The following is a 45,319-nucleotide window of genomic DNA, read 5'->3' as shown; positions in this document are numbered from 1 at the left end:
CCACTCGCCACCAGAGCAAGCTCCGTGCTGCCGTTCGACTTGCATGTGTAAGGCATGCCGCCAGCGTTCAATCTGAGCCAGGATCAAACTCTTCAGTTTAATCTCTGTTACTTTGCCATTTTATTGGCACCGTCATTACTGACGGGTCGCTCACTCAAAAAACTGACAGGCCACTACTTGCGTAGCGCCTATTTCATTATTTCTTGTGAACATTTGATATATTTTAAGTATTACGCCAATCCGAAGATTGACGCTGCACTGACATCAAATGCCCACACTTATCGACTGTTAATTGTTAAAGAACTGTATTCGGTTACTGCTTATTTACTGCTCTCGCGCTATCGACAAAGCGTTGTGTTTGTCAACTGCGAAGAAGGAAGAGTATGAAGCGTTTCGGCTAATTCGTCAACCTTCTTTTTTCTCACCGTACTCAGCATTTGCATGCGTCGTTCAGCGAGGGGGCGAATTATAGCCGTGCCCCGCACTCTCCGCAAGGGCTATTTCCCCGCCCTCACCGCCCAGCAAGCCTTGCCTTCACTTCAAGCGCCTTTTTGTGCAGCCTGTCGCAATCGGCTGGCGTAGTTCGTGGTGTTTAGGCACAGTGGCAGCATCAGACTCTGACGCTACTCAACAAAGGGTTAAACTTGCCCGCTGCGTCAATTAACTCTTGTACTTGAAAGTGCCCCCATGCTTCCGATTTCCAGCCTGCCCCAATTGTTGAAAACCATCCTCGCTTGGTTGCAACGGGCATTCGACGCGACGACGACCTGGGTCACCCAACTGTCTTGGTGGAAATTCTTCCTGTTCGCTGCACTGGCTCTGATCGCCGGCTCCATTTTGCAAGATGAGCTGTTCTCGTCCAGCCCGGACGAGGAAGTGGTCATCAAGTCGCATAAACGCAGCAGCAAGGGTTCGGGGGAAACCAATATCCTGATCGACGATACGGGCATCCATTTCAATCCCCGCAACGGCAAGAACCGCCGCAGCAGCGCGGCCGAGGCGGCCAGCGATCCAGCCGATGCCGCCGAGGCGGACGCAAAAGCCAGTGCCGTGCCGCCGGAACCGCCGCAACCACCAGCCGCCCCCGCCAAGCCCAACTATCCGGTGACCACCAATGCTTCGGGGGAAGAAGTCCATATTGAATTGCCGCCGCAAATCGGCGAAGAGCTATCGAATGCCATCGAAGAAGCGGTCGATGATGCGGCGGAACAAAAAGTGTCGCGCTACCACCAGCAAGCCTCGACCTGGTTCAAGAGCTTCGTCTCCTTGCTGGTGTTGGCCCTGTTCGCCATGAAGGCCCTGGTCGGCGGCAAGAAACGCGCCGAAGCGGAAACCGTCACCGCGAATGAGGCGGCCGAGCGCGAATCCATGCAGCGCCAGCTCAGCGAAGCGAAGATGCAGATGATGCAGGCGCAAGTCGAGCCGCACTTCCTGTTCAACACGCTGGCCTCCGTCGAACACCTGATCCAGGTCGATCCGCCGCGCGCGGCCAAGATGCAGCGCAGCCTGATCCAGTATCTGCGCGCCGTGCTGCCGCAAATGCGCGACAACGCCCTGATTACCAACCTGGGCCGTGAAGCGGACATGGTGCAAGCGTACTTGAACCTGCTGAAAATGCGGATGGAAGAACGCCTGACCGTCGACTTCCAGATTCCCGATGGCCTGCGCAGCGCCGCCTTCCCGCCCATGATGCTGCAATCGATGGTGGAAAATGCCATCAAGCACGGCCTGGAAGTCAAACCGGAAGGCGGCACCTTGCGCATCGTGGCCGAAGTGGCGCACAGCAAGCTGCGCGTGACCGTCACCGACGACGGCCTGGGCTTTGGCGTGGTGCCCAGCGATGGCACGGGACTGGGTTTGCCCACCATACGCGAACGCCTGAAGCTGCTACATGGCGACGAGGGCAGCCTGACCATTACGCCAAATCAACCGTCCGGCGTGTGTGCCGTGATCGAAGTGCCATATCAATTGTCCAAGTAAGACAGAGTAGTTGATAAAAACGCTAAATCATTGAATAATCAATCTTCGCCTGTTCACACTTGAGACCTATGCCTACCGCTATTATTGCCGACGACGAAAGACTGATGCGCGACCAGCTGCGCCTGCGCCTGGGCCAGGCCTGGCCTGAACTGGAAATCATCGGCGAAGCCAAGAATGGCGACGAGGCGATCGAACTGGTGGAACAACTCAAACCCGACTTTGCCTTCCTCGATATCCGCATGCCGGGCAAGACGGGCATGGAAGCGGCGCAAGTAATAGGCAGCAAGACGCATATCGTCTTCGTCACGGCCTACGACAGCCACGCCGTCGAAGCCTTCGAGCGCGGCGCCGTCGACTACGTGCTCAAGCCGCCCGAGCATGAGCGCCTGCTCGTGACGGTAGAGCGTCTGAAAACGCACTTGAACAAGCCAGCCCTGGACGTCAACAGCAGCGTCACGGCCATGCTGTCGCAGCTGGCGGAAAAAATCACGGCCAAGCCCACCTACCTGCAATGGATACAGGCCAGCATCGGCCAGGATTTACGCATGATCCCCGTGGAAGAGATCCTGTTCTTCCGCTCTGACGAGAAATACACCTGCGTGCAGACCGCCAAGTATGAGGCGCTGATCCGCAAGCCCGTGCGCGACCTGGCCGAAGAGCTCGACCCTTCGCTGTTCTGGCAAATCCACCGCGCCACCCTGGTCAACGTGAATGCCATCGAAGGCGTGACGCGCGACATCCGCGGCCGCCATCTGGTACTCATCAAAGGCAAGTCCGACAAGCTCGAAGTGAGCCGCAGCTTCCTGCACCTGTTCAAGCAAATGTAAGACTCCGCCGCCGCCCGGCCCAGGCCGGCGCGGCACGCCACTCTCTTCTGCTCCCTTCCTGCGCCATATCAAGCCGCGCCGCGCCAACAGGCATAGGCTACATAAAATCCTGCCTGCCACTGTCTTGCCTGCCTTCGCTCACGTTCGCAAGGAGATACCATGCCCGACCGAGGCAGTCCCGCACTGCTGCGTATCTTGCCGCTGGGTATGGCGGCAGCGCTTTTGCTGTGCCTGTTTCCTCCACTGAAAGCCCGCCGGCAGCAGCAGGCGCGCGGACAAGCCATCATCGACAGCGCCAGCGACGCCATCATCAGCATCGACAGCCAGCAAATCATCCTGCATGCAAACGCGGCGGCGGCCAGATTGTTCGACGACACGCCGGCCGGCATGCGCGGCATGCGCCTGGGCCACTACATCCTGCGCGACTTGCGTACCCTCGGCGGCCTGGGCAAGCACGATGGCGAGCCGCCGTTTGGCGATATCAGCCAGGAACTGCGCCTGACGGGCCGGCGCGCCACCGATTACACCTTGACGGGACGGCGCAGCGACGGCGCCATGTTTCCCCTGGAAGGATCGCTCTCGGCCATGCAGGAAGACGGCCATAGCGTCTTTACCATCATCGTGCGCGACATCAGCGCGCGCCAGCAGATGCATGAGCAGCTGGCCCGCTCCTTTTCACAATTGCGTGAACTGTCGAGCGCGCTGCAAACCATCCGTGAAGAAGAACGCAAGCATATCGCGCGCGAATTGCACGATGACCTCGGGCAATTGCTGGCCACCTTGCGCGTCGACCTGACCCTGGTGCGCCAGCACACGGAGACCACCCCGTCCCTGCAAGCGTTGCTGCACAGCATGGACGGCTTGCTGGTGACGGCCATCACCTCGCTGCGGCGCATCGCCAGCAACCTGCGTCCGCGCGCACTCGATGAAGGGGGATTGTATTTTGCACTGCAAAAACTGCGCCACGACTTCCTGCTGCGCCGCGCCATCCATTTCGACTTGCTGGCCGACGAGGCCGACCTCGTGCTCGACGACGCGCGCAGCACGGCCATTTACCGCATCGTGCAAGAAGCGCTGACGAATATCGCGCGCCATGCCGAGGCCAGCCACATCACCATCGCCCTGCACCGCATCGATTCCACGCTGGCCATCACCATTCAGGACGACGGTCGCGGCATCGCCGAACACGACCTGGAAAAGGCCACAGCACTGGGCTTGCTGGGCATGCGCGAACGGGTGTGGGGCTTGAGCGGCAGCATCCATATCGGCGCCGATAGCGAACTGGGCGGCACACGCATCGACATCTCGCTGCCCATGCATGCCGAGGCGGCATCTGCGGCGATGCAATAAAAAAGGCGCCCGCAGGCGCCTTTGCTTCGTCACATCGAATGATGCTTAGAATTTGTGTGCCAGACCGATCTGATACGAAGTCAGCGACTTGACGCGCTCGCGGCCAGCGTAGGCGTACACGTCGGTGCGCTTCGACAGGTGGTAGTCGTAGCCGACGCCGAATTCCTTGATGGTGTCCTGATCCTTGACCTTGTTGTTGCTTTGCTCTTGCTTGCCATACGACACTTTGGCATCGCCGCCGCCAACCGTGTAGTTCAGACCGATCAGGTAGGACTTGAATTCGCCAGTCGTCGCAACCTTGGTGTCGCCTTTCGAGTAGGCGGCCGTGATCTTGGCCGGGCCGAATTTATAGCCGCCACCGATGGACCACAGGTCAGGCTTGGCGGCCGTTGCCGTTGCTTGTACGGCTTTCTCGTAGCCGGCGTGCAAGCTGATCGGGCCATTGTCGTAGGTTGCCAGGCCGATCACACCCGCGTCAGCGCTGTTGACTTCGCTCAGCACGTATTGCAGGCTGCCCACGAAACCTTCAAAGCTTGGGCTGTTGTAAGTCACGGCATTGTTGACGCGCGACGTGCCAACGCCCGAACGCAGCAGGGTTTCATTGTTCTTGCCGACGACGCCGTAGGTGTTGAATGGGTCGACGCGGGCGATGGTGCCATCGACCAGATTCTTGGTGCGGCCCAGGATGGCGGTACCAAACGCGCCTTTCAAGCCCACGTACGCTTGACGGTCGAACAACACGCCTTTTTGCGCACCGGTGTCAGCCAGGAATTCACTTTCCAGGTTGAAAATTGCGGACAGGCCGCCACCCAGATCTTCCGTACCCTTGAAACCGAGGCGCGACGCATTGTTTTCGCGTTGTACCGTCGGCTGGCCAGTGGTCTTGGCGATACCAAGGTCAACCAGACCATACACGGTGACGTTCGATTGTGCTTGCGCCGTGGCTGCTGCGAAGGTACCGATGATCAATGCTGCCAGAGTAATTTTTTTCACTTGAGATTCTCTACATTAGGTTGGACAAGAATGGTGCTGCTTAGCTGCTGAACCGAATCATGCCCACGAAATACTTCAACAATATGACATCGACAAGATGTTGTTTTTTGGAACAATATCTTGTTAGATAAAAACAACAGGCGAAAAAAAACCGCCCGCAGGCGGTTGTTCTTGCCGTGCCGGCCTTATTTCAGGCGGCAGCTCAGCAGCCAGTAGTATTCCAGGCGCTTCATGCGGATTTCGCGGGCCGAGTGGGCAAACTTCTTGCGCAGGTGACTATCCGATGGGAAATTTTTCAGCACTTCATAGCGCTCGCCCCCCTCCGTCGTGCGGAATTGGTGGGTATTGCCTTCCAGGTCGGTGCGCGCGATGACCGTGCTGCTGCCGTCGACATAGGAATTGTCGATCAGCACCAGCAGGATGTCCTTGCCCAGCTTGCTGCGCAATTGCTTCAGGTATTTGTCCTGGTCTTCGCGCTTGACGTGGGACCACCAGAAGCCGGCGAACACGGCCGTGAACTTGCCCAGCATGTCGTCGGGCAAGTTAAAGGCGTCGAGCTTGGCGAAGCTGACGTTGTCGGGCAAGCCGCGTGCCTGGGCCAGCGCCAGCATTTCATCGTTGATATCGGTAGCCAGTACGGACTCGGCCGACTCGGCGACCACTTCCGTCCAGTAGCCCGTGCCGCAAGCCAGTTCCAGCACGGTATGGCCTTCCAGCACGTCGGCGACCTTGTCGCGCAACACTTCCAGGTCTTCCTGGCGTTCGGGCTTGTCATAGACGCGCTCGTACTGCTGCGCGATGGTGGCGTAATATTTGGCAAGCTGATCGGTAATCATTGTTTCTTCTCTTCTTAAATAATCTTGGCCAGGCACCTCGCCCGGCCGACTTCATGCATTGTTATAGTTCGTAGTGCTCTTTATCACCGCTCATCGCCTGCTCGATGAGCTTGCGGTTCAAGGTCGGCGTCAGCAACTCGATAAAGGTATAAATATAGCTGCGCAAATACGCGCCCTGCTTGACGGCCACGCGCGACACATTCATGCCGAACAGGTGCCCGACAGGGATGGCGCGCAAGCCTTTGTCGCGCTCGGCATCGAAGGCCATACCCGCTATGATACCAATCCCCATGCCCAACTCGACATAAGTCTTGATCACGTCCGCGTCGATGGCTTCCAGCAAGATGTCCGGCTTCAGGCCGCGCAGCACGAAAGCGTGGTCGATCTTGTTGCGTCCAGCGAACGCGCTGTCATAGGTAATCAGGGGGAAGGCGGCGATTTCTTCCAGGGTCACGGACTTCGATTTGAGCAGCGGATGATCGACCGGCACCACCACCACGTGTTCCCATTGATAGCATGGCAAGGTGATCAGGCCATCGATGGCGGCGATCGATTCCGTGGCGATGGCCAGGTCCGCCTGGTCGCGCTGCACCATCTCGGCGATCTGGCGCGGGTTGCCTTGCAACAAAGATAGGCGTACCTTGGGAAACTTCAACATGAATGCCTGCACCACCTTGGGCAAGGTGTAGCGGGCCTGCGTATGCGTGGTGGCGATGGTGAAGCTGCCGCTGTCCTGTGCCGCGAATTCCTTGCCGATGCGCTTCATGCTGTCGATTTCCTGCATGATCAGCTCGACGGACTCCAGCACCAGGCGGCCCGGCTCCGTCAAGCCGCGGATGCGCTTGCCGTGGCGCGTAAAAATATCCACGCCCAGCTCTTCCTCCAGCTCGATGATGGCTTTCGATACGCCCGGTTGCGACGTGAACAAGGCCTTGGCGGCGTCCGTCAGGTTGTAATTCTGCCGGACCGCTTCGCGCACGAAGCGCAGTTGATGGAGATTCATTGCTGGTTTGCCCTAGATTGCCGTGATTTGCCGAGTTTCCGCCCCACCCATGATTTTGCATGCATGCATATACGCATATCGCATATAAGCAAATGCGTACTTAGTAGTTTGGATTAAACGCCAAGTTTATTACTATTGCGGGTACTTTGGGGGTGAAAGCATGACTTTGTCTTATATAGTCTCAGGATTTGCCGTAGGATTACTCGTAGGAATGACTGGCGTGGGCGGCGGCTCGCTGATGACGCCGCTGTTAACCCTGCTGTTTGGCGTACCGCCATCCGTGGCCGTGGGGACCGACCTGGCCTTCGCCTCGATCACCAAGAGCGCCGGCACCCTGACGCACCGCCTGCGCGGCACCATCCGCTGGGATATCGTCAAGCGCCTGTGCATCGGCGCCCTGCCCGCCGCCGTCATCGCGACCCTGGCGCTCAAATCGTTCGGCACCCTGTCGCCGGAAATCGGCAAGATCATCCGTTACTCGATCGCCGGCTCCGTGCTGCTGACCGTCGTGGCACTCATTTTCAAGGGCCGCATGCTGGCCTGGATCAATGCGCATCCTGAGAAACAATTACAAGGAAACAAGCTTGCCGCCGCAACCATCATTGCCGGCGCCGTGCTGGGCGTGCTGGTGACGGTCTCCTCGATCGGCGCCGGCGCCATCGGCGCAACCTTGCTGGTGATGCTGTATCCACGTATGAGCTCGGCCGAAGTGGCGGGCACCGACATCGCCTACGCCGTGCCCCTGACGGCCATCGCCGCCCTCGGTCACTGGTGGCTCGGCTCCATTCACTGGGAATTGCTGGCCTCCTTGCTGGTCGGCTCCCTGCCCGGCATCACGCTCGGCTCCTGGGTCGCCCGCTCCGTGCCGGAAAGGTTTTTAAGAGTCTTGCTGGCGATGACCTTGACCGGCGTGGCAGTAAAGCTAATCTATTAATTGACCGAACAAGTGACAAGAGCAGTATCAAGAACATAATCCCAGGCAATCTTCCAGCACCCCGGCTTTTTTAGGAATTGATATGTACCATTACGATCAGTACGACCACCTCATCATCAAAGAACGCATCGCCCAGTACCGAGACCAGGTTGCGCGCCGTATCGCCAATGAACTGACGGAAGAGGAATTCATTCCGCTGCGCCTGCAAAACGGCCTGTACATGCAGCGCCATGCCTACATGCTGCGCATCGCCGTGCCGTACGGCTTGCTGTCGTCCAAGCAGATGCGCATGTTCGCGCACATCGCGCGCAAGTACGACCGCGGCTATGGCCACTTCACCACGCGCCAGAACATCCAGTTCAACTGGATCGAGCTGGAACAGACGCCCGATATCCTGACGGACCTGGCATCCGTGGAAATGCACGCGATCCAGACCTCCGGCAACTGTATCCGTAATACAACATCGGACCCCTACGCCGGCGTCGCGGCCGATGAAATCATCGATCCGCGCCCATACGCGGAAGTATTGCGCCAGTGGAGCACCTTCCACCCCGAGTTCATCGCCCTGCCGCGTAAATTCAAGGTCGCCATCAATGGCGCCGAGGAAGACCGCGCCGCCATCGCCGTGCACGACATCGGCTTGACGGCCGTGCGCAACGCCGCCGGCGAAGTGGGCTTCAAGGTGATGGCCGGCGGCGGCATGGGCCGCACGCCGATCCTGGGCAGCGTCGTGCGCGAATTTTTACCGTGGCAGCATTTGCTGACCTACATCCAGGCCATCATGCGCGTGTACAACTTGCACGGCCGCCGCGACAACAAATACAAGGCGCGCATCAAGATCCTGCTGAAAGCCATCGGCGTGGAAGAATTCACGCGCCAGGTGGAGGCAGAGTGGGTCGATCTGAAAGATGGTCCGGAAACCTTGACGACCGAAGAGATGCAGCGCGTGGCGGACTTCTTCAATCCGCCCGCCTACCTTGCCCTGCCGGAACTCGACTACAAGGCCGAACACGCTGACAACAAGGCCTATGTGAACTGGCTGGCGCGCAACGTCAAGCCGCACCAGCGCCCAGGCTACGTGGCCGTGGTACTGTCGCTGAAGAAAACGGGCGTGCCGCCGGGCGACGCGACGGCAGAGCAGATCGACTTCGCGGCCGATCTGGCCGACCGCTACAGCTTTGGCGAACTGCGCGTGACGCATGAGCAGAACCTGGTGCTGGCCGACGTGGAGCAATCGAAACTGTTCGCACTGTGGCAGGAAGCCAAGGCGCACGGCCTGGCCACGCCGAACATCGGTCTGCTGACCGACATGATCTGCTGCCCGGGCGGCGATTTCTGCTCGCTGGCGAATGCCAAGTCCTTGCCGATCGCGGCCGCCATCGCGGAACGCTTCGACAGCATCGACTTCCAGCACGACATCGGCGAGATCGAACTGAATATTTCCGGCTGCATCAATGCCTGCGGCCACCATCACGTGGGCAGCATCGGCATCCTCGGCGTCGACAAGGATGGCAGCGAATGGTATCAAGTGTCGATCGGCGGCGCGCAAGGCAACAACGCGGCCATCGGCAAGATCATCGGACCATCGTTCTCTTCCCTGCAGATGCCTGAAGTCATCGGCCGCCTGCTGCACGTCTACGTGCGCGACCGCCACGAGGGCGAGCGCTTCGTCGACACGGCCCAGCGCCTGGGCCTGGCGCCGTTCAAGGAACACGTATATGCAACGCCGATCACCGTCGGCAACCTGGTGGGAGAAGACGAATATGTTTGAAGTACGCGAAGAAATCATCAAGAACGCCGCCGTGGTGCCGAATCCCTGGGGCTTGCTGCGCCTCGATGAGACCGACACGCCGGAAACGGTCGTCGTGCCTGCGGGCAAGGTCATCGTGCCCCTGCCCGTATGGCAAGCCCAGCGCGAAACGCTGCTGGCGCGCCTGCCCGACATCGGCGTCTGGCTGGCCAGCGACGAGCGCCCGGAAGAACTGGCGGCCGACGTGGCGCAGCTGCCCGTCATCGGCGTGGACTTTCCGAAATTCACGGATGGCCGTGGCTACTCCATCGCCTTCAACCTGCGCGCCCGCTTGGGTTTCCAGGGTGAACTGCGCGCCATCGGCGACGTGCTGCGCGACCAGCTGTTTTCCATGCACCGCGTCGGTTTCGATGCGTATGCGACGCGCCCGGACCGCAGCATCCATGACGCCCTGAAAGGTTTGTCCGTCTTTTCGGAAACCTACCAGGCGTCGTGGGATCAGAAGTCGCCGCTGTTCCGCCGCCACCACCGCGAAGGCCAGAATCCTGACCTCGACAACGCGTCCGGCATCTGAGGACCCATCATGAGCGATCTGACTTCTTTGATTGACGCCACCGAGCAAACGCTGACACGCATCGCCGCGGATTTTTCGCCGGCCGTGTTCGCGTCCAGCCTGGCAGCCGAAGACATGGTGCTGACCGACATGATCCTGAAGGCGAAGCTGCCCATCGGCATCTTTTCCCTGGAAACGGGCCGGCTGCACCAGGAAACCCTGGCCGTGCTCGACAAGGTGAAAACCCGCTACGGCCACGATATCACCCTGTACCGCCCGCAGCCGGAGCTTGTCGCCGCCTACGTGGAACAGAACGGTCTGAACGCCTTCTACAACAGCGTCGAGATGCGCCGCGAATGCTGCCGCATCCGCAAGGTCGAGCCGCTGGGCCGCGCCCTGGCCGGCAACAAGGCCTGGGTGACGGGCCAGCGCCGCGCCCAGTCCACCACGCGCGCCGAATTGCACGTGCAGGAAGAGGACGCGGCGCACGCGATGACGAAATTCAATCCGCTGGCCGACTGGTCCGAGCAGGATGTGTGGGACTATATCCGCGCCAACGACGTGCCGTACAACGCGCTGCACGACCAGGGCTATCCGTCGATCGGCTGCGAACCGTGCACGCGTGCAGTGCAGCCGGGCGAGGACGTGCGCGCCGGGCGTTGGTGGTGGGAAAACCCGGATTCCAAGGAATGCGGCCTGCACATGGTGGACGGCAAACTGATACGCATCAAATCCGTGGCAGCCTGAACAGAAACAATAGACTCAGCAGAACAAGAAAGTACCCATATGAGCAATATTTTGAACCAGCGTCACCTCGACAGCCTTGAATCGGAAGCCATCCACATCATGCGCGAAGTGGCGGCCGAATCGGCCAACCCTGCGCTGCTGTTTTCCGGCGGCAAGGACTCCGTCGTCCTGCTGCGTTTGGCCGAAAAAGCCTTCCGCCCAGGCAAGTTCCCATTCCCCCTCGTGCATATCGACACGGGCCACAACTTCCCGGAAGTCATCACTTTCCGCGACAAGAAGGTGGCCGAACTGGGCGAGCGCCTGATCGTCGGCTCCGTGGAAGACTCGATCAAGCGCGGCACCGTGCGCCTGCGCAACCCGGCCACGGATTCGCGCAATGCGGCGCAAGCCGTGACCCTGCTGGAAACCATCGCCGAACACGGTTTCGACGCCTGCATCGGCGGCGCGCGCCGCGATGAAGAGAAGGCCCGCGCCAAGGAACGCATCTTCTCGTTCCGCGACGAATTCGGCGCCTGGGACCCGAAAGCCCAGCGTCCGGAACTGTGGGACCTGTATAACACCCGCGTGCATCCGGGCGAAAACATGCGCGTCTTCCCCATCTCGAACTGGACGGAGCTGGACGTGTGGCAATACATCGCCCGCGAGAAACTGGAATTGCCGCCGATTTACTTCGCGCACGAACGCCAGGTGATCCCGCGCAACGGCTTGCTGGTGCCGTTGACGGATCTGACGCCGCCGCGCGACGGCGAAACGGTGGAAACGCAAGTCGTGCGCTTCCGCACGGTGGGCGATATTTCGTGCACCTGCCCCGTCTCGTCCGACGCGGCAACGGTCGACGCCATCATCGCCGAAACGGCAATCACGCAAATCACGGAACGGGGCGCCACCCGCATGGACGACCAGACTTCCGAAGCCTCGATGGAAAAACGCAAGAAAGCAGGGTATTTCTAATGAACGCAGCAATCCAGAACACCACTCTCACCGACAGCGTTGAACGCGGCATGCTGCGCTTCATCACGGCCGGTTCCGTCGATGACGGCAAAAGCACCCTGATCGGCCGCTTGCTGTTCGACAGCAAGGGCATCTTTGCCGACCAGCTCGACGCCATGTCGCGCTCCAAGCACAAGCGCACGGTGGGCGACACGGTCGACCTGTCCTTGCTGACGGACGGCCTGGAAGCGGAACGCGAGCAAGGCATCACCATCGATGTGGCCTACCGTTACTTTGCCACGCCGAAGCGCAAGTTCATCATCGCCGACACGCCGGGCCATGAACAGTACACGCGCAATATGGTCACGGGCGCCTCCACGGCCGACGCCGTCATCATTCTGATCGACGTATCGAAAGTGAAACTGGGCGACGACGGCAGCGTGGAATTGCTGATCCAGACCAAGCGCCACTCCACCATCGCGCACTTGCTGCAGATCGAGCACGTGGTCGTGGCCGTCAACAAGATGGACCTGGTCGACTACGATGAAACGGTCTACAACCGCATCGTCGCCGCCTACCGCGAGTTCGCCCAGTCGCTGGGCTTGAAGGACATCACGCCGATTCCATTGTCGGCCTTGACGGGCGACAACGTCGTCGAGCGCGGCGACAAGCTGGGCTGGTACACGGGCCCGACCCTGATCGAACTGCTCGAATCGCTGTCCGTCTACGACGAATCGCACGACACGCCCTTCCGCTTCCCGGTGCAGCTGGTGGCGCGCCACAACGGCCACGAAGCGAACGACTTCCGCGGCTACATGGGCCGCATCGAAGCGGGCAAGGTCAGCATCGGCGACACCCTGGTGGTGCAGCCGTCGGGCCAGACGGCCACCGTCAAGGATATCGTCACCCTGGACGGCTCGCTGCCAACGGCCGTGGTGGGCCAGTCCGTGACCCTGCTGCTCAATGAATACCTCGATATCTCGCGCGGCGACTTGCTGGCGAGCAGCGAGCGTCCTGCCACCCTGCTGAAACAGGTGGTGGCCGACGTGTGCTGGCTGTCGGAAGACGCGCTGGACCTGCGCCGCAAGTACTGGATCAAGCACGGCACCAAGCAGACGGCGGCCAAGGTGACGGCGATCGAATCGATCCTCGACATCAATACGCAGCAGCGCCATCCGGCCGAAGGCTTGAAGCTCAACGACATCGCCCGCATCAGCCTGAACGTGCAGCAAGCGCTGGCGGCCGACGCCTATGCCGATATCCGCGCCACGGGGGCATTCATCCTGATCGATGAAGTCACCCACCAGACCGTCGCGGCGGGCATGGTTCGGCTGTAACCCGCATCTCGACTGAAGAAGGCTAGCATGAACAACTCCACATCTCTCCCCGGCAAGGTCTACCTGATCGGCGCAGGCCCCGGCGCACAAGACCTGATGACCTTGCGCGGCGCGCGCCTGCTGGCACAGGCGGACGTCGTGCTGCACGATGCGCTGGTCACCGAAGAGATGCTGGAGCTGTGCCCGCAGGCGCAAAAAATCCTGGTCGGCAAGCGCTGCGGCCAGTTGTCGACGGCGCAAGCGTTCATCAACAAGCAACTGGTCGACAACGCCCGCAAGCACGCCGTCGTCGTGCGCCTGAAAGGGGGCGACCCCATGCTGTTCGGCCGTGCCGACGAGGAATTGCGCGCGCTGGAAGAGGCGGGCATCGCCGTCGAAGTGGTGCCCGGCATTACCACGGCGCTGGCGGCCGCGGCCGCCACACAGCAGCCGCTGACCAAGCGGGGCGTGTCGCGCAGCGTGGCCTTTTTCACGTCCAGCACGGCGCCGGGCGAACCGGACCAGACGCGCATTCCCGACTGCGACACCCTGGTGCAATACATGGGCGGACGCGAAGCCATCGCCACGGCGCAACGCCTGCTGGCCCAGGGCCGCCGTGCCGACACTCCGGTGGTGGTGATTGAAAACTGCAGCCGCCCGGACCAGCGCATCGTGCGCCTGACGCTGAGCGCACTGGCGCACGGCCTGGGCGACACCCACGGTCCCGTGCTGGTGATGCTGGGCGACGCCATGGCCGCGCGCGCGCACCAGGCCAGCGAAGAAACGGCGGCCATGCTGGCGCGCCATGCTTGAATAAACACACCGTATTTTACCGACTTTAAAGTCAGTAACCGACGTCTTCCGGGGAAACATGATACGATGCTCACGCATCTTTTCTCGAGAAGTTGTTGCGTGATAGCAATAAATTCACGCTTCGCCCCGCCATAGCGCTTGCCGTGCGGTATCCCGGCTGACCCTCCCCGAAAAAAGCTGCGCCCGCAGGCTGCAATACCGCGCCGCGCAACTTTAGCCTTACGACCATACATGAATTTCACCTCCATGCGCGAAGCCCTGACTTCGCTCAGCCGCAGCAATGTCGGCGTCGCCAGCGCTGTGCTGTTCAGCATGCTCGCCTCCATCGCCCTGTGGACGGTCTTCCCGAATATCGACGATGAAAACCATTTGCTGGAATGGCTGCAGGCGCTGTTCCTGGCTCTGGCTTGCACCGTGCACGGCGTGCGCGCCTGGCAAGAGACTGACCGCCAGTCCCTGCGCTTCCTCATGCATGCGGGCTTGTCGGCCCTGCTGTTCGGCTTCCTGCTGCGCGAACTCGATATCGACCAGTTCGGCACGGCGCCCGCCTGGGCGCAGCTGGAAAAAGCCTTGCGTCTGGTGGAATTGCTGATCCTGATACGCGTGCTGATCTTTTTCGCGCCGCGCGCGCGCAAGGTGTTTGCCCATGCGCCGCAGATTTTCAGCATGCGCATCACTATCCTGACAGCCATCGGCGGCTTGCTGATGGTCGCCGGCTGGCCCTTCGACAAGAAGGTCTTTCATGGCATGCCGGACGCCTATGCGCTGCTCGGCGAAGAAGTGCTGGAATTGGGCGCCTATTTGCTGCTGTTCCTCGCTTCGCTGTCCGACAGCTCGGCCGCCGCCCGCATCAGCCTGGCGCCAAGGAAGACCGCGGTTTAACCGTCTTCAAATCTCAAAGGAAGATGGCAGCGGCAGCAGGCGCTGCAAGGTAGCGGCCACGCGCAACAGGCGCGGGTCGTCGTCCTCGGCCTCGTCGCAGGTATCGTTGATGCAGAAAAACGGCAAGCTGCCAAAACGTGCCGCCAGTTCCTCCAGCTGCCGCGGCGCCTGCGCATCGCCGCTGGCGATATGCAGCGGGTCGAGCATGCGCGAGCGCGCAATTCCCTGATGCACCATCCAGCGCGGCACCAGGTCGGGCAGTAATGCCGGCACTTGCCACGAGCGAAACACCGTCGCGCGCACGCCGGAAAACATGGCCGGCGCCAGCCCTTCCAGCGCATGCAGCGCGCTTTTCAACATGGGCCGCGGCGCATGCGCATACAGGCGCGGTTCATGCCGGTAATCGGCGTACTGCGCCGACAGCCATTGCCGCGACAAGGTAGCGCAATTGACGGGCGCCGCCACGTCGGCGCGCAAGCCCGGCAGATCCTCGTGCAGCGCGCTCTCCGTAAAAACACTCAAACGCCGGTCCCCTTCCCCGCCAAACCAGAATGCAGGCTCGAAAGGCGCGCCGAAAAATACGTCGTCGTTCAGATACAGGAAGCGTTCGGACAAACCCGGAATATGGTGCAGATACGATTCGATATGGCCGGAGTCGAACACCGGCAAGGCGGCACCGGGCATCAGGCTGGCATGATCGATCACCGTCAGGCGCGGTGAAGCGCGCAGCCAGTGCGGCACCTGCCGGTCCGTCAGCAGGTAGATGTGGCCATGGCCGGGAAAGAAGCGCTCGAGCGCGCGCAGGTTGTAGCGCAGTTCGCCGTTGTCGCGGTAGCGCCCCGCCACGTTGCCGTGCAGGGCCAGCTGGCCGGGGTGCGCCTGCGCCCAGGCGGCATATGCGTGCCGCCGGCGCGCGCGCCAGGCGGGATCGGCGCCGTCCACCCACAGGTAGACGATGTCGATGCCGCTCAAGGCAAAGGGCTGGAGCCTGGCGCCGCCACGCAGTAATCGGCGATGGCGGCGAGCACGCTGGCGTTCTCGCCCACCGCCTCGACCACCTTCAGGCGCAGTGCCGGATGCTGCTGGCGCAGTTCTTCCAGCAGCAAGGGCAAATCGCGCAACACATGCCCGCCCTGCCCCAGGAACACGGGCACCACGGTGACGTCGAGGATGGCACCGGCGGGCAGCTCGGCCAGCAGGCTCGCCACCAGTTCGGGCAGGCGCGGCGTCATCAGTTCCAGGAAGGCCAGGTGCACGCTGGCGCCGGGCATGCGCGCCTGGGTCAGGTCGCGCAGACGCTCGAAGGGGGCAGCCCACGATGCAGCGCGCGCGCCATGGGCAAACAAGATCAATGCCTGTTTCACGTTCGTCTCCATCAGTGCCGCTCCACCCACCACAGGGCGCCCAGCGCCAGCAGCAGATACAGGGCGCTCGGCGCCACCGCCGTCAGGAAGGCCGGCCAGGTGCTGAGCAAGCCAAGATGCGAGAACAGGGTGTTGACCAGCATGAAGCTCACGCCGATCATGATGCCGATGAATATCTTCAGGCTGATGCCGCCGCTGCGCGTATGCATGTAGGCGAACGGCAGCGCCAGCGCCATGAGCACGAAAATGGCCAGCGGATCGATCAGTTTTTTCCAGAAGGCGATGCGGAAACGCTCGGTTTCCTGCTTGTTCTCGGCCAGGTGGCGCGTGTACACGGCCAGTTCGCTGGCCGACATGCGCTCGGGGTCGGACGCCGACACCGTCAGGATCTTCGGCGTCACTTCCGACGTCATGTCCTTGCTGGCGCTCTGCACCGTGCGCACCAGGCTCGTTTCCTGTCCATAGTAGTTCGCCAGCTTCGGCTCGAAGCCGGGCGAGGTGGCCGCGCTGTTCGAGAACGAGGTTTCCGTCACATCGGTCAGACGCCAGATATTATTGCCCTGGTAGGTCGCGCCCTTGGCCACGGTGAGGGTGCGCAAGCGCATATCGGTGTCGAATTCATACAGCTTGACGTTTTTCAGCTGGCCGTCCGCACGTGCTTCGCCGACATTGAAAAAGCGCGAGCCGGTGACGGTACCCGTCAGGCCGTCGCTCTTGACCATGTCCTTGGTCCACAGGCCCGAGCGAAACTCGCTCGACACGGCCGCGCCGCGCGAGGTCAGCTTGAGGCGTTCGGCCAGCGGCTCCGTGCGCGGCGTGATCACCTCGCCGAAGATGAAGGTGATCACGACGAAGACGATACCGATGCGGAACAGGAAACCGGCGGCCATCGCCGTCGACATGCTCGATGCGCGCATGATGGTAAATTCGGAACTGGCGGCAAACTGCGCCATCGTGTAGATGGTGCCGATCAGCGCCGCGATCGGCATCACCTCGTACACGTGCCCCGGCACCAGCACCAGCACATACAGGAAGGCATACTGGATGGTGTAGCCGTTGCGGCCCACCTTGGGCAACTCGCCCGTCAGGTCGATGAAGGCTTGCAAAGCCAGAAAGGCCAGCAGCACGAACAGCACCGCCTGGAATATCGAGACCGCAAAATAGCGCTGTAAAATTTTCATTTCGATGCCGCTTTACTTGGTTTGCCGGCGCGGCGCGCGCGCTTGAAGGACGCCAGCAGGACCAGCGGATGGTAGCGGTGGTTCACATTCAGGCGCCACGCAAACAGCGCCACCACGGCCAGCGCCGCCAGCAGGTGCAGCGGCCACCAGGCCAGGCCGAAGGTCAGGCGCCCCTGTTTCACGCTCGCTTCGACCACCTTGATCAGATTGCTGTAGGTGAAGAAAATCAGCAGGGCGATGATCAGGTTGGCCGAACTGCCGGCGCGCGGATTGACAAAGCCCAGCGGAATGGCGAGCAGGATCAGCATCAGGCCGATCAGCGGCGCACTGACCCGCCACAGCAACTCGGCCATCGTATAGGGATTCGGATCGGCGACCAGGGCCATGGTGCTCATGGCGCGTACGCCCAGTTCCGCGCCCAGTTCCTGCTGCTTGCTCTCGATGCGCATGATGTACTGCTCGAATTCCATGGTCTGGAAGTCCGCCTGTGTCGGCACGCCCTGGTAGCGGCGGCCGCTCTTGAGCACCAGGAAGCGTTCGCCCTTGGCGTCGGTGTTGATCACGCCTTCCTTCGCGACGACGACGACGGCGCTGCCTTTTTCATCGACGGTATTGACGAAGACGTTCTGCACCACGTTCTTTTCCCCGCTGGCGCCCTCGACGAAAAAGATGCGGTTGCTGCCGGCCGATTCGCGGAACTGACCCGGCGTGACTTTCTGCAGGTCTTCGCGCTTTTCAAAGCGCGCCACATATTCATCGCTTTTCTTTTGCGCCCACGGCGTGGCGTACAAACTCAGGACGCCGGTGGCCAGCACCAGCGGCAGGCCGAAGCTCAGGACCGGCCAGATCCAGCGCGACAGGCTCAGACCGGAGGCGAACCACACCACCATCTCCGACTCCTTGTAGCTGCGCGTGACGACCATCAGCACCGAAATGAATCCGGTGAGGATGATAATGGTGGGCAGCTGCATCAGGGCGGAAAAGACCATCAGGGACATGACGTCGGCCGAAGCGATCTTGCCGCCCGCCGCCTTGCCGAGAATACCGATCAGCATCCAGGTGAGCAGGATGCTGAACAAAACAGTGAAGGTGGCCCCGGCGGCACTAGCCAATTCACGTCGAAGGGCGCGTTGAAAGATCATTCGGAGTTTATAATTCGGGTCAGTTAGTTGAGTAACACGTTACTAGTAAATGAAAACGGAGAACCAAATGGACTTTAGCATAAAAGCATTCGATACCAAGAGCACCCTCGGCACGGCCAAAAGCGGATGCATCGCGGTTGCGGTATTCGAAAACAAAAAACTGTCGCCAGCGGCAAAATCGCTGGACAGCAAGGGTGCGATTTCGGCTGCGCTGAAGTCCGGCGACATCAGCGGCAAGCCTGGCAGCACCTTGCTGCTGCGCGCAGTCGATGGCGTCGCCGCCGAACGTGTTCTGCTGGTAGGCATGGGCAGCGATGACACTGTCAGCGAAAAAAGCTTCGCAACCGGCGTACAAGCCGCGCTGAAGGCCTTCGGCTCGCTGGGCGCTGCGGACGCCATTATCGCATTACCGCTGGCTGAAGTGAAAGAGCGCGACGTAAATTGGGCAATCCGTTGCGTGGTGCAAGCAGCACATGACAGCGAATACCGCTGCGACTCGCAAAAAAGCAAAAAAGATCCGGCGCCGGCAGGCGTGCGCAAGATCGTCCTGGCAGCGCCAGCAACGGCAGCCACGCGCGGCGCGCTGACGCAAGCCATCGCCATCGCCAACGGTTCCGACCTGACGCGCAAGCTGGGCGACCTGCCGGCGAACATCGCCAATCCGACCTACCTGGCCAGCACGGCCAAGCAACTGGCCAAGGATTACAAGTTCGAAGTCGAAGTACTGGACCGCAAACAGCTCGAAGCGCTGAAAATGGGCAGCTTCCTGTCCGTCACCAACGGCAGCGAGCAGCCGCCGAAATTCATCGTCCTGAAACACATGGGCGGCAAGGCCAAGGATGCGCCGGTGGTCCTGGTCGGCAAGGGCATCACCTTCGACACGGGCGGCATCTCGATCAAGGCCGGTCCCGGCATGGATGAAATGAAGTACGACATGTGCGGCGCCGCCTCGGTCCTGGGCACCTTCCGCGCCATCGGCGAAATGAACCTGAAGCTGAACGTCATCGGCGTCATCGCCGCGTGCGAAAACATGCCGTCGGGCCGCGCCACCAAGCCGGGCGACATCGTCACCTCCATGAACGGCCTGACCATCGAAGTGCTGAACACGGACGCCGAAGGCCGTCTGGTGCTGTGCGACGCGCTGACCTACGCCGAACGCTTCAAGCCGGCAGCCGTGGTCGATATCGCCACCCTGACGGGCGCTTGCGTCGTCGCCCTGGGCCACCACAACAGCGGCCTGTTTACGCGCAGCGATGCGGCGCATGACCAGCTGGCCAATGAACTGCTGGCAGCGGGCAAGCAGTCGAGCGACACGGCATGGCGCATGCCGATCGAAGAGGCGTACAACGAACAGCTGAAGTCGAACTTCGCCGACCTGGCCAACATCGGCACGCCAGGCGGCGGATCGGTGACGGCAGCGGCCTTCCTGGAAAACTTCACCAAGAAGTACACCTGGGCGCATCTGGACATCGCCGGCACGGCATGGAAATCGGGCGGATCAAAAGGCGCGACCGGTCGCCCGGTCCCCCTGCTCACCACGTTCCTGATCAACCGGGTGTAACGCCAGACCAAACCTACTGCGCGGGGCTATTGGCGGCCGGCGATGCTCGCTGTACATAAAGTACAGCTGCGCTTCTCGACCACCACTAGCTCCCGCTCGCTACGGTTTTGTCAGGCGTCGTTACGCAATAAGACAGCCGCCACGGTCACTGACCCTGGCGGTTTTTTCATGCGTGGGATATTAATCAGTAGACGACGGGATTGGGCAATGGCGACGGCGCCACCTTGGGCTGCACTACCGTTTCCGGCACGGCGGCAGGCGGCGGCTTCACGGCAACGGGCGCGGGCGGCGGGGCCAGACGCGCGGGGTCTTGCATGACGATGGTAAGGATCGATGGGTAGTCGAAGCCGGCGCCCGTGTTGCGGTCGACGAAATAGCCGACGCCCAGGGTCAGGATGACATTGCCCCATACGCTGCTATTGAGCTTGGGATCGATGTGGTCGTCCGTCGCGATGGCGGGAGAGCCATGCTTGCGGCAATCGACTTTCAACGGTTCCTGGCTCTTGCGGATGGTGATGCGTCCGGGCGTGGTGACGAACCACTTGCCCACGTCGTTGCTGAGGATGCAACCGGCGCCCGTCAGCTCGCGGTTGTCCTGGATGGTTTGCACCAGCACCATCTGGTCCGTGTTGCCCGTCAGGGTGGCGCAGCCGCCCAGGCCAAACAGCAGCAGCGTGCTGGCGGCAAGGGCTGCATACGATGGGACGCGCATGGGAAGCTCGCTTAACGGACGGGGATAGGCTGGTCGCCAGGCACGGCGACGGCGGTGACGCTGTTTTTCGGGCTGCCCTCGATCAGGCGGTCGGAATATACGAGGTAAACCAGCGCATTGCGCTTGCTGTCGACCATGCGCACGACGCGCACGTGCTTGAAGAAGATCGAGGCGCGCTCGGTAAACACTTCTTCCTGGCGCGGCAGCTTGCCCTTGAATTGCAGCGGCCCCACCTGGCGGCAAGCCACGGCCGCATCGGCCTTGTCTTCGGCCAGGCCGACGGCGCCCTTGATGCCGCCCGTCTTGGCGCGCGACAGGTAGCAGCTGACGCCGGCGACGCGCGGATCATCATACGCTTCAACGACGATTTTATGGTCAGGGCCGATCAGTTTGAACACCGTGTCGACCGAACCGATGGTTTCGGCATGCGCCGCGGCGCAGGCAAAGCCCAGCACCAAAGCGGCAGGCAGCAATTTACGCATGAAGAGTATCCCGGGCACGCACGCAGGCGGCCATCAGTTGATGGGAGCGAAACGCTGGACCATGACGCCTTCGACTTCGATCAGTTGAAAAAACACGTCTTTAGGACGGGTCCAGATGGAACCGTCTGCGGCGCGATAGACGATCATCGGCGTCAGATCCGCTTCCAGCGTGGCTTCGCACACGAGTTCGTAAATGCCGCCCTTATAGTGCCGATAACGCATCGCCGTCCCCTCAAGCCGTTGAATCTTCGCTCTTGTCGTCGGCCAGCGCCTTCTGCTTCTGCTTCAGGCCCTGGATCACTTTGAGTATGCCTTCCATGCCGGCCGCGCCATCGGCGCCGCTGAAGGCGTCGAGCACCTCATTGAGCACCTTGTTGCGCACGGTCGCTTCATCGGAGGACATTTCCAGCGCGCGCTGGGCTTTTGCCGCCTTTTCGGCCGCGCTCACGCGCGGCTTCGCAGCCGTCTTGCCATGCGTCAGAGCTGCCTGCCAGATAACCCAGCGGCGCTGGGTCTCGAAAATCAGGTACTCATCCGGTTTGTCTTCTCTTCGCCGCACAATGTGGCCGTCACGCTGCGCCCACGCTTCAAATGCAGTTCGCATTTTCTTCCTTTGCAAATGCTACGCGCAAGTCTCACTATTAAAACTGCAACATTTCAAAATAGTACCATCTATTGATGTCGCAAAACAGTCTCATAGATACAGTACTGCAATTTATATAACAAGTCTGGCGGCGCCAGGGACGGAATTGATGCTCAGTCCCCGGCACAGTGGTCATGTAATCGGAATAGCAATTACAACTAATTACAACTGCTTCCTGTTCGGTTCTTAACTTGGCTGTAACAAAGCCGTGTGACACAGTTGTTACATTGTGCCATTTTAGTAGTTTTTATCGCGTTTTAGCGAGAAACTTTACACCTTTGTCGCGCCAAACGGCAAGACGCAGCCTGCTATGACAGCCACTTATGCCAAATCAAACATAGGGGTTGATCAATGATACACAAAAACATAATATTCATGCGCCACGATTGGTTAAATGCAAATACTTTGTTAACGCCGCTTTTCCCCTGCCGGCCAATCAAGACCACGCCCGGCAGGCGGGGCAGGACGCCATCGACACGCATGCGGTAAGATTCGCGCCTATCGCCCCCCAATCGTCACCTACTCAAGCAAGGATTTTTCCCATGAAACTCGCCACCTGGAACGTCAACTCGCTCAAAGTGCGCCTGCCGCAAGTGCTGCAATGGCTGACCGACAACCCGGTCGACATACTGTGCCTGCAAGAGACCAAGCTCACGGATGACAAGTTCCCCGTCGCCGAGATCGAGGCAGCCGGCTACCAGGTGGTCTTCAGCGGCCAGAAGACCTACAACGGCGTGGCCATCCTGTCGAAGCTGCCGATCACCGACGTGGTCAAGAACAACCCGCGCTATGAAGATGCGCAGCAGCGCATCCTGGCCGCCACCATCAGCGGCGTGCGCGTCGTCTGCGCCTACGTGCCGAACGGCCAGAGCGTCGACTCGGACAAATACGAATACAAGCTGGGCTGGCTGTCCGCCCTGCACGACTGGCTGGCCGAAGAGGCGCGGCAGCATCCGCAGCTGGCCGTCGTCGGCGACTACAATATCGCGCCCGACGACCGCGACGTGCACGACCCTGTCGCCTGGGCAGGCCAGGTGCTGGTCTCGGACAAGGAACGCGCCGCCCTGCAGCGCCTGTTCGACATCGGCCTGACGGACGCCTTCCGCCTGTTCGAGCAGGCGGAAAAATCGTTCAGCTGGTGGGATTACCGCCAGCTGGGCTTCCGCCTCAACAAGGGCCTGCGCATCGACCATATCCTGCTCTCGCCCACCCTCGCAGGCCGCTGCACGGCCTGCGTGATCGACCGCGTGCCCCGCAAGTGGGAACAGCCATCCGACCATGCACCCGTCGTGGCAACCATCGACTAGACAAGGCCCGCATCATCGACAGTGGAGCACTCGCCCCGCAAGTGGGAACAGCCGTCCGACCATGCACCCGTCGTGGCCACCATCGACTAGACAAGGCGCGCATCATCGACAGTGGAGCACTCGCCCCGCAAGTGGGAACAACCGTCCGACCATGCGCCAGTCGTGGCGACGATTAACTAACTAAGGGCTATCCGCTCCAGCAATGCCTGCGCATTGACCGCCGGCACGGGCGCGGAAAACAGATAGCCCTGCGCATAGCGGCAGCCGTTCGCCTGCAGCAGGGCGAACTGCTCCTCCGTTTCCACGCCCTCGGCCACGGCCGACAATTGCAGGCTGTCGGCCAGCGCGATGATGGCCGACACGATGGCGCGGTCTTCCGCGCTGTGCTCGAGGTCCTTGATGAAGGCGCGGTCGATCTTGACCTTCTTCACGGGGAAGCGCTTCAGGTAAGCCAGGCTGGAATAGCCGGTGCCGAAATCGTCGATCGACAGGCGCAGCCCCATGCCATTGATCTGCCGCAAAATCTCCAAGGTATGCTCGCCATGCTGCATCAGCGCCGTCTCGGTGATCTCGAATTCCAGCAGCGAGGGATCGATCCCCGTTTCCCGCACCACGGCGCCGATGGCCGCCACCAGGCCCTTGTGCATGAACTGGCGCGGCGACAGATTCACCGCCAGAGGCACCGGCTGCAAGCCCTGGCGATGCCAGGCCATGCTTTGCTCGCACGCCTGGCGCATCACCCACTCGCCCACCGGCACGATCAACCCGTTTTCTTCCATGATGGGGATGAAGCGGTCCGGCAGCACCAGGCCGTGACCGGGGCGGCGCCAGCGCAGCAGCACTTCCATGCCGTGCAGCCGGCGCGTGGCGATATCGATGACCGGCTGGTAAAACAGTTCGAACTGCTGCAGCGCCAGCGCCGTGCGCAAGCTGCTTTCCAGATCAAAATGCAGGGCCGCCGCCTGGTTCATCGTCTGCGTAAAGAACTGGTAGTTGTTGCGGCCATTGCCCTTGGCGTGATACATGGCCGCATCGGCATGGCGCATCAGGGCGTCGACATCGCCGCCGTCGTCCGGATACACGCAGATGCCGATCGACGGCGTCACGTGCAGCACATGGCCGTCCAGCGGAAAGGCAGGCGTCAGCGTCTCGATGATCTTCTCGGCCACGCGCGCCGCCTCCTCGCCGCCGCGGATGCCCGGCACCAGCACGACGAATTCATCGCCGCCCAGGCGCGCCACCGTGTCGCTGGCGCGCACGGCGCCGCACAGCCGCGCGGCCACTTCCTTGAGCAGCAGATCGCCCGTCATATGGCCCAGCGAATCGTTGATCGTCTTGAAGCGGTCCAGGTCGATGAACATCACGGCCAGCTTGCGCCCGGAGCGCTGCGAGGCCAGCATGGCCCGTTCCAGCCGGTCCGACAGCAGCGCGCGGTTCGGTAAACCCGTCAGGTTGTCGTGGTAAGCCATGTGGTGCACGCGCGCCTCGGCCTGGCGCCGCTCGACGATCTCGCCCTGCAGCAGCAGGTTGGCGCCGGCCAGTTCTGCCGTGCGTTCCTGCACGCGCAGTTCCAGTTCGTCGCGCGCGCGGCGCACCGCCTCGGCCGCCTCGCGGCGCGCCGTCACGTCGTCGACCAGCCACACGGAACGGCCATGCGCATGCGCCAGGTCAAACGGCCGGCCGGACAGGCGCGCCCAGAAGCGGCTGCCATCCTTGCGCACCAGCTGGTATTCCGACATGTGCACCCTGCCCGCATCGAAATCGCGCGCCGTCTCGCCGCGCGCCACCTTCCACGCGGCCAGGTCCGGATACAGGGCCTGCACCGACAGGCCGTTGATCTCGCCGGGTCCATAGCCGAACAGCTCTTCCATCTTGCTGTTGGCGCGCAAGTTGTAGCCCCCCTCTATCACCGAGATGCCCAGCACGGCGCTGTCGAGGATGGCCTGATTTTCCAGCAGCGCGTTGCGCAGCGATTCTTCGGCGCGCTTGGCCTCCGTGCGGTCCTCGATGATCCAGATGGTGCCGGCGGCGGGATCGTCGGGATTGACGACATAGGCGATCAGCTGCGCCCACAAGGTCGTGCCGTCGCGGCGCATCATTTCCACTTCCGTCTGGAAGGGCTTGGCCACCGACAGGAAGGGAAAGGCCGCCGCGCCCAGCAAGTCGTAGGACTGCTGCGACACGTACAGCGCGCGCCCGGGCAGGCCCAGCGCCTCGTCGCCGCTGTAGCCGAACATCGCGGCAAAGCCCAGGTTATAGCGCGTGATCTGGCGGTTCTTGGTGTACAGGATGCTGACCGATGCATTCGTCATGATGGCCGCCACCTCCATCTGTGCCTGGCGGCTGGCCGTGATGTCTTCCAGTATCCAGATGGCGCCCTGCTCGCTGTGCGTCTGGTCGACGGCCTTGGCGCGGATGCGGCACCAGAACAGGCTGCCGTCGCGGCGGCGGAACAGCGATTCGTCCTGCTCGTACGGCAAGCCCTGTCCCAGCAGCGGCGTCGCTTGCACGCCGAAGGCCTCGTAGGCGGCCGGCGAGGGAAACAGTACGGCGGCGGGCAAGCCCTTCATCTCCTCCTGCGCATAGCCGAACATTTCGGCGAAACGGGGATTGCAGCGCAGGATCAGGCGCGAACGCGAAAACAGGATGCCGACGGAGGCGTTGTCGAGGATGGCCTGCTGCTCGAGCATCAGCTGGCGCGTCGCTTCCTCGGCCGCCTTCTGCGCGCTGCGGTCGTCGAACAGCCAGATCGTATCGCGCAGCGTGCGGTCGGACTGGCTTTCAGGGTTCAGCACATAGCCATACGCCAGCGCCCAGAAAGTCGAGCCGTCGCGGCGGCGCATCTCCATCTCGCCCTGGAACGGCAAGCCGCTCCGCAGCAGGGGCGCAGCCTGCCGCACGACGTTCTCGTAGGCCGCGCGCGACGGATACAGGTCGGCCACGGCCAGGCCCACGCCGCTGTCGCCATCGAAGCCGAAGCATTCGGCGAAGCGCCGGTTGTAGCGCAGCACGCCCTTGTCGCGCTGGAAGCCGATGGCCAGCGGCGCATTGTCCATCACGGCCTGCATTTCCAGCATGGCGCGGCGCAGCTGGTCTTCATCGCGCCGGTGGTCGCTGATATCTTCGATGATCCACACCGTGCCGTCATGCGTATTCAAGGGATCGACGGCGCGCCCGTGCAGGCGGCTCCAGAACAAGGTGCCATCCTGGCGCCGTAATTCCAGCTCCGTGCGGTACGGCTTGCCCTTCGACAGCAGCGGCGCCGCTTCCAGTCCCAGGGCGCGGCAATGCTCGGCGGAGCGGTACAGCACCGCGCCCGGCATGCCCGTCAGCTGGTGGCGCGCATAGCCGAGCATCTCGGCGGCGCGGATATTGCATTCCTCGATGAAGCCGCCCTTGGAAAAGATGATGCCGACGGCCGCGCTTTCCAGGATGGCCTGCTGTTCCAGCAAGGTCTTGCGCAGGGCTTGCTGGTCGCGCTGCTGCACGCGGATGTCGGCAAACACGAGGCTCGCGCCCGGCAAGCCATCGTCCACCAGCAGCGGCCTCGACCATACCTGCACGGCGATGGCGCCCGCCTCCCCTAGCAGGCTGCTGTCCCACTGCCGCTCGCGCCCGGCCGCGCCGAGCGCGCCGCGCAGCATGCTGGTGCTCGACGCGCGGTAGGCGTCCGTAAAACAGTCGGCCAGCAGCCGGCCCGCTATATCCCTGCCCAGCAAGGAATGCAAGGCGCCATTCGCGGCCACCACCATGCCGCAGGCATCGCAGGCGCAAGCAGGCAAGGCGATCAGCTGCAAGGCATCGGCGATGAAATCGGGACTGGTCGGTACGCGGTTCATGGACACCATGGTTCGGTTGTTGACGGTCGGAATACACCTGAGCAATATATTCCTCAGGCATCATGGTGCTGTTAGATCATAAACCAGTTTCCCGGGGTTTTTTCATATTCCTTATTGGCAATATCTGAAACGCCACAGACCACTTGCAACACGTTTGTTGCAACGCCGTTGCACAGCAAAAAATATGAAACAAATCGTTTAGAATAAAGCATGCGCCGCCCTCCCCAACCTCCGCTCGACCACCGCGACAAACCCGTCATCTGGACCGTCTCCGTCTCGCGGCTGTTCGACCTGTTCCGCGACATCACGCTAGAATACGACGACCTGGCGACGATCGAACCGATCAACCTGGGCTTCGACGACGCCGTGCGCCACATCCGCGAGCGCATGGCCACCGAGCGCTGCGACGCCGTCATCGCGGCCGGTTCCAACGGCGCCTACCTGAAAGGCCGGCTGTCGGTGCCCGTCATCATCGCCAAGGCCAGCGGCTACGACGTGATGCAGGCGCTGGCGCGCGCGCGGCGCATCTCGCCGCACATCGGCGTCGTCACCTACCAGGACCCGATGCCGGAACTGGCTGAATTTGCCGCCACCTTCGGCTTCCAGATCGCGCAGCGCACCTACGCCACCGAGGAAGACGCGCGTGCGCAGATCAATGAACTGAAGGCCGAGGGCGTCAAAGCCGTCGTCGGCGCGGGCCTCGTCACCGACCTGGCCGAGGAAGCAGGCCTGGCCGCCGTCTTCGTGTATTCGGCCACGGCCATCCGGCGCGCCTTCGACGACGCGCTGGAACTGGCACGCCTGACCCAGATCGAATCGAACCGTGGACGGCGCGCGGTGGTGGCCGACACCCTGCGCGCGCGCCACGGCCTGCACGACCTGCGCGGCGAATCGGAGGCGATGGAAGCGCTGCGCCAGTCGGTGGTGCTGTATGCGCGTTCGCCGGCGACGGTGCTGATCCAGGGCGAGACGGGCAGCGGCAAGGAACTGGTGGCGCAGGCCATCCACCGCGAAAGCCCGCGCAGCCTGGGCGCGAACCGGCCCTTCATCGCCATCAATTGCGGCGCCATCGCCGAGTCCTTGCTCGAATCGGAACTGTTCGGCCACGAGGATGGCGCCTTCACGGGCGCGCGCCGCGGGGGCCATGCGGGCCTGTTCGAAGCGGCCAACCACGGCACCCTGTTCCTCGACGAAATCGGCGAAATGCCGCTGGCCCTGCAAACGCGCCTGCTGCGCGTGCTGGAAGAGCGCGAAGTGGTGCGCGTGGGCGGCACGCGGCCCATCGCCATCAATGTGCGCATTATCAGCGCCACGCACTGCGACCTGGAGCAGCGCATCCGCGAAGGCCGCTTCCGCGCCGACCTGTTCTACCGCCTGGCCGTGCTGCGCCTGCATTTGCCCGCCTTGCGCGAACGCGCCAGCGACATTCCCGGCCTGGCAGAATGGTCGCTGAAAAACGCGCTGGCCGCGCTGGGCGCCCGTCCGCACCCCAACCTGCATGCGGAAATCCAGGCGTGCGCGCCGCTGCTGCGCCGCTACGGCTGGCCCGGCAACGTGCGCGAACTGCGCAACCTGGCCGAGCGCCTGGCGCTGTTCCTGGCCGCCGAACCGCTGCAGGCGCTCACGCCCGCCTTCGTGCTGGGCGTGGCGCCCGAACTGGCCAACGCTGCCGGCATGCCGGCGCTGCCGCAGGCGCCTGCCGCCGCCGTGCCGCCGCACCCGGAAGAGGAAAGCGCCAGCGCCGTGCTGGCGCGCTTCGGCGGACGCCGCGACGCCGCCGCCCATTACCTCGGCATCAGCCGCACCACCTTGTGGCGCCGCCTGCGCGCCGGCTGATTGTTCAAGCACATGAACCACCTTGGCTCGAAACGATGGGGCACGCCTGCCAGCTTTCTACGGCAGCGGCAGCCGCATCTTTTGCACCGCTCATCCCTGCCTGCCGCCGCTCATCCCGCGGCGCTGGCGGCGGGCCGCCTGCCCGGCTAGCATCGTCGTCAAGGAGGAATACAACATGAAACGAACACTGCAGACATTGATCTTGCTCAGTACCGCGCTGCTGGCGGGTGCCAGCCAGGCCGCCGCGCCGCAGGCCTTCACGGTCGAAGTCACGGGCCAGGGCCGCCCGCTGATCCTGATTCCCGGCCTGGCCTCGTCGGGTGAAGTGTGGCAAGGCACGGTGGAGCGGCTGTGCGGACCGCAAGCCGGACGCGCCTGCCACGTGCTGACACTGGCCGGCTTTGCCGGCATGGCGCCCATCAAAGGGGATCTGATGGCGCAGGCCGAGCAGCAACTGGCCGACTACATCGTGGCGCAGAAACTGGGCCAGCCGGCCATCATCGGGCATAGCCTGGGCGGCTTCCTGGCCCTGAAAATGGCCATCGACCATCCGGCCCAAACGGGCAAGCTGCTGATCGTCGACTCGCTGCCGGCGCTGGGCGCGGTGCAGCTGCCCTCCATCACGCCGGAGCAGCTGCAAGCCATGTCGCAGCAGATGCAAGCGGCCATGCGGGCTCAGGATGCGGCGGCCGCCAGCGCCAGCCAGCGCCGCACCGTCGCGACCATGGCCAGCGCGCCGGCCGACGTGGAACGCATCGTCGGCTGGGGCCAGCGCTCGGACCGCGAAACGGTGATCAACGCCATGGGCGCCCTGATGGCCAGCGATTTGCGCCAGGACGTGGCGAAAGTGCAGTCGCCCACCCTGGTGCTGGGCACCTGGATCGCCTACAAGGACTACGCGCCGCGCGCCGCCATCGAGGCAACGTTCCAACAGCAGTACCGCCAGCTGCCCGGCGTGCAGATCGCGCTGGCCGACACGGCGCGCCACTTCATCATGTACGACCAGCCGGACTGGATGTTCGGCCAGATCGAGCAATTCCTGCGTTGAGCCATGACGCCACCCCACCGCCCCCCGCTGCTGGCTCGGATCGACTGGTACTGGACCTTCCAGCTGGCCGGCTGGGGCGCGCTGGCCCTGTTCAACAGCGTGTACGGCGGCTCCTCGCAACTGCGCATCGTCGCGACCATCGCCTGCTGGGGATCGCTGGGCGGCTTGCTGCTGTCGCACCTGTGGCATGGCGTGCTGCGCCGGCACGGCTGGGCGGCAAACGGCTTGCGCTGGAAACGCATCGTACCGTCTCTGCTCCTGCTGGCCGCCATCCAGACGGCCAGCGTGACGGCCGCCTTCCACGTCATGTATCCGCCCGACATCCTGCGCGGCATCGCCTGGCTGCCTGGCGCGCTGCTGTTCTGGTTCGGGGTATTCCTGACCTGGACGGTGTTTTACTTCACCGCGCTGTCGCTGCGCCGCGCCACCCGCCTGGAAGCGGAAGCCCTGCGCCTGCAGCTGCACGGGAGGGAAGCGGAACTGCGCGCCCTGCAGGCGCAAGTGAACCCGCATTTCTTCTTCAACAGCCTCAATAGCGTGCGCGCGCTGATCTTCGAAGACCGCGAGGCGGCCGCGCACATGATCGACCAGCTGGCCAACCTGATGCGCCACGCGCTGCAATCGGGCCAGCATGCGACGGTGCCGCTGGCGGCGGAACTGGACGCCGTGCGCGCCTACCTGGCGATCGAACAGATACGCTTCGAGGAACGCCTGCGCGTCAGCTTCGCGATCGAAATCGGCGCGCCCGACGTGGAACACGTGCGCGTGCCGCCCATGGCCCTGCAGACGCTGGTGGAAAACGCCGTCAAATACGGCGTCGAAGCGAGCGCCGACGGCGGCGACATCCGCATCGCAGCGCGGCGTTCCAGCCCTGCCGACGGCGCCGCCATGCTGCAGATCGAGGTCGCCAACACGGGCGCCTTGCGCGCACCAGGCAACTCCACCTGCGTCGGCCTGCGCAATGCGCGCCAGCGGCTGCAGCTGGCCTGCGGCGAGCGCGCCAGCCTGGAATTGCGCGAACAGGCGGGCTGGGTATACGCCACCATCCATTTGCCGGAGCAGCCATGAACGGTCAGCCGCTCAAGCTGCTGCTGGTCGACGACGAGCGCCTGGCGCGCGCCGAGCTGCGGCGCCTGCTGGCGCCGCACGTGCAGGGCGGGGCAGTGGAGATTGTGGGCGAGGCGGCCAGCGCGGCCGACGCCATCGCGCAGATCGGCAAGCTGCGGCCCGACCTGCTGCTGCTCGACGTACAGATGCCGGGCGGCTCCGGCTTCGACCTGCTGGCGTCCCTCGACGATGCGCCCGACGTCATCTTTTGCACGGCCTTCGACCAGTACGCGCTGCAGGCATTCGAAGTGAGCGCCCTCGACTACCTGCAAAAGCCCGTGCAGGCGGCGCGCCTGGCCACGGCGCTGGCGCGCGCAGGCGCGCGGGCGCAAGCCGTGCCGCTACCCGCGCCGCGCAAGGTCTTCATCAAGGATGGGGAACGCTGCTGGTTTGTCGCGCTTGACGACATCCGCCTGCTGGAATCGGAAGGCAATTACACGCGCGTGCATTTCGGCGCGCAGCATCCGCTGATGCTGCGCACCCTGAACCAGCTGGAAGAGAAACTGGATCCGGCCCGCTTCTTCCGCGCCAACCGGCGCCAGATCGTCAACCTGGCTCAGGTGGCGCAAGTGGCGCCGAATGCGGCCGACGGCCTCGACCTGCGCCTGCAGGACGGCAGCGTGGTCGAGGTGTCGCGCCGCCGCGCCCAGCAGTTCAAGGCCGCCACCGGCCTGTAGCCCCCCTACTTCAGCGCGGGGATCGGCTGCGCCTGGAAGGCGGGGCGCGGCTGCTCCCTGAGCTTTTTCGCCAGCATGTCGAGCGCCACTTCCAGCTGGCGGTCGGCGCCCTGGAAGGTGGCGTGCGGCGGGTTATCCACCTCCACGTCGGGCACCACGCCCACGCCTTCGATCAGCCATTGGCCATCGATGCCGAACTGGCCGTTTTCCGCCACGCGCGCCATGCCATTGTCGGCCAGGCGCGTGTTGTCGCTGAGCCAGACGCCAGCGCCGGCCGTGCGCTTGCCCACGAGCGGCGCCAGGCCCAGGGCCTTGATGCCGGCAGCGAAAGTCTCGCCATCCGAATACGTGAGTTCATCGACCAGCACGACCAGGTGGCCGCGGAAGGTGCTCTGCATGTTCGACGACGGCTGCACGCCCGGCGGCGCCCAGTAGGCCCAGGCCTTGCGCAGCAGTTTTTCGATGATCCAGCTGTCGATATTGCCGCCGTTATTGCGCCGCACGTCGATGATCAGGCCTTCGCGGTTGATGTTGGCGTAAAAATCGCGCGCGAACGAGGCGATGTCGTTGGCGCCCATGGCGCGCAGGTGCAGGTAGCCGATGCGCCCCTGCGAGGCGGCCGCCACCTGCTCGGCGCGGCTCAGTTCCCAGTCGCCATAGCGCAGCGCCGTCTGTTTCGCCATATTGACGGGGGTGACGATGACGGCGCGCGGCGCGCCCTTGCCCCGCTTGACCTGCAGCAGCACCTGCTTGTCGGCCTGGTTCAGCAGCAGGTCGCTGATGTCGCGCGCGCCCAGGACGTCCTTGCCGTTGACGGCCGTGATCACGTCGCCTTCGCGCACGTCGACCTCGGGGCGCGACAGGGGCGCGCGCGCCGAGGGCAATTCCGCTTCGCTGCGGTAGACATGCTCGACCCGGTAGCCGTCGTTAGTCCGCGCCAGCACGGCGCCCAGGCCCGCTGGCGCGCCTTCCTGCTCCGTGCGGCGCAATTCGCCGGGACGGATCTGCGAATGCAGGGCGCCCACTTCGGCCACCATCATGCCCAGCACGTCATTGAGTTCGGCGCGGTCCGTGACGCGCTCGACCAGCGGCGCATATTTGTCGCGCGCCGCCTTCCAGTCCACGCCGCGCATCTTCGCGTCGTAGAGAAAATCGCGGTGCAAGCGCCACGCGTCGTTGAACATCTGCTTCCATTCCAGGCGCGGGTTCGACACAAACGTCCAGTCGTCGACTTTTACTTTCGCCTTCGACAGGTCGGACGGCAGCTTGGCGCCCGCCTCGATCACCAGCATCTCGCCCGGACCGGCGGCCGCCACCGTCCTGTAATACAGGTGCTTCTTGTCCTGGGCCAGGTCGAATTCGCGCACATTGGCCACCAGCAGTTCCGGCTTGGAGCCGGCATTGCCTATGGCGAGCGTCTTCAGGCTGAACTTGTTCTCGCCGCTGTCGCGCTCGAGGAAGTACAGGCGCTTGTCATCCATGGCCAGCGCACTGTAATTGCCCGCCGCCAGCGGCACTTCATACAGGCGCTCGCCCAGTCCCTTGAAGACGACGTCCGGCAGCGCGGCCGGCGCTTTTTTCACGGCCGACTTGCCGCCCGCCTTTTCCAATGCCTTTTCCGCCGCCGATTCGGCCGCCTTTTCATCGTCCGTCTCGGCCGGCTTCACTCCCGGACGGCTCAGTTCATCGTCGGGCTGGAACGGGAAACGGTTGCCCGGCTGCAGCGCCAACGCATACACGCCGATGCGCTTGTCGAACACGGGACCCATGTTGCGGTCCCCCCACGGCGAACCGTTGGCCAGCTGGAAATTGCGCGCCGACAGGAAATACAGCCAGCGCCCGTCCGGTGAAAACACGGGTGAACCGGAGGTATAGCGGTCGCTGGTGACGAACTGCAGCTGTTTCGACGCGAGGTTGTACAGGCCGATCTGCTCGCGCTGCTCGTTGCTGGCCACGCGCACGATGGCCAGGTTGCGGCTGTCGGGCGACCATTGCACTTCGTCGTGCTTGTCCACGCCCGCCTTGCCCGCGTCGTCGATCAACTGGTTGCCCTTGGTCGCCAGGTCCAGCAGCCAGAAGCGGCCCTTCTTGTCCGTGTGCGCCAGCCAGCGCCCGTCCGGCGACGGATACAGCTTCCAGCGGTGATTGTCTCCCCGCGTTGTCAGCTGCTCGCCCTTGCCCGAGCCATCGGCGGCGTACTTCCAGATCTCGTTCTCTCCGCTCGTGTCGACGATGGCGAACACGGACTTCTCGTCGCTGGAAAAGACGGCGTCGCGCGCCCGCGCCCCGTCGGGAATGGCGATGTCGACTCTGCGCAGGCTGCCCGTGCCGGCGATGCTGACCTTGCCGCGCGCCGTCAGGATAATGCGCTCGTCCTTGCCCGACAGCTGCACATTGCTCAAGGTGTCGAGCGGCGAGCGGATCTGGCGCGCGCGCTGCTGGTCGAAATCGGACACGAGGCTGATGGCCAGCGCCTGCGAGGCCCCCGTTGCCGAGACGCTCAGGTCGAGCACATGCAGGTCGGCGCCCAGCTGATAGACGATCTTGCCATCGCCCAGCGAAGCGTTGCGCACGTCCCACTGCGTGTGGCTGGTCAATGCGCGGCGGTCGGCGCCGTCGGGCAGCATGCTCCACAGATTGTCGCTGCCGCCCGCGTCGCTGATGTAATACACGCGACCCTGCCACCACATGGGGCGCTTGTTGTTGCCTTCCAACACGGCAGGCTCCGCGTGCATGCGCACGGCCTCGCCCTTGCCATCGAGGTCGTAGCGCCACAGGGTGGCATGGGCGCCGCCCCGGTAGTTGCGCACATTGTCGTTGGTCATGGCCAGACCGAAACGCGTGAAGAACAAGGTCTTGCCCGCGTCGTCGAGCACGGCGTCGTTGGCGTCGGCCACGGGAAACACGCGGCGCGTCTGTTTCACGGGATCGATGGCGGCGACGATGCGGCGCGACGCGGGACCGTCCGTATTCTGCGTGCTGACCAGCACCTCTCCCTGCGCCGTCCAGCCCAGCACCAGCACGCCGCCGTTGTCGAAGGAAATGCGGCGCGGCAAGCCGCCCGCCAGCGGCATCACATACGCTTCCTGCGCGCCTTCATAGGCGGCGGAAAAGGCCAGCCACTGGCCATCGCGCGAAATCGCCGCGTTCGTTTCATAGCCGGGATGCGTGGTCAGGCGCTGCGCCGCGCCACCGCGCACGCTGCTTTTCCACAGGTCGCCTTCGGCCGTGAAGACGACGGTATCGCCGCGCACGGCAGGAAAGCGGAAATAGCTGCTGGCAGGAGAAGAGGCAGCGGCGGCGTTACCCAGCAGGCCGGCGGACAACAGGAGCAAGCTAAGATTGCGGGAAATTTTCATATGAGCATCCAGATAGCGGTCAGGTGGCATGGACATCATGTCGATACCGGACAGCAATTCTGGCATAACTATGACCAAAGAAAACCTTCTTAAAACCTTCTTTATTGCCCACAAAAACGTAAAAAAACCCGCGCCACTTGCGTGGGCGGGTTTTTCGACAAGAGCAGAAGCGCTCTGAACGCCGAACAAAACCGTAGCGAGCGGCAGCGAGTTGCGACCGAGAAGCGGAACTGTGCAAAGCACGGGGCCGCCGAGGCAGTGAGCATCGGAGGCCGCTAATCGCGACGCGCAGTAAGTTTGGTTCGGTGTTCTTATTCCACTTCCACCGTTTCCGGTGCTGCCGTCGGCGCCGCGTCTGGCGGTTCCGGGAATTCCAGCAAGACCTGGTCCTTGTCGTCGAGGTCGACCGTGACCCGTCCGCCGGTGACCAGGCGGCCGAACAACAGTTCGTCGGCCAGGGCCTTGCGGATCATGTCCTGGATCAAACGCGCCATCGGCCGCGCGCCCATCAGCGGATCGAAGCCTTTCTTGCCGAGGAAAGCACGCAGCTTCTCGGTAAACACGGCTTCGACTTTTTTCTCGTGCAGCTGCTCTTCCAGTTGCATGAGGAACTTGTCGACCACGCGCAGGATGATTTCCTGGTCCAGCGCGCGGAAGCTGATGGTCGCGTCGATACGGTTGCGGAACTCCGGCGTAAACATGCGCTTGATGTCGGCCATCTCGTCGCCGGCCTGCTTCGAATTGGTGAAGCCGATCGACGTCTTTTGCAGGCTTTCCGCGCCCGCATTCGTCGTCATGATGATGATAACGTTGCGGAAATCGGCTTTGCGGCCATTGTTGTCCGTCAAGGTGCCGTGATCCATCACTTGCAGCAGGATATTGAAAATGTCCGGATGGGCTTTTTCAATTTCATCGAGCAGCAAGACCGCATGCGGCTTCTTGGTGATCGCTTCCGTCAGCAAGCCGCCCTGGTCGAAACCGACGTAGCCCGGCGGCGCGCCGATCAGACGGCTGACGGCGTGGCGTTCCATGTATTCCGACATGTCGAAACGGATCAGCTCGATACCGAGGATGAAGGCCAATTGCTTGGCCACCTCGGTCTTGCCGACGCCGGTCGGACCGGAGAACAGGAAGGAGCCGATCGGCTTGTCCGTCTTGCCCAGGCCGGCACGGGCCATCTTGATGGCCGAGGCCAGCGCGTCGATGGCGGGATCTTGCCCGAACACGACATTGCGCAAGTCGCGGTCGATCGTCTGCAGCTTGCTGCGGTCGTCCTGGTTGACCGTTTGCGGCGGAATGCGGGCGATCTTGGCGATGATGTCCTCGATCTCGGCCTTGCCGATGGTTTTCTTTTGCTTCGACTTCGGCAGGATGCGCTGCGCCGCGCCCGCTTCATCGATGACGTCGATCGCCTTGTCGGGCAGATGGCGGTCGTTGATGAAGCGCGCCGCCAGTTCGGCCGCCGTCGACAGGGCCGAGGCCGAGTATTTCACGCCATGGTGCTCTTCGAAGCGCGATTTGAGGCCGCGCAGGATTTGCACGGTTTGCTCGACGGTCGGTTCGTTGACATCCACTTTCTGGAAGCGGCGGGACAAGGCATGGTCTTTCTCGAACACGCCGCGGAATTCCGTGTACGTGGTCGCGCCGATGCACTTCAGCTGACCATTCGCCAGTGCCGGTTTCAGCAGGTTGGACGCGTCCAGCGTGCCGCCCGACGCCGAGCCCGCACCGATGATGGTGTGGATCTCGTCGATGAACAGGATGCCGTTCGGATTGTCCTTCAACTGTTTCAGCACGGCTTTCAGGCGCTGCTCGAAGTCGCCGCGGTATTTGGTACCGGCCAGCAAGGCGCCCATGTCCAGCGAATACACGACGGCATTCTGCAGGATTTCCGGCACGTCGCTTTGCGTGATGCGGTAGGCCAGGCCTTCGGCGATGGCCGTCTTGCCCACGCCCGCCTCGCCGACGAGCAGCGGATTGTTCTTGCGGCGGCGGCACAGGATCTGGATCACGCGGTCGACTTCTTCCTCGCGGCCGATCAGCGGGTCGATCTTGCCTTCGGCAGCGGCCTTGTTCAGGTTTTGCGTGAACTGGTCGAGCGGGCTTTCCTTCGGCTGGCCATCGACGGGCGCTTCTTCCACGCCTTCGGAGGCTTTCGCGCTTTCCGTCGACTGGTCCTTGCGCACGCCGTGCGAAATGAAATTGACCACGTCCAGGCGCGTCACGCCCTGCTGGTGCAGGTAGTAGACCGCATGCGAATCCTTTTCGCCGAAGATGGCCACCAGCACATTGGCGCCCGTGACTTCCTTCTTGCCGTTCGAGGCGGACTGGACGTGCATGATGGCGCGCTGGATCACGCGCTGGAAACCAAGCGTCGGCTGGGTGTCGACTTCGCCCGTGCCAGGCACGGTCGGCGTGTTATCGCCGATGAAATTGGTGAGGGTCTTGCGCAGGTCTTCAATATTGACCGCGCAGGCACGCAACACCTCGGCAGCGGAGGGGTTGTCCAGCAGTGCCAGCAGTAAATGCTCAACCGTGATGAATTCGTGCCGTGCCTGCCGAGCTTCGACAAACGCCATGTGCAAACTTACTTCTAATTCCTGCGCAATCATACTTCCTCCATCACGCACTGCAGGGGGTGCCCCGCCTTGCGCGCATGCGTTAAAACGAACTCCACTTTGGTACACGCTATATCTTTAGAGAACACGCCGCACACTCCTTTGCCGTAGCGATGAACACTGAGCATGATTTGCGTCGCCGTTTCACGGTCCTTGTTGAAATACTCCTGAATGATGGCCACCACAAATTCCATCGGGGTGTAGTCGTCATTGAGCAAGGCCACCTGGTAGAGCGGCGGCGGCTTCAGCACTTGCCGCTCCAGCAGGGTTTCTGTGTCGTGCTTGGTTGCCATACGCTTATTCTAATGCTTTCACAGTGGTTGTCATGCGCAATATCTACGCCTTTCCAATTGTTTTCAATCTTACGCGTTTTCTTAATAGTGCGCAGATGGCGACCTTGCTGTCAAAATCAAGAGTTGCTTTTTTGGTCGCCGTGAAGAATTTGGCAATATCGATGGAAAAGCGCTTGACTTCATTATTTATTCCGCCAACAATGCTGTATCGACTGTTGCAGTAATGTACAGCTTGATAAGAAGTGAGACGTCGAGGAGGGGGCAAGAAGCTTCTTGCTTTTATGGCTCGTGTGATTTGTTTTAATTTTGAAAGTTCTTTTTATGGCAACAGGTACAGTTAAGTGGTTCAATGATTCCAAAGGTTTTGGCTTCATCACTCCAGATGATGGCGGCGAAGATTTGTTTGCTCATTTCTCCGCAATCAACATGAACGGTTTCAAGACCCTCAAAGAAGGTCAAAAAGTTCAATTCGAAGTCACGCAAGGCCCTAAAGGCAAGCAAGCTTCCAACATCCAAGCAGCCTAAGCATCGCCGGCCCTCAGATGTGAAAAGCCCCGTTGTCAAACGGGGTTTTTTTTCGTCCGCAGGGTGCGCAGCACCCTGCCCCCCCCCCGCCTATTACATGTGCTCGATCATCACGTCGCCAAAGCCGGAGCACGACACTTGCGTCGCGCCTTCCATCAGGCGGGCGAAATCGTAGGTGACGCGCTTCGAGGCGATCGACTTTTGCATCGAAGAAATGATCAAGTCGGCCGCTTCCAGCCAGCCCATGTGGCGCAGCATCATTTCCGCCGACAAAATCAAGGAACCGGGGTTCACGTAATCCTTGCCCGCGTACTTCGGCGCCGTGCCGTGCGTCGCCTCGAACATGGCAACGGAATCGGACAGGTTGGCGCCCGGCGCGATGCCGATGCCGCCCACTTGCGCCGCCAGCGCGTCGGAAATGTAATCGCCGTTCAGATTCAGGGTGGCGATGACGCTGTATTCGGCCGGACGCAGCAAGATCTGTTGCAGGAAGGCGTCAGCGATGGAATCCTTGACGATGATGTCGCGGCCCGTCTTCGGATTCTTGAACTTGCACCATGGGCCGCCATCGATCAGCTCGGCGCCGAATTCCTTTTGCGCCAGCGCATACGCCCAGTCGCGGAAGCCGCCCTCCGTGTATTTCATGATGTTGCCTTTGTGCACAATCGTCACGGAGGGCTTGTCGTTGTCGATCGCGTACTGGATGGCCTTGCGCACGAGGCGCTCCGTGCCTTCGATGGACACAGGCTTGATGCCCAGGCCCGACGTGGCCGGAAAGCGGATTTTCGTCACGCCCATTTCATTGACGAGGAAATCCATCAATTTTTTGGCTTCAGGCGAGCCCTGCTGGTATTCGATGCCAGCGTAGATATCTTCCGAGTTTTCGCGGAAAATCACCATGTCCGTCTTTTCCGGCTCTTTCACGGGCGACGGCACGCCCGTGAAGTAGCGCACGGGGCGCAGGCAGACGTACAGGTCGAGCTGTTGGCGCAGGGCCACGTTCAGCGAGCGGATGCCGCCGCCGACGGGCGTGGTCAGCGGCCCCTTGATGGAGACCACATAATCTTTCAGCACTTGCAACGTCTCTTCCGGCAGCCACACATCGGGGCCGTACACATTCGTCGATTTTTCGCCCGCGTAGATTTCCATCCAGCTGATCTTGCGCGCGCCGCCGTAGGCCTTGGCCACGGCAGCGTCGATCACCTTGATCATGACCGGGCTGATATCGATGCCCGTGCCATCGCCTTCAATAAAGGGGACGATGGGATTATCTGGTACATTCAGCGAAAAATCGGCGTTGACGGTGATTTTTTGGCCGTCAGCAGGTACAGTGATATGTTGATACATCGTGATCTCCGAAGTGGGACACACCGCTGGCGGGCAAGACAGGCCGGCGACGCGCTCTGCGGTTGCAGAGTTTACAAAAACAAGTCCGAACAGGGCGGCAACAACGCACTTTAACAGGGAAAAAACAGCCGGGCCATCCGCATCGCCATGCGGAATGCCGCGCCAAAGCACTTATTGCCATACCGCCCCAAGTCTTCTATAAGACATAAGACTAACGTTTCACATTATGCACCAGTATCTTACAGGGCGCCACGCTTTTGCGGCGCCAACCAGCAGCCACCCACGTTTGCATCAATTTATCCAGCATGCCACTCATTCTTTTCAATAAACCGTTCCAGGTCCTGTGCCAGTTTTCGCCGCAGGAAGGCCGCGCCACCCTGGCCGACCACATTACCATTCCCGGCATCTACCCGGCCGGCCGGCTCGACGCCGACAGCGAAGGCTTGCTGCTGCTGACGGACGACGGCCGCCTGCAGCACGAGATCAGCCACCCTGACCGCAAGGAAGCGAAAACCTACCTGGTGCAAGTCGACGGCGTACCCGATGCGGCCAGCCTGGCGCGCCTGCAGGCGCCGCTGGACCTGGGCGACTTCATCACCAAGCCGTGCAAGGCCGTGCGCATCGCCGAGCCGGACTGGCTGTGGCCGCGCAACCCGCCCATCCGCGCGCGCGCCGACAAGCCGACGTCGTGGCTGGCGATCACCTTAAAGGAAGGCAAAAACCGGCAAGTGCGGCGCATGACGGCGGCCGTCGGCCTGCCGACCCTGCGCCTGGTGCGCAGCGCCATCGGCCCGTTCTCGCTGGCCAGCCACCCGTTGATGCCCGGCGAATGGTGCGAAGTGCCGGCCGAGAACATTGGAAAAACGTGAACGGCACAAGAAAAGCGGTTTTCCTTGCTGAAATTTTGCCAATAAGCACTATTTATTTTTAGATAATGCATTAAAATCATCTGACCTTCACATGACGGAAAGGAAAGATGATGACAAAAGTAATATTCACGCTGGCCGCCTCCCTGCTTGCCGGCGCCGCACTGGCCCAGTCGGGCGCCCAGGTACACGCTTCCGCCGCAACCGATGCCGTCAAACCGCCACCCGCATCGGCAACCAGCCAGGCCTCGGCCGCCACCGACGCCAGCAAGCCCGTGCCGCCGGCGTCGGCTTCCGTCAACGCGTCTGCCGCGACGGACGCGTCGCGCCTGATTCCCCAGGCACGCAAGACGAAGCAGCCGGCCGCTGAAACAGGCAAGCCGGCGAAATAAACGTCGTTCCCGGGGTGACGGCAGCGACTCTGTTGCTGTCACCCCACGCTTTTGGAGCGGCCAGGCCGCATGCTTGACCAGGCGGCCGCCAGCATGGCTTAATCGCCGCTTCGCAGCCACCCATCCCGTCCCATGAAAAATCCCCTACGCCGTCTCTGCCTGTCCATCGCCCTGTTGTCTTGCGCCAGCCTGGTCCAGGCGCAAACAAAAAGCTTGCAGCTGTCGGCCGGCATGCATTTGATCCAGGCGGAAGTGGCGGCGACAGAAGAGCAACGCGAACAGGGGTTGATGTACCGTGAAAAAATGCCGGCAAATGCGGGCATGCTGTTTGTCTTTGGCAATCCCTCGACGCAATGCATGTGGATGAAAAACACGCCGCTGCCCCTGTCGGTGGCCTTTATCGATGCCAGCGGCAAGATCGTCAACATCGAAGACATGCAGCCGCATACGCTCGACAGCCATTGCTCCACGAAGACCGTGCCCGTGCGCTATGCGCTGGAAATGCACCTGGGCTGGTTCAAGCAAAAGAACATCAAGCCGGGCATGAGCATCGGCAACTTGCCGGCGGCGCACTAGGATGTGGCGTCCGGGCGCTGGCGGACGCGGCCTTAAAAAGACCGAATAATAAGGCTCTGTCCTCGTAAAATAGGGGACATGCCGGAATCTTCCCATGGCTGTGCTGTCTGACTCTGCATACCCACCACACAGGGAGCAGATCATGCAGCCAGCCAAATGGATCCGCTTTATCGCGCAGTTTGCGCAGTTGAACCGGCGCCAGCGGCAGGCAGGCATGGCCCTGCTGCGTGGCAACACGCCACACGATGCGACCGTCGCGTTGCTGGAGGGCGTGGCGCAGCCGCGCCTGGCCTGTCCCGCCTGCTGTTCGGCTCACCTGCACCGGCATGGCCATGCGCAAGGCCTGCAGCGCTACCGCTGCGTGCCTTGCGGGCGCACCTTCAATGCGCTCACCGGCACGCCGCTGGCCCGCCTGCGCCATAAATCGCTGTGGCTCGACTACGCCGATTGCCTGCTCGATTCCCGGTCGGTACGCAAGGCGGCCAGCCAATTGGGCGTGCACCGCAACACCACGTTTCGCTGGCGCCACCGGTTTTTATCGTTGGCAAAAACGGACCGGCCGCACGGCCTGCATGGCATCGCCGAGGCCGATGAACTCTACGTACTGGAATCGGAAAAGGGCTCCAGGCAGATGACGCGTCCTGCCCGCCGCCGTGGCGGCCATGCGCAACGGCGCGGCATATCCAACGAGCAAGTCTGCATCCTGGTGGCGCGCGACCGCACGGGCCAGACCCTCGATTTCGTCACGGGCAAAGGGCAACTGACGAAGGCGCAGCTGCACCGCTGTTTGTTGCCTGTCGTCGATAAGGATATCCTGCTGGTCACGGATGGCCATGCCGCCTACCGGGCGTTTGCGCGGGAAGCGGGAATCAGTCATCAGGCCGTCAACTTGCGCGCCGGCATCCGCGTGCAGGGCGCCGCGCACGTGCAGAACGTCAATGCGTATCACAGCCGCCTGCGGCAATGGCTGCGTCCGTTTCACGGCGTGGCCACGCGTTACCTGCCAAATTACCTGGGCTGGCGCTGGATACTCGACGCCAGACGCATCCGCTCACCCGAAACGTTATTGAAAGCAACACTGGGCGCATTCCCACATCTGACGGTGACATAGCCAATAATAACGCGAAAAAACCCGCCAGAACGAATCTGCGGGTTTTTGCTTTTCAACCAGTGCCAGCGTACCGGCACAGGCAAGGCCACCGTGGTGGCTTGCCTGCTGGCGAATATTAAGCGGACAGTGCTTTCAAAGCAGCTGCCAGACGGCTCTTATGGCGAGCTGCCTTGTTTTTGTGGATGATCTTCTTGTCTGCGATACGGTCGATGGTCGACACGGATGCTTGGAAGATTGCAGCAGCAGCTGCCTTGTCGCCGCCCTGGATCGCTTTGCGAGCAGCTTTGATAGCCGTGCGCAAGGTCGAACGTTGGGACGAATTGTGTGCGTTTTGCTTAACTGCTTGACGAGCGCGTTTGCGCGCTTGTGCGGTATTTGCCATGGAATTTCCTAAAACAGGGTCAAAGTGCGTTTGCAAACATTAGTGTTTGCCAACCGGTGCGTTCTGTGCGTCTGCCGAACCATGTGTGCCAAACCAGTGCCTGTCAAACATTAGTGTCTGCGTAACAGAATTCTGTACAGCCTTCGATTATAGCGATATTTTCAAGCGGGGGCAAATCAAAAAACCGTGTATCACGCCAAAAACACCTGAAAATGGGACTGGCAAGGGCGAATGCGCAGCGAATCGGCAGCGTTTGTTACCATATTTTAACCGTTTAACGGTACCGCGCCCGGCTATAATCTGCCCCCATGAACTTGCTTAAAACCCTCGCCGCCATTTCCAGCATGACCATGCTGTCCCGTGTAACCGGATTATTGCGCGAAAGCCTGTTCGCGCGCGCCTTTGGCGCCGGCGCCTACACGGACGCCTTCATTGTTGCCTTCCGCATCCCCAACCTGTTGCGCCGATTGTTTGCCGAGGGTGCGTTCTCGCAAGCCTTCGTACCGATCTTGTCTGAATACAAGAACCAGCACGGCCAGGAAGCGAGCAAGCAACTGGCCGACCATGTGGCCACCACCCTCGTCTGGGCCACCCTGCTCGTGTCCGCCATCGGCATCGTCGGCGCACCATGGTTCGTCTACGTGATCGCCACGGGCTTGTCCAAGGACCCGGGCGCCTTTGACGCGGCCGTGTGGATGACGCGGCTGATGTTCCCTTATATTACTTGCATGTCGTTCGTGGCCCTAGCCGGCGGCATTTTAAATACCTGGCGCGAATTCAAGATCCCCGCGTTCACGCCGGTGCTGCTGAATCTGTCGTTCATCGCCGCCTCGCTGTTCCTCGCGCCCTATTTAAAACAGCCGATCTACGCCATGGCCATCGCCGTGTTCGCCGGCGGCCTGCTGCAGGTGGCCATCCAGATTCCCGCGCTGATCAAGATCGGCATGCTGCCGCGTCTGTCGATCAATCCCGCCATCGGCCTGTCCGACGGCGGCGTGCGCCGCGTGCTGAAAAAGATGGGCCCGGCCGTGTTCGCCGTGTCTGCTGCGCAGATCAGCCTGATGATCAATACCAGCATCGCCTCGCGCCTGGCCGAAGGCAGTATTTCCTGGCTGTCGTATGCGGACCGCCTGATGGAGTTCCCGACCGCCATGCTGGGCGTGGCCCTGGGCACCATCTTGCTGCCCAGCCTGTCGAAAGCGAACGTGGACGGCGACAAGACGGAATACTCGGCCTTGCTGGACTGGGGCTTGCGTTTGACTTTCCTGCTGGCCCTGCCCGCCGCCGTCGGCATGGCGACCCTGGCCACACCGCTGATTGCCACCCTCTTCCACTACGGCAAGTTCACGGCCGAATCCGTCACCATGTCGACGCAGCCGCTGGTGGCCTACAGCCTGGGCCTGATCGGCATCATCCTCGTGAAAACCCTGGCGCCCGCCTTCTATGCGCGCCAGGACATCCGCACGCCCGTGAAAATCGCCATCGGCGTGCTGATCGCTACGCAGCTGATGAATCTGCTGTTCGTGCCCTACATCGCCGTGGCCGGCCTGGCCCTGTCGATCGGCCTGGGTGCTTGCCTGAACGCCAGCTTCCTGTACTGGGGCTTGCGCAAGCGCGGCATCTACCAGCCGAAACCGGGCTGGGCCAAATTCTTCGCGCGCCTGCTGCCGGCCCTCATCGTGATGGGCGGCGTCGCGTATGTTGGCGCCATGCGCATCGACTGGATCGCCATGCAAGCCCATCCGCTGCTGCGGGCCGGTGCGCTGGCCCTGGTGGTGGCTGTGTGCGGCGTGGCGTACTTTGCCACCCTGTTCCTAGTTGGCTTCCGCTTCCGCGACTTCAAGCGCCACGCGTGACAAGCTGTGCAGGACGTTGTTGCCGGCGTCTCGCCGTACTAGCGTACTGTCTTCGACTTGGCGCCTAGGGTCTGTCTGACTGATTTCAGATGAGCCATAGAATCATTGTTGCGATAATCACGACTGCCAGATAGTTGTGTCCGCGTTTGTCGTAGCGAGTTGCGACGGCGCGGAAATCTTT

At 62.2% G+C, this 45,319-nt stretch carries 40 protein-coding genes and 1 rRNA gene; 23 read left to right on the top strand and 18 right to left on the bottom strand.

The genetic code is table 11. The annotated features are described in order from the left end of the window. Positions 1-99: ribosomal RNA gene (locus ACQ4W4_RS27200) — 16S ribosomal RNA — on the bottom strand; the annotation flags it as partial. 588 nt (positions 100-687) lie between these two features. Here ACQ4W4_RS27200 and ACQ4W4_RS27195 point away from each other — a divergent pair. The 3 genes from ACQ4W4_RS27195 to ACQ4W4_RS27185 all read left to right on the top strand — a co-directional run bounded on the left by ACQ4W4_RS27195 (position 688) and on the right by ACQ4W4_RS27185 (position 4,157). Continuing rightward, positions 688-1,980, top strand: coding sequence for a sensor histidine kinase (locus ACQ4W4_RS27195; protein WP_070219461.1), 1,293 nt, complete (start codon positions 688-690; stop codon positions 1,978-1,980). A 68-nt stretch (positions 1,981-2,048) separates the two neighbouring features. Then, positions 2,049-2,807, top strand: coding sequence for a LytR/AlgR family response regulator transcription factor (locus tag ACQ4W4_RS27190; protein WP_034751497.1), 759 nt, complete (start codon positions 2,049-2,051; stop codon positions 2,805-2,807). Between the two features lie 159 nt (positions 2,808-2,966). Next, positions 2,967-4,157 carry a PAS domain-containing sensor histidine kinase gene (locus tag ACQ4W4_RS27185; protein WP_436544609.1) on the top strand — a complete coding sequence of 397 codons (1,191 nt, stop codon included), beginning with the start codon at positions 2,967-2,969 and terminating at the stop codon, positions 4,155-4,157. A 45-nt stretch (positions 4,158-4,202) separates the two neighbouring features. Here the strand turns inward: ACQ4W4_RS27185 and ACQ4W4_RS27180 are convergent, their stop codons facing one another. The 3 genes from ACQ4W4_RS27180 to ACQ4W4_RS27170 all read right to left on the bottom strand — a co-directional run bounded on the left by ACQ4W4_RS27180 (position 4,203) and on the right by ACQ4W4_RS27170 (position 6,989). Beyond that, the gene (locus ACQ4W4_RS27180; protein WP_436544608.1) at positions 4,203-5,150 is read right to left on the bottom strand and encodes a porin; all 948 of its coding nucleotides are present in this window, start codon (positions 5,148-5,150) and stop codon (positions 4,203-4,205) included. Positions 5,151-5,335: 185 nt separating this feature from the next. Next, complete coding sequence (locus ACQ4W4_RS27175; RefSeq protein ID WP_436544607.1) at positions 5,336-5,986, bottom strand: class I SAM-dependent methyltransferase; 651 nt, start codon at positions 5,984-5,986, stop codon at positions 5,336-5,338. A gap of 61 nt (positions 5,987-6,047) precedes the next feature. Next, on the bottom strand, positions 6,048-6,989 hold the full coding sequence (locus tag ACQ4W4_RS27170) for a CysB family HTH-type transcriptional regulator (RefSeq protein ID WP_034751505.1): 942 nt from the start codon (positions 6,987-6,989) through the stop codon (positions 6,048-6,050). Positions 6,990-7,149: 160 nt separating this feature from the next. Here ACQ4W4_RS27170 and ACQ4W4_RS27165 point away from each other — a divergent pair, with 160 nt between their 5' ends. From ACQ4W4_RS27165 to ACQ4W4_RS27130, 8 genes are all read left to right on the top strand, one after another. Next, positions 7,150-7,923: a sulfite exporter TauE/SafE family protein gene (locus tag ACQ4W4_RS27165; protein WP_436544606.1), complete on the top strand. Its 774-nt coding sequence runs from the start codon at positions 7,150-7,152 to the stop codon at positions 7,921-7,923. 82 nt (positions 7,924-8,005) lie between these two features. Further along, complete coding sequence (locus ACQ4W4_RS27160; protein WP_436544605.1) at positions 8,006-9,694, top strand: nitrite/sulfite reductase; 1,689 nt, start codon at positions 8,006-8,008, stop codon at positions 9,692-9,694. Then, positions 9,687-10,247, top strand: a complete 561-nt coding sequence (locus ACQ4W4_RS27155; protein ID WP_436544604.1) for a DUF934 domain-containing protein — start codon at positions 9,687-9,689, stop codon at positions 10,245-10,247. Before ACQ4W4_RS27160 ends, ACQ4W4_RS27155 begins: the two co-directional genes overlap by 8 nt. Positions 10,248-10,256: 9 nt before the next feature. After that, positions 10,257-10,973, top strand: coding sequence for a phosphoadenylyl-sulfate reductase (locus ACQ4W4_RS27150; protein ID WP_436544603.1), 717 nt, complete (start codon positions 10,257-10,259; stop codon positions 10,971-10,973). 9 nt (positions 10,974-10,982) lie between these two features. After that, on the top strand, positions 10,983-11,924 hold the full coding sequence (gene cysD, locus ACQ4W4_RS27145; RefSeq protein ID WP_436544610.1) for a sulfate adenylyltransferase subunit CysD: 942 nt from the start codon (positions 10,983-10,985) through the stop codon (positions 11,922-11,924). Further along, positions 11,924-13,240, top strand: a complete 1,317-nt coding sequence (locus tag ACQ4W4_RS27140) for a sulfate adenylyltransferase subunit 1 (RefSeq protein WP_436544602.1) — start codon at positions 11,924-11,926, stop codon at positions 13,238-13,240. Before cysD ends, ACQ4W4_RS27140 begins: the two co-directional genes overlap by 1 nt. 27 nt (positions 13,241-13,267) lie before the next feature. Continuing rightward, positions 13,268-14,032 (top strand): uroporphyrinogen-III C-methyltransferase, encoded by a 765-nt coding sequence (gene cobA / locus ACQ4W4_RS27135; RefSeq protein WP_436544601.1) that lies wholly within the window; start codon positions 13,268-13,270, stop codon positions 14,030-14,032. A gap of 231 nt (positions 14,033-14,263) precedes the next feature. Continuing rightward, on the top strand, positions 14,264-14,914 hold the full coding sequence (locus ACQ4W4_RS27130; protein ID WP_436544600.1) for a hypothetical protein: 651 nt from the start codon (positions 14,264-14,266) through the stop codon (positions 14,912-14,914). A gap of 6 nt (positions 14,915-14,920) precedes the next feature. Here ACQ4W4_RS27130 and ACQ4W4_RS27125 read toward each other — a convergent pair whose 3' ends face one another. The 4 genes from ACQ4W4_RS27125 to lptF are packed head-to-tail and all read right to left on the bottom strand — an operon-like array spanning position 14,921 to position 18,601. Then, positions 14,921-15,886, bottom strand: a complete 966-nt coding sequence (locus tag ACQ4W4_RS27125; protein ID WP_436544599.1) for a Stealth CR1 domain-containing protein — start codon at positions 15,884-15,886, stop codon at positions 14,921-14,923. Then, complete coding sequence (locus ACQ4W4_RS27120; RefSeq protein ID WP_070219474.1) at positions 15,883-16,290, bottom strand: sirohydrochlorin chelatase; 408 nt, start codon at positions 16,288-16,290, stop codon at positions 15,883-15,885. The genes ACQ4W4_RS27125 and ACQ4W4_RS27120 overlap by 4 nt, the downstream gene beginning before the upstream one ends. Then, positions 16,290-17,459, bottom strand: coding sequence for an LPS export ABC transporter permease LptG (gene lptG / locus ACQ4W4_RS27115; RefSeq protein ID WP_070219475.1), 1,170 nt, complete (start codon positions 17,457-17,459; stop codon positions 16,290-16,292). Before lptG ends, ACQ4W4_RS27120 begins: the two co-directional genes overlap by 1 nt. Beyond that, positions 17,456-18,601, bottom strand: a complete 1,146-nt coding sequence (gene lptF, locus ACQ4W4_RS27110) for an LPS export ABC transporter permease LptF (protein WP_436544598.1) — start codon at positions 18,599-18,601, stop codon at positions 17,456-17,458. Before lptF ends, lptG begins: the two co-directional genes overlap by 4 nt. Positions 18,602-18,668: 67 nt before the next feature. On the opposite strand from lptF, the gene ACQ4W4_RS27105 reads away from it, so the two are divergent. Further along, positions 18,669-20,162: a leucyl aminopeptidase gene (locus ACQ4W4_RS27105; RefSeq protein WP_436544597.1), complete on the top strand. Its 1,494-nt coding sequence runs from the start codon at positions 18,669-18,671 to the stop codon at positions 20,160-20,162. Between the two features lie 184 nt (positions 20,163-20,346). Here ACQ4W4_RS27105 and ACQ4W4_RS27100 read toward each other — a convergent pair whose 3' ends face one another. Genes ACQ4W4_RS27100 through ACQ4W4_RS27085 form a run of 4 tightly spaced genes read right to left on the bottom strand, consistent with a single transcriptional unit; the run spans position 20,347 to position 21,960 of the window. Next, positions 20,347-20,874 carry a hypothetical protein gene (locus tag ACQ4W4_RS27100; RefSeq protein ID WP_436544596.1) on the bottom strand — a complete coding sequence of 176 codons (528 nt, stop codon included), beginning with the start codon at positions 20,872-20,874 and terminating at the stop codon, positions 20,347-20,349. A gap of 11 nt (positions 20,875-20,885) precedes the next feature. Continuing rightward, positions 20,886-21,356: a CreA family protein gene (locus ACQ4W4_RS27095; protein WP_070219479.1), complete on the bottom strand. Its 471-nt coding sequence runs from the start codon at positions 21,354-21,356 to the stop codon at positions 20,886-20,888. 33 nt (positions 21,357-21,389) lie between these two features. Then, positions 21,390-21,578, bottom strand: coding sequence for a DUF1653 domain-containing protein (locus tag ACQ4W4_RS27090; protein ID WP_034782199.1), 189 nt, complete (start codon positions 21,576-21,578; stop codon positions 21,390-21,392). Between the two features lie 10 nt (positions 21,579-21,588). Further along, the gene (locus ACQ4W4_RS27085) at positions 21,589-21,960 is read right to left on the bottom strand and encodes a phiTE_015 family protein (RefSeq protein ID WP_034751548.1); all 372 of its coding nucleotides are present in this window, start codon (positions 21,958-21,960) and stop codon (positions 21,589-21,591) included. A gap of 581 nt (positions 21,961-22,541) precedes the next feature. Between ACQ4W4_RS27085 and xth the strand changes: the two genes are divergently transcribed. Then, a complete protein-coding gene (gene xth, locus ACQ4W4_RS27080) occupies positions 22,542-23,306 on the top strand; it encodes an exodeoxyribonuclease III (protein ID WP_436544595.1) in 765 nt (254 codons plus the stop codon). 176 nt (positions 23,307-23,482) lie between these two features. Here xth and ACQ4W4_RS27075 read toward each other — a convergent pair whose 3' ends face one another. Further along, entirely contained in the window at positions 23,483-27,145 is a 3,663-nt protein-coding gene (locus ACQ4W4_RS27075; protein ID WP_436544594.1) for a sensor domain-containing protein, read from the bottom strand. A gap of 210 nt (positions 27,146-27,355) precedes the next feature. Here ACQ4W4_RS27075 and prpR point away from each other — a divergent pair, with 210 nt between their 5' ends. The 4 genes from prpR (at position 27,356) to ACQ4W4_RS27055 (ending at position 31,813) form a co-directional block, all read left to right on the top strand. Next, positions 27,356-28,981, top strand: a complete 1,626-nt coding sequence (prpR, locus tag ACQ4W4_RS27070; RefSeq protein WP_436544593.1) for a propionate catabolism operon regulatory protein PrpR — start codon at positions 27,356-27,358, stop codon at positions 28,979-28,981. 175 nt (positions 28,982-29,156) lie between these two features. Next, positions 29,157-30,029: an alpha/beta fold hydrolase gene (locus ACQ4W4_RS27065; protein WP_436544592.1), complete on the top strand. Its 873-nt coding sequence runs from the start codon at positions 29,157-29,159 to the stop codon at positions 30,027-30,029. Positions 30,030-30,032: 3 nt separating this feature from the next. Next, positions 30,033-31,097 carry a sensor histidine kinase gene (locus tag ACQ4W4_RS27060; RefSeq protein ID WP_436544591.1) on the top strand — a complete coding sequence of 355 codons (1,065 nt, stop codon included), beginning with the start codon at positions 30,033-30,035 and terminating at the stop codon, positions 31,095-31,097. Then, entirely contained in the window at positions 31,094-31,813 is a 720-nt protein-coding gene (locus tag ACQ4W4_RS27055; RefSeq protein ID WP_436544590.1) for a LytR/AlgR family response regulator transcription factor, read from the top strand. Before ACQ4W4_RS27060 ends, ACQ4W4_RS27055 begins: the two co-directional genes overlap by 4 nt. Before the next feature lie 5 nt (positions 31,814-31,818). On the opposite strand, the gene ACQ4W4_RS27050 is transcribed toward ACQ4W4_RS27055, so the two are convergent. The 3 genes from ACQ4W4_RS27050 to clpS form a co-directional block, all read right to left on the bottom strand. Then, positions 31,819-35,172, bottom strand: a complete 3,354-nt coding sequence (locus ACQ4W4_RS27050) for a S41 family peptidase (RefSeq protein WP_436544589.1) — start codon at positions 35,170-35,172, stop codon at positions 31,819-31,821. A gap of 311 nt (positions 35,173-35,483) precedes the next feature. Next, positions 35,484-37,784: an ATP-dependent Clp protease ATP-binding subunit ClpA gene (gene clpA / locus ACQ4W4_RS27045; protein ID WP_034751575.1), complete on the bottom strand. Its 2,301-nt coding sequence runs from the start codon at positions 37,782-37,784 to the stop codon at positions 35,484-35,486. Beyond that, positions 37,781-38,083, bottom strand: coding sequence for an ATP-dependent Clp protease adapter ClpS (clpS, locus tag ACQ4W4_RS27040; protein WP_034751577.1), 303 nt, complete (start codon positions 38,081-38,083; stop codon positions 37,781-37,783). The genes clpA and clpS overlap by 4 nt, the downstream gene beginning before the upstream one ends. Before the next feature lie 321 nt (positions 38,084-38,404). On the opposite strand from clpS, the gene cspE reads away from it, so the two are divergent. Further along, positions 38,405-38,608, top strand: a complete 204-nt coding sequence (gene cspE, locus ACQ4W4_RS27035; RefSeq protein WP_010395943.1) for a transcription antiterminator/RNA stability regulator CspE — start codon at positions 38,405-38,407, stop codon at positions 38,606-38,608. Between the two features lie 93 nt (positions 38,609-38,701). Here the strand turns inward: cspE and icd are convergent, their stop codons facing one another. After that, positions 38,702-39,955 (bottom strand): NADP-dependent isocitrate dehydrogenase, encoded by a 1,254-nt coding sequence (gene icd, locus ACQ4W4_RS27030; protein ID WP_070221389.1) that lies wholly within the window; start codon positions 39,953-39,955, stop codon positions 38,702-38,704. 305 nt (positions 39,956-40,260) lie between these two features. Here icd and ACQ4W4_RS27025 point away from each other — a divergent pair, with 305 nt between their 5' ends. The 4 genes from ACQ4W4_RS27025 (at position 40,261) to ACQ4W4_RS27010 (ending at position 42,900) form a co-directional block, all read left to right on the top strand. Next, positions 40,261-40,824, top strand: coding sequence for a pseudouridine synthase (locus ACQ4W4_RS27025; RefSeq protein ID WP_436544588.1), 564 nt, complete (start codon positions 40,261-40,263; stop codon positions 40,822-40,824). Between the two features lie 110 nt (positions 40,825-40,934). Next, complete coding sequence (locus ACQ4W4_RS27020) at positions 40,935-41,213, top strand: hypothetical protein (RefSeq protein WP_436544587.1); 279 nt, start codon at positions 40,935-40,937, stop codon at positions 41,211-41,213. A gap of 132 nt (positions 41,214-41,345) precedes the next feature. After that, positions 41,346-41,789: a DUF192 domain-containing protein gene (locus ACQ4W4_RS27015; RefSeq protein WP_436544586.1), complete on the top strand. Its 444-nt coding sequence runs from the start codon at positions 41,346-41,348 to the stop codon at positions 41,787-41,789. A gap of 142 nt (positions 41,790-41,931) precedes the next feature. Beyond that, positions 41,932-42,900: an IS1595 family transposase gene (locus ACQ4W4_RS27010; protein ID WP_436544585.1), complete on the top strand. Its 969-nt coding sequence runs from the start codon at positions 41,932-41,934 to the stop codon at positions 42,898-42,900. Positions 42,901-43,015: 115 nt separating this feature from the next. Here ACQ4W4_RS27010 and rpsT read toward each other — a convergent pair whose 3' ends face one another. After that, positions 43,016-43,282: a 30S ribosomal protein S20 gene (rpsT, locus tag ACQ4W4_RS27005; RefSeq protein ID WP_010395935.1), complete on the bottom strand. Its 267-nt coding sequence runs from the start codon at positions 43,280-43,282 to the stop codon at positions 43,016-43,018. Positions 43,283-43,590: 308 nt separating this feature from the next. On the opposite strand from rpsT, the gene murJ reads away from it, so the two are divergent. After that, on the top strand, positions 43,591-45,138 hold the full coding sequence (gene murJ / locus ACQ4W4_RS27000; protein WP_436544584.1) for a murein biosynthesis integral membrane protein MurJ: 1,548 nt from the start codon (positions 43,591-43,593) through the stop codon (positions 45,136-45,138). Positions 45,139-45,319: the final 181 nt, after the last annotated feature.

The organism is Janthinobacterium glycogeni, assembly GCF_051380725.1.
Taxonomy (GTDB): Bacteria; Pseudomonadota; Gammaproteobacteria; order Burkholderiales; family Burkholderiaceae_D; genus Janthinobacterium.
Note: the sequence above shows the minus strand (reverse complement) of the source record. Positions and strands in the feature narration are given on the sequence as shown.

Bases quoted from the DNA above. Each gene is read 5' to 3' on its own strand.
- ACQ4W4_RS27065 (WP_436544592.1), top strand. From the start codon at position 29,157: ATGAAACGAACACTGCAGACATTGATCTTGCTCAGTACCGCGCTGCTG.
- lptG (WP_070219475.1), bottom strand. From the start codon at position 17,459: ATGAAAATTTTACAGCGCTATTTTGCGGTCTCGATATTCCAGGCGGTG.
- ACQ4W4_RS27160 (WP_436544605.1), top strand. From the start codon at position 8,006: ATGTACCATTACGATCAGTACGACCACCTCATCATCAAAGAACGCATC.
- ACQ4W4_RS27010 (WP_436544585.1), top strand. From the start codon at position 41,932: ATGCAGCCAGCCAAATGGATCCGCTTTATCGCGCAGTTTGCGCAGTTG.
- ACQ4W4_RS27050 (WP_436544589.1), bottom strand. From the start codon at position 35,172: ATGAAAATTTCCCGCAATCTTAGCTTGCTCCTGTTGTCCGCCGGCCTG.
- ACQ4W4_RS27195 (WP_070219461.1), top strand. From the start codon at position 688: ATGCTTCCGATTTCCAGCCTGCCCCAATTGTTGAAAACCATCCTCGCT.
- icd (WP_070221389.1), bottom strand. From the start codon at position 39,955: ATGTATCAACATATCACTGTACCTGCTGACGGCCAAAAAATCACCGTC.
- clpA (WP_034751575.1), bottom strand. From the start codon at position 37,784: ATGATTGCGCAGGAATTAGAAGTAAGTTTGCACATGGCGTTTGTCGAA.
- ACQ4W4_RS27100 (WP_436544596.1), bottom strand. From the start codon at position 20,874: ATGCGCGTCCCATCGTATGCAGCCCTTGCCGCCAGCACGCTGCTGCTG.
- ACQ4W4_RS27130 (WP_436544600.1), top strand. From the start codon at position 14,264: ATGAATTTCACCTCCATGCGCGAAGCCCTGACTTCGCTCAGCCGCAGC.
- cspE (WP_010395943.1), top strand. From the start codon at position 38,405: ATGGCAACAGGTACAGTTAAGTGGTTCAATGATTCCAAAGGTTTTGGC.
- ACQ4W4_RS27185 (WP_436544609.1), top strand. From the start codon at position 2,967: ATGCCCGACCGAGGCAGTCCCGCACTGCTGCGTATCTTGCCGCTGGGT.
- clpS (WP_034751577.1), bottom strand. From the start codon at position 38,083: ATGGCAACCAAGCACGACACAGAAACCCTGCTGGAGCGGCAAGTGCTG.
- prpR (WP_436544593.1), top strand. From the start codon at position 27,356: ATGCGCCGCCCTCCCCAACCTCCGCTCGACCACCGCGACAAACCCGTC.
- xth (WP_436544595.1), top strand. From the start codon at position 22,542: ATGAAACTCGCCACCTGGAACGTCAACTCGCTCAAAGTGCGCCTGCCG.
- ACQ4W4_RS27055 (WP_436544590.1), top strand. From the start codon at position 31,094: ATGAACGGTCAGCCGCTCAAGCTGCTGCTGGTCGACGACGAGCGCCTG.
- ACQ4W4_RS27120 (WP_070219474.1), bottom strand. From the start codon at position 16,290: ATGGAGACGAACGTGAAACAGGCATTGATCTTGTTTGCCCATGGCGCG.
- ACQ4W4_RS27095 (WP_070219479.1), bottom strand. From the start codon at position 21,356: ATGCGTAAATTGCTGCCTGCCGCTTTGGTGCTGGGCTTTGCCTGCGCC.
- lptF (WP_436544598.1), bottom strand. From the start codon at position 18,601: ATGATCTTTCAACGCGCCCTTCGACGTGAATTGGCTAGTGCCGCCGGG.
- ACQ4W4_RS27165 (WP_436544606.1), top strand. From the start codon at position 7,150: ATGACTTTGTCTTATATAGTCTCAGGATTTGCCGTAGGATTACTCGTA.
- ACQ4W4_RS27025 (WP_436544588.1), top strand. From the start codon at position 40,261: ATGCCACTCATTCTTTTCAATAAACCGTTCCAGGTCCTGTGCCAGTTT.
- ACQ4W4_RS27075 (WP_436544594.1), bottom strand. From the start codon at position 27,145: ATGAACCGCGTACCGACCAGTCCCGATTTCATCGCCGATGCCTTGCAG.
- ACQ4W4_RS27190 (WP_034751497.1), top strand. From the start codon at position 2,049: ATGCCTACCGCTATTATTGCCGACGACGAAAGACTGATGCGCGACCAG.
- ACQ4W4_RS27150 (WP_436544603.1), top strand. From the start codon at position 10,257: ATGAGCGATCTGACTTCTTTGATTGACGCCACCGAGCAAACGCTGACA.
- ACQ4W4_RS27085 (WP_034751548.1), bottom strand. From the start codon at position 21,960: ATGCGAACTGCATTTGAAGCGTGGGCGCAGCGTGACGGCCACATTGTG.
- ACQ4W4_RS27020 (WP_436544587.1), top strand. From the start codon at position 40,935: ATGACAAAAGTAATATTCACGCTGGCCGCCTCCCTGCTTGCCGGCGCC.
- ACQ4W4_RS27105 (WP_436544597.1), top strand. From the start codon at position 18,669: ATGGACTTTAGCATAAAAGCATTCGATACCAAGAGCACCCTCGGCACG.
- ACQ4W4_RS27170 (WP_034751505.1), bottom strand. From the start codon at position 6,989: ATGAATCTCCATCAACTGCGCTTCGTGCGCGAAGCGGTCCGGCAGAAT.
- ACQ4W4_RS27060 (WP_436544591.1), top strand. From the start codon at position 30,033: ATGACGCCACCCCACCGCCCCCCGCTGCTGGCTCGGATCGACTGGTAC.
- ACQ4W4_RS27155 (WP_436544604.1), top strand. From the start codon at position 9,687: ATGTTTGAAGTACGCGAAGAAATCATCAAGAACGCCGCCGTGGTGCCG.
- rpsT (WP_010395935.1), bottom strand. From the start codon at position 43,282: ATGGCAAATACCGCACAAGCGCGCAAACGCGCTCGTCAAGCAGTTAAG.
- ACQ4W4_RS27140 (WP_436544602.1), top strand. From the start codon at position 11,924: ATGAACGCAGCAATCCAGAACACCACTCTCACCGACAGCGTTGAACGC.
- cobA (WP_436544601.1), top strand. From the start codon at position 13,268: ATGAACAACTCCACATCTCTCCCCGGCAAGGTCTACCTGATCGGCGCA.
- ACQ4W4_RS27090 (WP_034782199.1), bottom strand. From the start codon at position 21,578: ATGCGTTATCGGCACTATAAGGGCGGCATTTACGAACTCGTGTGCGAA.
- ACQ4W4_RS27015 (WP_436544586.1), top strand. From the start codon at position 41,346: ATGAAAAATCCCCTACGCCGTCTCTGCCTGTCCATCGCCCTGTTGTCT.
- murJ (WP_436544584.1), top strand. From the start codon at position 43,591: ATGAACTTGCTTAAAACCCTCGCCGCCATTTCCAGCATGACCATGCTG.
- ACQ4W4_RS27175 (WP_436544607.1), bottom strand. From the start codon at position 5,986: ATGATTACCGATCAGCTTGCCAAATATTACGCCACCATCGCGCAGCAG.